57 protein-coding genes (2 of these 57 only partly in view) are annotated in these 55,190 nt (G+C 63.3%); 13 read left to right on the top strand and 44 right to left on the bottom strand.

All coding sequences use genetic code 11. The features are described from left to right. Positions 1-749, top strand: the 3' portion of a protein-coding gene (locus tag AC1DEK_RS20885) for a carbon-nitrogen hydrolase family protein (RefSeq protein WP_478127193.1). It extends 298 nt beyond the left edge of the window; only the last 749 of its 1,047 coding nucleotides appear in the window; its start codon lies beyond the left edge, outside the window; the stop codon is at positions 747-749. A gap of 12 nt (positions 750-761) precedes the next feature. On the opposite strand, the gene AC1DEK_RS20890 is transcribed toward AC1DEK_RS20885, so the two are convergent. From AC1DEK_RS20890 to AC1DEK_RS20995, 22 genes are all read right to left on the bottom strand, one after another. Next, positions 762-1,202 (bottom strand): acyl-CoA thioesterase, encoded by a 441-nt coding sequence (locus AC1DEK_RS20890; RefSeq protein ID WP_478127194.1) that lies wholly within the window; start codon positions 1,200-1,202, stop codon positions 762-764. Continuing rightward, positions 1,199-1,738 carry a MarR family winged helix-turn-helix transcriptional regulator gene (locus AC1DEK_RS20895; RefSeq protein ID WP_478127195.1) on the bottom strand — a complete coding sequence of 180 codons (540 nt, stop codon included), beginning with the start codon at positions 1,736-1,738 and terminating at the stop codon, positions 1,199-1,201. Before AC1DEK_RS20895 ends, AC1DEK_RS20890 begins: the two co-directional genes overlap by 4 nt. Further along, positions 1,735-2,508, bottom strand: coding sequence for an SDR family NAD(P)-dependent oxidoreductase (locus AC1DEK_RS20900; protein WP_478127196.1), 774 nt, complete (start codon positions 2,506-2,508; stop codon positions 1,735-1,737). Before AC1DEK_RS20900 ends, AC1DEK_RS20895 begins: the two co-directional genes overlap by 4 nt. 46 nt (positions 2,509-2,554) lie before the next feature. Next, on the bottom strand, positions 2,555-4,162 hold the full coding sequence (locus tag AC1DEK_RS20905; protein WP_478127197.1) for an ATP-dependent acyl-CoA ligase: 1,608 nt from the start codon (positions 4,160-4,162) through the stop codon (positions 2,555-2,557). After that, the gene (locus AC1DEK_RS20910) at positions 4,152-4,883 is read right to left on the bottom strand and encodes an ABC transporter ATP-binding protein (protein WP_478127198.1); all 732 of its coding nucleotides are present in this window, start codon (positions 4,881-4,883) and stop codon (positions 4,152-4,154) included. Before AC1DEK_RS20910 ends, AC1DEK_RS20905 begins: the two co-directional genes overlap by 11 nt. Next, the gene (locus AC1DEK_RS20915; RefSeq protein WP_478127365.1) at positions 4,880-6,595 is read right to left on the bottom strand and encodes a branched-chain amino acid ABC transporter ATP-binding protein/permease; all 1,716 of its coding nucleotides are present in this window, start codon (positions 6,593-6,595) and stop codon (positions 4,880-4,882) included. The genes AC1DEK_RS20910 and AC1DEK_RS20915 overlap by 4 nt, the downstream gene beginning before the upstream one ends. A 137-nt stretch (positions 6,596-6,732) precedes the next feature. Continuing rightward, positions 6,733-7,788 (bottom strand): branched-chain amino acid ABC transporter permease, encoded by a 1,056-nt coding sequence (locus tag AC1DEK_RS20920; RefSeq protein ID WP_478127199.1) that lies wholly within the window; start codon positions 7,786-7,788, stop codon positions 6,733-6,735. A 19-nt stretch (positions 7,789-7,807) separates the two neighbouring features. Continuing rightward, complete coding sequence (locus AC1DEK_RS20925; RefSeq protein WP_478127200.1) at positions 7,808-8,965, bottom strand: ABC transporter substrate-binding protein; 1,158 nt, start codon at positions 8,963-8,965, stop codon at positions 7,808-7,810. A gap of 39 nt (positions 8,966-9,004) precedes the next feature. Continuing rightward, positions 9,005-9,487 carry an aromatic-ring-hydroxylating dioxygenase subunit beta gene (locus tag AC1DEK_RS20930; RefSeq protein WP_478127201.1) on the bottom strand — a complete coding sequence of 161 codons (483 nt, stop codon included), beginning with the start codon at positions 9,485-9,487 and terminating at the stop codon, positions 9,005-9,007. Then, the gene (locus AC1DEK_RS20935; protein WP_478127202.1) at positions 9,484-10,809 is read right to left on the bottom strand and encodes an aromatic ring-hydroxylating dioxygenase subunit alpha; all 1,326 of its coding nucleotides are present in this window, start codon (positions 10,807-10,809) and stop codon (positions 9,484-9,486) included. Before AC1DEK_RS20935 ends, AC1DEK_RS20930 begins: the two co-directional genes overlap by 4 nt. Positions 10,810-10,837: 28 nt before the next feature. Continuing rightward, complete coding sequence (locus AC1DEK_RS20940) at positions 10,838-11,980, bottom strand: ABC transporter substrate-binding protein (protein ID WP_478127203.1); 1,143 nt, start codon at positions 11,978-11,980, stop codon at positions 10,838-10,840. A 115-nt stretch (positions 11,981-12,095) separates the two neighbouring features. After that, positions 12,096-13,253, bottom strand: a complete 1,158-nt coding sequence (locus AC1DEK_RS20945) for an ABC transporter substrate-binding protein (RefSeq protein WP_478127204.1) — start codon at positions 13,251-13,253, stop codon at positions 12,096-12,098. 176 nt (positions 13,254-13,429) lie between these two features. After that, positions 13,430-14,161: an SDR family NAD(P)-dependent oxidoreductase gene (locus AC1DEK_RS20950; RefSeq protein WP_478127205.1), complete on the bottom strand. Its 732-nt coding sequence runs from the start codon at positions 14,159-14,161 to the stop codon at positions 13,430-13,432. After that, positions 14,158-14,970: a cyclase family protein gene (locus AC1DEK_RS20955; protein ID WP_478127206.1), complete on the bottom strand. Its 813-nt coding sequence runs from the start codon at positions 14,968-14,970 to the stop codon at positions 14,158-14,160. The genes AC1DEK_RS20950 and AC1DEK_RS20955 overlap by 4 nt, the downstream gene beginning before the upstream one ends. Before the next feature lie 59 nt (positions 14,971-15,029). Then, on the bottom strand, positions 15,030-16,283 hold the full coding sequence (locus AC1DEK_RS20960) for an SDR family NAD(P)-dependent oxidoreductase (protein WP_478127207.1): 1,254 nt from the start codon (positions 16,281-16,283) through the stop codon (positions 15,030-15,032). Next, positions 16,280-17,449 (bottom strand): thiolase family protein, encoded by a 1,170-nt coding sequence (locus AC1DEK_RS20965; protein ID WP_478127208.1) that lies wholly within the window; start codon positions 17,447-17,449, stop codon positions 16,280-16,282. The genes AC1DEK_RS20960 and AC1DEK_RS20965 overlap by 4 nt, the downstream gene beginning before the upstream one ends. Beyond that, on the bottom strand, positions 17,446-19,068 hold the full coding sequence (locus AC1DEK_RS20970) for an AMP-binding protein (RefSeq protein WP_478127209.1): 1,623 nt from the start codon (positions 19,066-19,068) through the stop codon (positions 17,446-17,448). The genes AC1DEK_RS20965 and AC1DEK_RS20970 overlap by 4 nt, the downstream gene beginning before the upstream one ends. A gap of 7 nt (positions 19,069-19,075) precedes the next feature. Beyond that, on the bottom strand, positions 19,076-19,558 hold the full coding sequence (locus tag AC1DEK_RS20975; RefSeq protein ID WP_478127210.1) for an aromatic-ring-hydroxylating dioxygenase subunit beta: 483 nt from the start codon (positions 19,556-19,558) through the stop codon (positions 19,076-19,078). A 130-nt stretch (positions 19,559-19,688) separates the two neighbouring features. Next, complete coding sequence (locus AC1DEK_RS20980; RefSeq protein ID WP_478127211.1) at positions 19,689-21,002, bottom strand: aromatic ring-hydroxylating dioxygenase subunit alpha; 1,314 nt, start codon at positions 21,000-21,002, stop codon at positions 19,689-19,691. A gap of 12 nt (positions 21,003-21,014) precedes the next feature. Next, positions 21,015-22,007, bottom strand: coding sequence for a PDR/VanB family oxidoreductase (locus AC1DEK_RS20985; RefSeq protein ID WP_478127212.1), 993 nt, complete (start codon positions 22,005-22,007; stop codon positions 21,015-21,017). A gap of 14 nt (positions 22,008-22,021) precedes the next feature. Then, positions 22,022-23,521, bottom strand: a complete 1,500-nt coding sequence (locus AC1DEK_RS20990; RefSeq protein WP_478127213.1) for an indolepyruvate oxidoreductase subunit beta family protein — start codon at positions 23,519-23,521, stop codon at positions 22,022-22,024. A 17-nt stretch (positions 23,522-23,538) separates the two neighbouring features. Then, positions 23,539-25,722 (bottom strand): thiamine pyrophosphate-dependent enzyme, encoded by a 2,184-nt coding sequence (locus AC1DEK_RS20995; RefSeq protein WP_478127214.1) that lies wholly within the window; start codon positions 25,720-25,722, stop codon positions 23,539-23,541. 83 nt (positions 25,723-25,805) lie between these two features. On the opposite strand from AC1DEK_RS20995, the gene AC1DEK_RS21000 reads away from it, so the two are divergent. Further along, complete coding sequence (locus AC1DEK_RS21000) at positions 25,806-26,372, top strand: MarR family winged helix-turn-helix transcriptional regulator (RefSeq protein ID WP_478127215.1); 567 nt, start codon at positions 25,806-25,808, stop codon at positions 26,370-26,372. Positions 26,373-26,378: 6 nt separating this feature from the next. Here the strand turns inward: AC1DEK_RS21000 and AC1DEK_RS21005 are convergent, their stop codons facing one another. The 6 genes from AC1DEK_RS21005 to orn form a co-directional block, all read right to left on the bottom strand. Further along, positions 26,379-27,329: a quinone oxidoreductase family protein gene (locus AC1DEK_RS21005; protein ID WP_478127216.1), complete on the bottom strand. Its 951-nt coding sequence runs from the start codon at positions 27,327-27,329 to the stop codon at positions 26,379-26,381. Then, complete coding sequence (locus AC1DEK_RS21010) at positions 27,326-28,126, bottom strand: alpha/beta fold hydrolase (RefSeq protein WP_478127217.1); 801 nt, start codon at positions 28,124-28,126, stop codon at positions 27,326-27,328. The genes AC1DEK_RS21005 and AC1DEK_RS21010 overlap by 4 nt, the downstream gene beginning before the upstream one ends. Next, a complete protein-coding gene (locus tag AC1DEK_RS21015) occupies positions 28,123-29,121 on the bottom strand; it encodes a 3-hydroxybutyryl-CoA dehydrogenase (protein WP_478127218.1) in 999 nt (332 codons plus the stop codon). Before AC1DEK_RS21015 ends, AC1DEK_RS21010 begins: the two co-directional genes overlap by 4 nt. Next, complete coding sequence (locus AC1DEK_RS21020; RefSeq protein ID WP_478127219.1) at positions 29,111-30,184, bottom strand: NAD/NADP octopine/nopaline dehydrogenase family protein; 1,074 nt, start codon at positions 30,182-30,184, stop codon at positions 29,111-29,113. The genes AC1DEK_RS21015 and AC1DEK_RS21020 overlap by 11 nt, the downstream gene beginning before the upstream one ends. Before the next feature lie 248 nt (positions 30,185-30,432). Further along, positions 30,433-32,250: a DEAD/DEAH box helicase gene (locus AC1DEK_RS21025; RefSeq protein WP_478127220.1), complete on the bottom strand. Its 1,818-nt coding sequence runs from the start codon at positions 32,248-32,250 to the stop codon at positions 30,433-30,435. 218 nt (positions 32,251-32,468) lie between these two features. Continuing rightward, a complete protein-coding gene (gene orn / locus AC1DEK_RS21030) occupies positions 32,469-33,077 on the bottom strand; it encodes an oligoribonuclease (RefSeq protein ID WP_478127221.1) in 609 nt (202 codons plus the stop codon). Positions 33,078-33,172: 95 nt separating this feature from the next. On the opposite strand from orn, the gene AC1DEK_RS21035 reads away from it, so the two are divergent. From AC1DEK_RS21035 to rsgA, 3 genes are read left to right on the top strand one after another with little or no spacing between them, the layout of a single operon-like run. Continuing rightward, the gene (locus AC1DEK_RS21035; RefSeq protein WP_478127366.1) at positions 33,173-34,447 is read left to right on the top strand and encodes a M48 family metallopeptidase; all 1,275 of its coding nucleotides are present in this window, start codon (positions 33,173-33,175) and stop codon (positions 34,445-34,447) included. Positions 34,448-34,462: 15 nt separating this feature from the next. Next, entirely contained in the window at positions 34,463-34,801 is a 339-nt protein-coding gene (locus tag AC1DEK_RS21040; protein WP_478127222.1) for a 4a-hydroxytetrahydrobiopterin dehydratase, read from the top strand. Positions 34,802-34,834: 33 nt separating this feature from the next. Then, a complete protein-coding gene (rsgA, locus tag AC1DEK_RS21045) occupies positions 34,835-35,773 on the top strand; it encodes a ribosome small subunit-dependent GTPase A (RefSeq protein ID WP_478127223.1) in 939 nt (312 codons plus the stop codon). On the opposite strand, the gene hisC is transcribed toward rsgA, so the two are convergent. The 7 genes from hisC to rpsP all read right to left on the bottom strand — a co-directional run bounded on the left by hisC (position 35,767) and on the right by rpsP (position 40,839). Then, positions 35,767-36,852, bottom strand: a complete 1,086-nt coding sequence (gene hisC / locus AC1DEK_RS21050) for a histidinol-phosphate transaminase (protein WP_478127224.1) — start codon at positions 36,850-36,852, stop codon at positions 35,767-35,769. The genes rsgA and hisC overlap by 7 nt on opposite strands. A 15-nt stretch (positions 36,853-36,867) precedes the next feature. After that, entirely contained in the window at positions 36,868-37,869 is a 1,002-nt protein-coding gene (locus tag AC1DEK_RS21055; RefSeq protein ID WP_478127225.1) for a CobD/CbiB family protein, read from the bottom strand. Positions 37,870-37,911: 42 nt separating this feature from the next. Next, a complete protein-coding gene (locus AC1DEK_RS21060; protein WP_478127226.1) occupies positions 37,912-38,628 on the bottom strand; it encodes a CoA pyrophosphatase in 717 nt (238 codons plus the stop codon). Positions 38,629-38,772: 144 nt separating this feature from the next. Then, on the bottom strand, positions 38,773-39,153 hold the full coding sequence (rplS, locus tag AC1DEK_RS21065; RefSeq protein ID WP_478127227.1) for a 50S ribosomal protein L19: 381 nt from the start codon (positions 39,151-39,153) through the stop codon (positions 38,773-38,775). A gap of 86 nt (positions 39,154-39,239) precedes the next feature. Beyond that, on the bottom strand, positions 39,240-39,986 hold the full coding sequence (trmD, locus tag AC1DEK_RS21070; protein ID WP_478127228.1) for a tRNA (guanosine(37)-N1)-methyltransferase TrmD: 747 nt from the start codon (positions 39,984-39,986) through the stop codon (positions 39,240-39,242). Between the two features lie 21 nt (positions 39,987-40,007). After that, entirely contained in the window at positions 40,008-40,562 is a 555-nt protein-coding gene (gene rimM, locus AC1DEK_RS21075) for a ribosome maturation factor RimM (RefSeq protein WP_478127229.1), read from the bottom strand. Positions 40,563-40,575: 13 nt separating this feature from the next. Then, a complete protein-coding gene (gene rpsP, locus AC1DEK_RS21080; RefSeq protein ID WP_478127230.1) occupies positions 40,576-40,839 on the bottom strand; it encodes a 30S ribosomal protein S16 in 264 nt (87 codons plus the stop codon). A 162-nt stretch (positions 40,840-41,001) separates the two neighbouring features. Between rpsP and AC1DEK_RS21085 the strand changes: the two genes are divergently transcribed. Both AC1DEK_RS21085 and AC1DEK_RS21090 read left to right on the top strand, forming a co-directional pair. Beyond that, positions 41,002-41,526 carry an N-acetyltransferase family protein gene (locus tag AC1DEK_RS21085; protein ID WP_478127231.1) on the top strand — a complete coding sequence of 175 codons (525 nt, stop codon included), beginning with the start codon at positions 41,002-41,004 and terminating at the stop codon, positions 41,524-41,526. Further along, entirely contained in the window at positions 41,523-41,975 is a 453-nt protein-coding gene (locus tag AC1DEK_RS21090) for a TM2 domain-containing protein (protein WP_478127232.1), read from the top strand. The genes AC1DEK_RS21085 and AC1DEK_RS21090 overlap by 4 nt, the downstream gene beginning before the upstream one ends. Before the next feature lie 29 nt (positions 41,976-42,004). Here the strand turns inward: AC1DEK_RS21090 and AC1DEK_RS21095 are convergent, their stop codons facing one another. The 5 genes from AC1DEK_RS21095 to hda form a co-directional block, all read right to left on the bottom strand. After that, positions 42,005-43,015 carry an inorganic phosphate transporter gene (locus tag AC1DEK_RS21095; protein WP_478127233.1) on the bottom strand — a complete coding sequence of 337 codons (1,011 nt, stop codon included), beginning with the start codon at positions 43,013-43,015 and terminating at the stop codon, positions 42,005-42,007. Positions 43,016-43,030: 15 nt separating this feature from the next. After that, on the bottom strand, positions 43,031-43,675 hold the full coding sequence (locus tag AC1DEK_RS21100; RefSeq protein ID WP_478127234.1) for a DUF47 domain-containing protein: 645 nt from the start codon (positions 43,673-43,675) through the stop codon (positions 43,031-43,033). A 94-nt stretch (positions 43,676-43,769) separates the two neighbouring features. Further along, positions 43,770-44,228, bottom strand: coding sequence for a 2-amino-4-hydroxy-6-hydroxymethyldihydropteridine diphosphokinase (gene folK / locus AC1DEK_RS21105; protein WP_478127235.1), 459 nt, complete (start codon positions 44,226-44,228; stop codon positions 43,770-43,772). Continuing rightward, the gene (pcnB, locus tag AC1DEK_RS21110) at positions 44,225-45,805 is read right to left on the bottom strand and encodes a polynucleotide adenylyltransferase PcnB (protein WP_478127236.1); all 1,581 of its coding nucleotides are present in this window, start codon (positions 45,803-45,805) and stop codon (positions 44,225-44,227) included. Before pcnB ends, folK begins: the two co-directional genes overlap by 4 nt. A gap of 30 nt (positions 45,806-45,835) precedes the next feature. Beyond that, positions 45,836-46,522, bottom strand: a complete 687-nt coding sequence (gene hda / locus AC1DEK_RS21115) for a DnaA regulatory inactivator Hda (protein WP_478127237.1) — start codon at positions 46,520-46,522, stop codon at positions 45,836-45,838. 273 nt (positions 46,523-46,795) lie between these two features. Here hda and purM point away from each other — a divergent pair, with 273 nt between their 5' ends. Both purM and AC1DEK_RS21125 read left to right on the top strand, forming a co-directional pair. After that, complete coding sequence (gene purM, locus AC1DEK_RS21120; RefSeq protein WP_478127238.1) at positions 46,796-47,836, top strand: phosphoribosylformylglycinamidine cyclo-ligase; 1,041 nt, start codon at positions 46,796-46,798, stop codon at positions 47,834-47,836. 14 nt (positions 47,837-47,850) lie between these two features. Next, positions 47,851-48,909 carry an AI-2E family transporter gene (locus tag AC1DEK_RS21125; RefSeq protein WP_478127239.1) on the top strand — a complete coding sequence of 353 codons (1,059 nt, stop codon included), beginning with the start codon at positions 47,851-47,853 and terminating at the stop codon, positions 48,907-48,909. A 37-nt stretch (positions 48,910-48,946) separates the two neighbouring features. On the opposite strand, the gene AC1DEK_RS21130 is transcribed toward AC1DEK_RS21125, so the two are convergent. Genes AC1DEK_RS21130 through murJ form a run of 3 tightly spaced genes read right to left on the bottom strand, consistent with a single transcriptional unit; the run spans position 48,947 to position 51,827 of the window. Then, positions 48,947-49,366: a bleomycin resistance protein gene (locus tag AC1DEK_RS21130; RefSeq protein WP_478127240.1), complete on the bottom strand. Its 420-nt coding sequence runs from the start codon at positions 49,364-49,366 to the stop codon at positions 48,947-48,949. Then, entirely contained in the window at positions 49,366-50,217 is an 852-nt protein-coding gene (locus AC1DEK_RS21135; RefSeq protein ID WP_478127241.1) for a SirB1 family protein, read from the bottom strand. Before AC1DEK_RS21135 ends, AC1DEK_RS21130 begins: the two co-directional genes overlap by 1 nt. Before the next feature lie 44 nt (positions 50,218-50,261). Next, positions 50,262-51,827: a murein biosynthesis integral membrane protein MurJ gene (gene murJ / locus AC1DEK_RS21140; protein ID WP_478127242.1), complete on the bottom strand. Its 1,566-nt coding sequence runs from the start codon at positions 51,825-51,827 to the stop codon at positions 50,262-50,264. Between the two features lie 117 nt (positions 51,828-51,944). On the opposite strand from murJ, the gene rpsT reads away from it, so the two are divergent. After that, entirely contained in the window at positions 51,945-52,259 is a 315-nt protein-coding gene (gene rpsT / locus AC1DEK_RS21145) for a 30S ribosomal protein S20 (protein WP_478100514.1), read from the top strand. A 120-nt stretch (positions 52,260-52,379) separates the two neighbouring features. Here the strand turns inward: rpsT and AC1DEK_RS21150 are convergent, their stop codons facing one another. Continuing rightward, the gene (locus AC1DEK_RS21150) at positions 52,380-52,730 is read right to left on the bottom strand and encodes a DUF3579 domain-containing protein (protein WP_478127243.1); all 351 of its coding nucleotides are present in this window, start codon (positions 52,728-52,730) and stop codon (positions 52,380-52,382) included. 163 nt (positions 52,731-52,893) lie between these two features. Between AC1DEK_RS21150 and AC1DEK_RS21155 the strand changes: the two genes are divergently transcribed. The 3 genes from AC1DEK_RS21155 to kynB all read left to right on the top strand — a co-directional run. Beyond that, the gene (locus AC1DEK_RS21155; protein ID WP_478127244.1) at positions 52,894-54,099 is read left to right on the top strand and encodes an acetylornithine/succinylornithine family transaminase; all 1,206 of its coding nucleotides are present in this window, start codon (positions 52,894-52,896) and stop codon (positions 54,097-54,099) included. Next, positions 54,096-55,022, top strand: coding sequence for an ornithine carbamoyltransferase (argF, locus tag AC1DEK_RS21160; protein ID WP_478127245.1), 927 nt, complete (start codon positions 54,096-54,098; stop codon positions 55,020-55,022). The genes AC1DEK_RS21155 and argF overlap by 4 nt, the downstream gene beginning before the upstream one ends. 68 nt (positions 55,023-55,090) lie before the next feature. Beyond that, a protein-coding gene (gene kynB, locus AC1DEK_RS21165) for an arylformamidase (RefSeq protein ID WP_478127246.1) crosses the window boundary here: on the top strand, positions 55,091-55,190 show its 5' portion. Its footprint extends 542 nt past the window's final position; 100 of the gene's 642 nt are visible here — the first part of the coding sequence; it begins with the start codon at positions 55,091-55,093; the stop codon falls past the right edge of the window.

Raw genomic sequence — 55,190 nt, forward strand, 5'->3', positions numbered from 1 at the left:
TTTCGCTCGGCTACAGCGAGAAAGCAGCCGGCAGTCTGTACATCGCGCAGGCGCTGATCGACGACCAGGGCAATACGCTGCAGACGCGCCGCAAGCTCAAGCCCACGCACGTCGAACGCACCGTTTTCGGCGAGGGCGACGGCTCGGACCTCAGCGTGATCGAGACGCCGGTCGGCAACATCGGCTCGCTCTCCTGCTGGGAGCATCTCCAGCCGCTCAGCAAGTACGCGATGTATTCGCAGAACGAGCAGATCCATTGCGGCGCGTGGCCCAGTTTCTCGCTCTATCGGGGCGCCGCCTATGCGCTGGGCGCGCAAGTCAACAACGCCGCAAGCCAGGTGTATGCGGCGGAAGGTCAATGCTTCGTGGTCGCGCCCTGCGCCACGGTGTCCAAGGGCATGCACGAGATGCTGTGCACCGATCCGGGGAAGCAACAGATGCTGCTTGCGGGCGGAGGCTTCGCGCGCATCTACGGGCCGGACGGCTCGCCGCTGGGAACCAACTTGCCGGAAGACCAGGAAGGACTGGTGGTGGCCGATATCGATCTTGGAATGATCTCGCTGGCCAAGGCGGCCGGGGATCCCGCGGGCCACTATTCGCGGCCGGATGTCACGCGGCTGCTGTTCAACAAGACGCGGCGTGAGCCGGTGGTGATGCAGCGGCCGGGAGAACTCGAGGCGGGAGGCTTCGAGGCGGTTGCGCCGCAGGGCGAAGCGGCCGCCGGGCCCCGACAGGCACTTGCGGCCTGAACCGGGGGAGCGTCAGGATTCGGCCTGTGCTCCACGCGAGATGGCCTCGCGCATCGCCGCCGGAATCTCGATCGCGCGATGACTTTCAAGCGAGGTGGTCACCAGCACCTGCCGCATGCGCATGCGCGTCTCACCTTGGTGATCGAAGCAGTGCAGTCCCAGCGTGATCGAGCGCGTGCCCAGGCGCTCCACGGTCAGCCCGAGGATCACGCGGTCGCCCATCCGGCTCACCGCGCGAAAGTCCGCCTCCAGGCGCACCGTGGGCAAGCCGACCCGCTGGTCGACGATGAGCTTGCGATAGCCGATGCCGAGTCCTTCGTCGACCCAGTCTTCCACCAAGCCGTTGAACATCACGAAGTACTGCGGATAGAAGACGATGCCCGCGGGGTCGCAATCGGAAAACCGGATGAGCCGCTCGCGGCGGAATTCCGCTGCCGCGGCGGGCTCGCTCATGGGTTGTCCTCCGGAGTGGGTTCGTTGCGCATCATTTGCACGCGCAGTTGCCCGAGTTGGCTGTGCAGTTGGCGCACGGTCTTCATGTCGAGCCCGGAGAACATCTCGAGGATCCACTGCTCGTGCTCCTTGGCCATGGTCTCGAAAGTGCGGCGCCCCTTTGCGGTGAGGCTGACGATCCATGCGCGGCGGTCATCGGGGCTCGGCGTGCGCGAGACGACGCCTTCGCGCTCCAGCTCGTCCGTGAGGCCGGTCACGTTGCCGCCGGTCACCATCAGATAGCGCGAAAGCACGCGCATCTTGAGCCCTTCGCGGTAGCGGTAGAGCTGCGCCATGTAGTCGAAGCGCGCGAGCGTGATGCCGAAGCGCTCGCGCAGCCGCTTACGGATTTCGGATTCGATCTGGGTAGTACTCGCAAGCATGCGCAGCCACAGCCTGAGCACCGCATGGTCCTCATGGCCGGCCCGTGCTTCGTGCCCCAGTTCTTCCGCATCGCTGAGCACGGCATGCGAAGGGTCGTTGGTGCTGTCGATCAAGTCACTTCTCCTCCGGACACGGAAATGGACTGCCCGGTGACCGAGGCGGCGCTCTCTCCGCAAAGCCAGCGCACGGCATCGGCCACTTCGCCAGGCTGCACGATGCGGCGTTGCGGGTTCACTCCGGCGAACTCGGCCAGCGCATCGGCTTCGCTGCGGCCGGTCTTGCCGACCACATTCGCGACGCTGGCGCGCAGGATGTCGGTGTCGGTGTAGCCGGGACAGACGGCATTGACGGTGATGCCCTTGCGCGCCACTTCGAGCGCGAGCGATCGCGTGAGTCCGACCACGCCGTGCTTGGCGGCCGTGTAGGCGGCAACGTAGGCATAGCCCTTCTGCCCCGCCGTGCTCGCGATGTTGACGATGCGGCCCCAGCCTGCGTCGAGCATGTCCGGCAATGCGGCTTGCGCACAAAGAAAGCTGCCGGTGAGATTGACGGCCAGCATCCGCTGCCACAGGTCGACGGAGGTCTTCAGGAAAGGTGCGCTCTCCGCCTGACCGGCGTTGTTGACGAGGATCGACACAGCGCCTGAAGCGGCACGCAACGCATCGAAAGCGGCGCGCACCGACTCTGGATCGCTCACATCGACGGTGGCGACACCGTGGCCCGCGCCAGGGAGTGCGCCGCATGCGCGTTCCAAGGCCGCCCGATCACGGCCCAGCAGGCTGATCCGAGCGCCTTCGGAGGCAAGGGTTCTTGCGATCTCGGCACCGATTCCGCGTGCGGCGCCGGTCACCACGGCGTGGCGACCCTTCAAGGCATTGTTCATGGCGGACTCAATTGATTGACAACTAAATAATTTTATCCGCGCGCATTCAGCGGACGCGCGAGACTCGCGCCGCCCGGTCCCACGTGCCCGCAGTCACGCCGCGCTCTCGCAGCTTGTATTTCTGTACCTTGCCGTTCTCGGTGCGCGGCAGATCATCGAGCAGGTCGACGTAGCGCGGCACTGCGAAGTAAGGCAGGCGCGCTTCGCAGAACGCGATGAGTTCCTGTACATCGATCGGCCGCTCAGGGCGCCCGACCAGCGCGACCATCACTTCATCTTCGGCAAGCTCGGAGCGCACCGGGTAGACCGCGCAAGACGCCACGCATGGATGACTCAGCAACACCTGCTCGACTTCGAAAGACGAGATGTTCTCTCCGCGACGGCGGATCGCGTCCTTGATGCGGTCGACAAAACGAAACGCTCCATCGGCATCGCGTATCACTCGGTCGCCGGTATGGAACCACAAATTGCGCCACGCCTCGACCGTCTTCGCGGGCATGTTGAAGTAGCCGTTCGCGAATGCATAGGGCTCATCGGCACGCAGCAGAAGCTCACCAGCCTCGCCCGGCGGGAGTTCGACATCGTCATCGTCGGCAACGCGAGCCTGGAAGCCGGGACGCAGCCAGCCCATGACGCCGCCCCGTGGCGAATCCGGTGCGGTCGCGATCGCGAAGTTGGTCTCGGTCGATCCGTAGCCCTCGAGCAGTCGCACGCCAGTGCGCTCGAAAAAAGCCTTGCCCGCCGCCGCAGGCACGCCAGGGCCCAGGCCGGTGCGTACGCGGTGGTCGCGCTCGCCGCGGCCCTCCGGCTGCGCGAGGAGGATCGGCACCATCGCACCGAGCAGATACACGACTGTGGCACCGCTGGCGCGCATGGCAGGCCAAAAGCCGGAGGCCGAGAAGCGCTGCTCGAACACCACTTCACAGCCAACGACCGCAGCCTGCGCAAAGGTGTTGAGCGCATTGATGTGAAAGAGTGGCAGCGTCGTGCACAGCACGTCATCGGCGCCGACACTCAGCACCTCCGCGCTGTTGACGCCCCACCAGAAGTACTGCGCGTGCGGACAGACCACGCCTTTGGCAGGTCCGGTCGTGCCGGAGGTGTAGAGGATCGCGAGCGGATCGCCAGGCTGCATGGCGGCCGGCGCGATGGCCTCTGCAGAGGCCGGGAAGCTTGTGACGCGCACGGTCGCGGGAGCTTGCCACGCTTGGGCGCCATCACCTGGCATGTCGTGGACGACCCAGACCTCGCGCAGCTTCGTGCTGGCCAGGTCGGCAGTGACCAGGCGCTCCACGAACTGGGCTTCGATGACCAGCAGATTCGCTTCGCTGTTGGCAAGGAAGTATTCGATCTGCGGCCCCATAGAGGCAGTGTTGATCGGCACCGTCACCGCACCCAGCCATCCCGCGCCAAGAAAGACTTCGAGGAACTCGATCCGATTGGCGCACATCAGCGCGACCCTGTCGCCGCGATAGACGCCGGCCTGCACCATCGCCGACGCGCGCGATGCAGCCGCAGCGGCGGCATCCTCATGCGTCCACGTACGCCCCGCGATTCGAAGCAGCGGCCGACTGCCGAAAAGCGCGGCTTGCCGCTGCAGCAGCGCCGGCAGCGTGCGCTGCGCAGGCGGAATGGCTCGCGCCTCAGTCGTCATCGTGCGTGCCTCCGCCGAGGTAGGTCGCCTGCACGCGCGGGTCGCTGGCGAGATCGGCCGAGACGCCGGACAGCGCAATCTCCCCGGTTTCGAGCACGTAGCCGTGGTCGGAGCTTTCAAGTGCGGCGCGCGCGTTCTGCTCCACCAGCAGGATCGACACGCCGTCTTCGCGCAGCTTGCGCACGATGGTGAGGATGTCCCGCACGATGAGCGGCGCGAGGCCGAGGCTGGGCTCGTCGAGCATCAGCAGCCGCGGTGCGGACATCAGGGCGCGTCCTACGGCCAGCATCTGGCGTTCGCCACCCGAGAGCGTGTCCGCGCGTTGCGCACGCCGCTCCGCCAGGCGCGGAAAGCGGTCGTACACGGATTGCAACCGGCTCTTGAGCGCATCGCTGCGAAGGCGCTTCGAGAACGCGCCGAGCTGCAGGTTGTCGAGCACGCTCAGCTCGCCGAAGAGTTCGCGCTTCTCGGGCACGAGGCACAGGCCTCGTTCGACACGCGCCTCGACATCCAGCCCGTGCAGGTCCTCGCCTTCGAAACGGAGGGTGCCCTTGCTCGGAAGCAAGCCCATGGCGGCAGCAAGCAAGGTGGTCTTGCCTGCGCCGTTCGGGCCGATGACGGAAATGATCTCGCCAGGCTCGAGATTCAGCGAAACGCCGCGTACCGCATCGACCTGCCCATACGAAACATGCAGATCGCCGATCTCCAGCATCGCCGTCATACGACGCTCCCGAGGTAGGCGGCCTGCACTCGCTCGTCGGCGCGCACTGCAGAAGGCACACCTTCCACCAGCTTGGAGCCGAAATTCATCACCACCAGCCGGTCCACCAGTTTCATCACGAAGTCCATGTCATGTTCGACGATGAGGATGGTCACGCCCTCCTCCCGCAGCTTGCGCAGCAGATCGCCAAGGGCTATCTTTTCCTTGCGACGCAAGCCGGCAGCGGGCTCGTCAAGCACGAGCAACACGGGGTCGGCGGCGAGTGCGCGCGCGATCTCGAGGATGCGCTGCGTGCCGAGCGGCAGGCTGCCGGCCATTTCATGCGCGCGGTCGCCGAGACCGATGCGATCGAGCTGGCGCTGTGCTTCCTGGAGGATCTGCCGCTCCTCCGTTCGGTCGAGCCGCAATCCGGCCTTGAGCAGCCCGGTCGTCGTCCGTGAATGCGCGCCAAGCGCCACGTTGTCCAGCAGGCTCATGTGCGGCCGAAGCTTCACGTGCTGGAACGTGCGCGCAAGCCCCAGCCGAGCGACCTTGCGCTGCGGCATGCCTGCAATGTCCTTGCCGAGGAAGCGCACCTGGCCCGAACTCATCGGCAGCGTACAAGTCAGCAGATTGAACATGGTCGACTTGCCGGCGCCGTTCGGGCCGATAAGGCCGATGATTTCGCCGGCGTTCACTTCAAAGCTGACGTCGTTCACGGCCACCAGTCCGCCGAAGCGCTTGACCGCGCCTGTGACTGACAGGATCGGCGACCCCCTTTGCGGCAAAGTGCGATTCGGCAGCGGCGCTACCGGTGCCGTCGCCTCACGCGATGGCGGGGCGAAGCGGCCACGGGTCCAGCGGCGCACGAAACCCATCAAGCCGCCGCGCGCGAAATGCAGCAGCAGGATGAAGAGCGTCGCAAAGGCCACCGCCTCCAGTTGCCCGGCACTCTGCGTCAGCATCGGAAGCACATCCTGCAGGGCGTTCTTCATCAGCAGTACCAGCGCGGAGCCGACAAGCGCACCCGCAAGCTGACCCAGGCCGCCAGCCACCGCCATCAGCAGGTATTCGATGCTCGCGCGCACATCGAAGGGTGATGGGCTCACGAAGCGGTTCATGTGCGCGTAGAGCCAGCCGGCAAGCCCGGCGAACAACGCGGCTGTGACGAAGAGCGAGAGCCGCACGCGGTAGGCATCCTCACCCACGCTGGCGAGCAGCGTCGCACCGCCGCGCAAACTGCGAATGGCACGGCCCGGCCGCGATTGCAGCAAGTTGACGCTGAACAGGAACGCCAGTCCGACCAGCGCCCAGATGAGGTAGTAGATGGCCCGCGGATCGGCCAGTGACCAGCCTGCAATGCTCAACGCCGGAATGTTCGACAAGCCCGTGTGACGGCCCAGCCCGTCGACATTGCCGAACAGCATCGCGATCGACAAACCCCAGGCGATGGTGCTCAGCGGCAGAAAGTGGCCGCCCAACCGAAGCGTGAGCATGCCGATCGCCAATGCCGAAAGGCCGGTCAGCAACAGCGCGAAGAGCAGTCCGATCCATGGCGACATTCCCTGCGCCGTGGTGAGCCATGCCGTCGCATAAGCCGCGATTCCGACGAACGCCGCCTGCCCGAATGATGTCGCTCCGCCGATGCCGGTGAGCAGCACAAGACCCAATGCCACGAGAGCGCCGATGCCGATGTCGTTCAGCAGGGAGACCGTGAAGTTGCTCGCCAGCATGGGCGCAATCGCCAGCACGGCGACCAGGAGGGCGATCCACAGGCGTCGCTGACTGAACCAGCCGCCGTGCGCCGCCGCCTTGGGGCTCTCTGCGGCGAGCGCCAGGGAAGCGTCGCCCGGGGTTCCAATCGATTGGCTCATTGGTCCACCTCGTCTTCTTCCTCTTCGGAGTGAACGGTCATGTACGACCTCAGCATCAGCACCGGGATCAAGAGACTGAACACGATGAGGTCCTTGAGCGCGCCGCTCCAGAACGATGCGAAGCTTTCGACCACGCCGACAGCCAGCGCGCCGATGGCCGTCATCGGATAGCTCACGAGGCCGCCGATGATGGCGGCGACGAAGGCCTTCAGGCCGATGATGAAGCCGGAGTCGTAGTACATGGTCGTCACGGGTGCGATCAGCACGCCGATCAGTCCCGCCAGCAACGACGCGCTGCCATACGCCAGAAGTGCCGTGCGTGCCGGGCGGATGCCGACGAGCCGCGCGCCGACGCGGTTGACCGCCGTCGCGCGCAGCGCCTTGCCGGCAACCGTGCGTTCGAACACGAGGAAGAACAAGCCGCTCAAGACAATGGCCGAGATCACCATCAACAGCACCTGGCCGCTCACGGTGAAGCTGTCACCGATGGAGAGCACGCCGCTGGCAAGCGGATTGGTGCGCGAACCTTCCGGACCGAAGAACAGCAGGCCAAGCCCCGACAGCAGGAAGTGCAACGCCAGGGAAACGATCAGCAGCACCAGCACCGATGCATCGGCGATCGGCTGGAAGACCACCCGCGCCAGCAGCGGCGCAATGGGGACCACAAGAAGCACAGTCACTGCGATCTGCACAGCGGCTGGAGCGCCTGCGCGCGACGCGGCCCATGCCAAGGCGCAAGGCACGAGCGGCAGCACGCCCCAGGCCAGGATGGCTTTGGGAATCCTCGATGCCTCGCCCTTTCGGATCAGGCTCCCCATCTCGGTGAGCACCGCGAGCGCGGCCAGCACCATGACCAGCCCGATGGTCGGCGGCAGCCGGCCGGTCTCGAAAGCCGCCAGGGTCAGCGCAGCAAAGGCTGCGATGTCGCCGAAGGGCACGAACACCACCCGGGTCACGGAAAAAATCAGCACCAGACCCAGCCCGGCGAGCAGATAGACCGCGCCGTTGGCGAGCCCGTCAGTGCCCAGGATGAGCGCCACGTCCCATGTCATTGCAAAGTCCTTCGGGTGATCAGGGCGCCAGCTTCCACTGGCCGTTGTCCAGCTTCACGATGACGCGGGCGCGCTCGTCGACGCCGTAGAGGTTTCCCGGCTTGAAGTTGTAGACGCCGTGCGTTCCCACCACTTCCTTGGTGCTGGCGATGGCGTCGCGCAGCGACAGCCGGAATTCCGGCGTGCCCGGCTCGCCCTTCGCGCGCGCGGCCGCGTCCGTGAAAACCAGCCAACCGTCGAAGGAATAGGCCGAGTAGGCGTCGCTCGTCGGCGCGTTGTTGGTCTTCTGGAAGACCTTGCGGAAGTCGAGTGCGATCTTCTTGGTCGGGTATTCGTCGGGCAGTTGCTCGGCGACGATCACGGGGCCCGTCGGCATCAGCGCCCCTTGCCCTGCCGCGCCGACGACGCGCACGAAGTCGGGGTTGATCAGGCCGTGCTGTCCGTACACATGCCCCTTGAATCCCCGTTCGTTCAGTGCCAGGAAAGGCAGAGCGCCCGGCGTGCCAGCGCCACCGGTCATGACTGCATCGGGCTTCATCGCCAACAGCTTGAGGACCTGGCCGGTCACGGAAGCGTCGGAGCGCGCATAGCGCTCATTGCCCAACACCTTGATGCCTGCCGCCGGCGCGGACTTCATCAGCGCCTCATAGACCAAATCGCCCCAGGCGTCGGAGAAGCCGATGTAGCCCACCGTCTTGACGCCGTCCTTCTTCATGCGCTGCACCACGGCGTCGATCATCAGTTGCGTCGGTTGCGCGACAGTGAACACCCAGGCGTTCTCCGCCGGATCGAGCTGGATCGGCGTGAGGCCGATCATCGGCACCTTCGCATCCCGCCCGACCTGCGCCATCGCAATGGCAGCAGGCACGCCCGAAGTGCCCATCAGGATGTCGACCTTGTCCTCTTCGACCAGCTTGCGCGCGTTGCGCCCCGCCGTCGTGGGATCGGAGCCGTCATCGAGCACGATGAGCTGGATCTTGTGGCCGTTGACCTCCGGCTTGTAGGCGAGCGCGGCCTGCATGCCCTTTGCATACGGCACGCCCAGCGACGAGTTGGGCCCGGAAAGCGAAACGCTCAGGCCGACCTTGATATCGGCTGCGAGCGCGGTCATCGCCAGACTGGCGCCCAGCGCGGCAGCGAGCGCTGTGCGCGTGAAGGTCTGCATCAAGCTCTTCATGTCGTGACTCCTGGTGGGGTGAAATGGATGAGCACTCGCTCAGATGAACAACTGGATCGCCGGCAAAGCACGCCAGGCGTTGAGAAGATCGACCCGCTTCAGCCGGATCGACCAGCCGGCGGCATCGCGAACGAGAAGATGGCGGCAGGTGCCAGCCAGCGTCACCTGGTCCTCGCCGCGCGCTTCGACGTAAATGAAGGGAGTCCGGAGTGCGACTTCGCCGGTCGCCGCGTCTTCGCGCTCGACGATGGAGCGTTGCAGCACATGCTGGCAGTGGCTGGCGGGATGCTGCGAATGAGCGCGCGGATTCTTGAGCCTGTCGATGCGCAACTGCAGCAGCAGCCGGTCTTCATAGGCAATCGAGTTGTGCGATTGAGGATCGGCCTGCGCTGCGCCGAGAAGCGGCACCCAGTAGCGTCCTTCTTGCGCGAAGAGCGCCAGCCAGTCGTCGAAACGGCGTGCGTCGAGCAGCGCGGCTTCTTCGGCGATGAAATCGCGGGGGTCGGTCATCGTGGCTGTCATGGCCTCGCCTCCATGCCCGCCGTCATGAACTTCGCCCAGGCGCGAAACTGATTGCGCATCAGCAACTCGTTGGTGCCGTTGGTGGTGATCGAAGCTTGCGAGAGCTCGGCGGCGTCGAAATTGCGGTGCAGGCTCACCCACTCGTTGCCTTCCGCGCGAAGGCCCTGCTGCATGCTCTCGAAGAGATGCACGTCGTCGTGCGCCACGACAGACATGGGCGAGAAGACGAGCCGGTTGTAGCTCATGGCTCGCTCGAAGAGCAGGTCGGGCGCTCCCGCGGCGCGGAAGCTCCAGGCCTCGATCAGCGTGCGGTTTGCGGCCAGCGGGCGAATCACGCGAATCGCCTGCGGCGAGCCCTTGACGGACAAGCTGGGAAAGAACACCGAATTCTGCGGGGAACGCTGCAGGATCTCGGCCGCACGTTCCACGCCGTGAGCGGCCTGCATGGCTGCTTCGTATTCGGGCAACTGCGCATAGTTGGAATGGATGCTGAAGTTGACGCCGAGCACGCTGTGCCCGTTGGCGTAGACGCGGCCGCCCATCTTGTCGAAGAAGTCGTAGCCGGAGCCGAACGGGAGGATCTGCTCCATGGCCATCGGCTTGGGTTCATCGGCCGCGCGCCCCTGCCAGAGCGCATCGGCGGCCTGCGTTGCCGACTCATGCGTCGACATCGGATGCACCGTGTCGTTGATGTTCTCCACGTACATCTTCCAGTTGCAGTGGATGATGTTGCGCATCGCGCCGCCGCCGACCGTCAGCCTATCTTCGGGCGATCGATCGACCATGTTGTCGATGGCATGCAGCACGTCGCCGAAGTAGTCGCCGAACTCAGGGCCTTCATCCGACAACCGCGCGAAAACAAAGTCGCGATAGACGGCGACGTTCTTGAGCGCCGTCAGCCCCCGGCCCGACTCGCATTCCTTCAGGCGTGTGCCTTCGTAGCCACTCTTGAGCGGAATGGCGAGCGGCGCACCGTCGAGCTTGTAGGTCCACGCATGGTAGGGACAGCGAAAGAACTTGCCCGTGTTGCCGCACTCGTCCGACACCAGCCGGGTCCCCTTGTGCGCGCATCGGTTGTAGAACACGCGCACGGTGCCATCGGCCTGGCGAACCATCATCACCGGCCGGCCCGCGAGATCGAGTGACCAGAAGTCGCCGGTGTTCGGCACCTGGCTGGCGTGCCCGACATAGAGCCAAGTGTTGGCAAAGAACTGCTCCTGCTCCAGGGCGAAGAGTTCTTCGCTCAGGTAGACGTCCCGATGCACACGATCGTCCTGCACGAGCGCGCGAATGGCTTCTGGCTGGTTGCGGTAGGTGTTCATCGCCAATCTGCCTGCGCTTGGATGCGGATCAGGGAACCAGCTTCCACTGGCCTTTTTCGCTGCGGACGATCACCACTGCGCGCTTGTCCGAGCCGTAGCGGTCATCCGCCTTGAAGTTGTAGATGCCGTGGGTGCCCGTCAGCTCCTTGGTGCTCACGATGGCGTCGCGCAATGCGGAGCGGTACTGCGGCGTACCGGGCTCGCCCTTGGCGCGAGACACTGCGTCGGCAAGCAGCAGGTAGGCGTCGTAGGTGTAGGAAGAGAAAGCATCGTTCGGCGCCGAGCCGTTGGCCTTCTTGTAGGCCTCCCGGAAAGCCATCGACACCTTCTTGATCGGATTGCTGTCCGGCAACTGGTCGGCGACCAGCACGGGTCCGCTCGGCACTTGCAGCCCTTCGATGGATGTGCCACCCACCCGAACGAAGTCGGCGTTGATCAAGCCATGCGTTCCGTAGATCTGCCCTTTGTAGCCACGTTCCGCGAGCGCGAGGTACGGCAGCGCACCCGGTGTGCCGGAATTGCCGGCGAACACTGCATCGGGTCGGGTCGCAATGATCTTCAGCACCTGGCCGGCGACAGATGAATCGCTGCGCGCATAGCGCTCGTTGGCCACGACCTTGATGCCGGCCGCATCGGCACTCTTGACGAGAGAGTCATAGGCAAGATCGCCCAATGCGTCCGAGAAGCCGATGTAGGCCACAGTCTTGACGCCCGATCTCTTCATGCGGTCGACGACCGCCGACACCATCAGTGGAAAGGGCTGCGACACGGTGACTGTCCATGCGCCTTCAGGCCCTGGAATGGTCACCGGCGTCGGCGAAATCAACGGCGTGTTGAGTTCGCGCGCAACCGCGGCGATGGCCATTGCGCCCGGCACACCCGAAGTGCCGATGAGGACGTCGACCTTGTCTTCGACCACGAGCTTGCGCGCATTGCGCCCGGCAGTCGTGGGGTCGGAAGCATCGTCGAGCACGATCAATTGGACCTTGTGACCCGACAGAACCGGATGCTCGGCAATTGCGGCGCGAATGCCCTTCTCATAAGGAATGCCGAGTGCCGACACCGGCCCCGAGAGCGAGCTGATGAAGCCGACCTTCAGATCGGCCGCGACGGCCTGAGTGGCCGCGAGCGCGATGGCCGATACGCAGAAGAAAGCGAAGAGTCTTTTCATGGTTCAGATGTTCTACATGGGTTTGTCAGGGATACCGCGGAACCGGCTCCGCCGGGCCGCCGGTATCGCCCCGTGAGAGGGGTGGCGAGCGACACGAAGTGCGCGAGCCTGGGGGTCAAGGAACAAGCTTCCATTGGCCCTTTTCGAGCTTGACGATGACCCGCGAGCGTTCGTCGGAGCCGTAGCGATCGGTGGGCTTGAAGTTGTAGACGCCGTGCGTTCCGACCAGCTCCTTGGTGCTGACGATCGAATCGCGCAATGCAGCCCGATAGGCAGGCGTCCCGGGTTCGCCCTTGGTGCGTGCCGCAGCGTCGAGGAACAGCAGCCATGCATCGAACGAATAGGCGGAGAAGGCATCCGTGGGCGCCGCTCCGTTGGCCTTCTGGTAGGCACCGCGGAACTCCATCGACACCTTCCGGATCGGGTTGGAATCCGGCAATTGCTCAGCAACGATGACCGGCCCGGTCGGCGCCAGCAGGCCCTCGACTGCGGAGCCGCCCACGCGGACGAAGTCGGGATTGATCAAGGCATGCATGCCGTAGATCTGGCCCTTGTAGCCACGCTCGGCCAGCGCCAGATACGGCAACGCGCCGGGCGTGCCGGAAGTGCCTGTGATCACGGCATCAGGGCGCAGCGCGACGATCTTCAGGACCTGGCCCGTCACCGACGCATCAGCGCGCGCATAGCGCTCGTTCGAAACCACCTTGATGCCCGCGGGCTCGGCGCTCTTCTGCAGCGCGTCGTACACGAGATCGCCCCAGGCGTCGGAGAAGCCGATGTAGCCGACCGTCTTCACGCCCGACTTCTTCATGCGCTCCACCACGGCGCTCACCATCAAAGGGGCAGGCTGCGGCAGTGTGACCATCCACGCACCCTCTTCGCCCGGCAGGTTCGCGTTGGCAATGGATATCAGCGGCGTCTTCGTTTCGCGTGCGACGGCCGCGATCGCCAATGCGCCGGGAGAGCCCGCCGTGCCGATGATGACGTCGACCTTGTCCTCATCGATCAGCTTGCGCGCATTGCGCGCAGCAGTGGATGGATCCGACGCATCGTCGAGTTGCACCAACTGGATCTTGTGGCCGTTGAGTTCGGACTTGTACGCGACCGCAGCCTTGATGCCCTTTTCGTAGGGAATGCCGAGCGAGGAAACAGGCCCCGACAACGAAGTGATGAACCCGACCTTGAGGTCGGCGGCCCATGCGTTCGCCGCGGTGAGCGCACCGACGGCGGCGGCGATGCCGGCCATGGTGCGGATGCTTGTCAGGACTTTCATGCAAGGCTCCTTGGGATGCAGGTAGACAAAGAACGCAAAGATCGACTCACCACGACGTACTCCGAACAAACCACATGATTTGTGAATTATTTAGAGCTAAACGATATTAGCGAGCGTGTGGCGTGACGACAAGTGAGAGAAAACGCTAGGTGGACGAATTCGCAGGCAATGCACTGCTAGAGGGCCAGACTGCCCACGCTGGTGCCGCCGCAAACATAGAGGACCTGTCCGGTGACAAAGCTGTTCGCCGGGTCGGCAAAGAAACGCACGGCGCGTGCCACATCGGTTGACTCGCCGAGTCGACGCACTGGCACTGACGCAGCAAGTGCGCGCTCTTTGTTGCTGCCTGCTTCGACGACGTCGTAGAACATGTCGGTACGAATTGGGCCGGGCGCGACCACGTTGACGGTGATCCCTTCAGGCGCGAGTTCGAGTGCCCAAGTGCGGGCCATGCCGAGCATGCCGGCTTTGGTGGCTGAATAGTTCGTGCGCGTCGCCAGGCCGAGCGCCGCGCGGGACGACAACAACACCACGCGACCAAAACGCTGTGATCGCATTGCAGGCAGAGCAGCCTGCACGATCTGAATTGCGCAGCCCAGGTGCAGATCCACCAATGCGTCGAGATCATCGAGCTTCACGTCGGCGAGCAACGCAGGGCGGATGACACCGGCGTTGTGCACCACGGTCGTCACCTCGAAGCGACGGACCAGTTCCGCCACCGCCTGTGCCGTGGCAGCACGGTCAGCGAGGTCGACCTCGATGCTGTGCAGTTTCGAGTGATCGATGTCCGCTCGCCGTCTCGCCAACGACACCACTTCGTAGCCCTGCTCGAGCAAGTCTTCGCAGATGGCTTTGCCGATGCCGGCGCTCCCGCCCGTGACGACTGCCACTTTGTCGGCGGCGCTCATGCATTGGCTCCGACGAGCGCGAGCACGCGCAAGGGGCTTCCGCTGCCCTTCTCGATCTTGAGCGGCGGGCAGATCAACACTGCGCCAGCCGCTGGCAACAAATCAAGGTTGCTCAGGCACTGCAAGCCATAGCGACCCGCGCCGTGCATGTAGTAGTGGCACGGATAGGGTGGCCGCAGGTGGTAGCCCTGGCCCGCATCGGTGCCGATGCTTTCGGAACCGAAGCCAAGCACATCGCGTTGCTCGACCAGGAAGCGCACGGCCTCGGTGCTCGGGCCCGGCGTGTGCTGACCGGTCTCATCGAAATTTTGGTAGGCCTCGGGGTCATGGCGCTTCGACCAGTCAGTGCGCATCAGGACCCACGCGCCCTTCGGAATGCGGCCGTGGCTTGTCTCGTATTGCTCGATGTCTTCGATGGTCAGCAGGTAGTCCGGATCGTCCTTCACCTGTGGCGAGCAGTCGATGACGCACGCAGGTGCAACGAAGTGCTGCACCGGGATCGTGTCGACCGAGTTGTTCGGCAGATCGCGCCCGGAGATCCAGTGGATCGGCGCATCGAAGTGCGTGCCGGTGTGTTCGCCGCAGGAAAAGTTGTTCCAGTACCAGGCGGGGCCACGCTCGTCGTACTTCGACACTTCCTCGATGCGGAAGGGCCAGCACTGGCCCATCTCGGGAGGCAGCGCGATCTGCGGAAACTCGGGCGTCAAGGTCTGTGTGAGATCGACCACCCGGATGCGGCCCGTCGACATGGCGCCCACCAATCCACCGAGGATTTCGGCCGTGGACATCAGTTCAGTAGTTGTCGTCATTGCATTGCTCCAAGTCTTTCAAGGGCGGCCACACCAAGTGGGCAGGCCTGGGGTGTTGATCAGCCCCCGCCGGCAGCGAGTTCGCGTTCGAGGATCTTCGGGTTGTCGCGCCAGCGTTCGAGCCACTCCTGGGCCACATCGCCGGGATACACGTCTTCGACACCATCGCGCAGCGCCTTCACGATGGCACTGGCAATTCCGCTCGGCGCCAGCTTGGGCGGCGGGGTGTGCTGATTCCATTCGTCGTCGATCGGGCCGGGAAAGAGGTTGATCACCCGGATGCCCGCTGGTCGCATTTCAGCGCGAAGGCACTGCGCGAGGGAATGCGCTGCGGCCTTCGAAGCGCTGAAGGTGCCGTGCGGCGGGAAGTTGCTGAGTGCGTAGATCGACAGCAGATTGACCCACGCCGTTGCGCCGATCGTGCCATCGGCAGAGCGCCCCTTGAGCGCCGGCCCGAACTCCTGCGCGAGTCTCAGCAGGCCGAAGTAGTTGATGTCCATCTCGGCCTTGGCGACGTCCGTGCCGCGCCGCGATCCGATGCCGTAGGTGCGATGCACCTCGGCGTTGTTGATGACGATGTCGACCCTGCCGCCGATCTCTCCGGCCAGTTCGCTCACCGAGCGCCCGTTGGTGAGATCGAGCGGCACCAGCGTCACCTGCGGCAAGCTCGTGATGTCCTCAAGGCCGCCCATCTTCTTCCAGGGCTCCGCATGGCCGACCCAGACGATGTCGGCGCCGGCCTTGACCAGCGCCCGCACGATGGCTTGCCCGACCTCGGTCTTGCCATCGGTCACGAGCACCTTGCGGAACTTGGGGTCGCTGGTCATTTCTCTCAGCATCTTGTCGTCGGCCATGTGGGCGCTCCCTTCTTTCGGAAATCCAATGAGTACGGCCTGTCCCGCACGATCGAGCCGCGCGCCGACATGCACGCGAGATGGCGCATCGCCGACTTCGCCGTGCAGGTGGACCATGAGCGTCGGGCCGGCATCGAGATGCACCAGCCCCAAGCGCCAGGGCAGCCGTTCGCGAAAGAACAGGTCATTGCTGTGATGCAGCGTGGTGCTGCTGATCAGTTCGCCATCTCCGCTCTGCTCGCGCCAGTGCAGCCGCGGCGAGAGGCACTTGTGGCAGGCCTCGCGAGGCGGGTATTGCACCGTGCCGCAGATTTCGCAGGTCTGCAGTTCGAAGCGGCCTTCAGCGGCTGCGGCGGTGATGCCCAGCGCCACACGGCCGCGCGCCGACGGCGGCAGATTGATCTGCCGTGTGCGCAGCACCGGGTTCTTGCGCTTGGGGCGCATCAGGGGCATCGTCATGACGGCCTTCCAAAAATGACCGCGCCGGTGCACAGGCAGCGGTCGTAAGTGACCATGCCAAAGCCGGCAACCAAGCCCAGTTCGGCGTTGGGCACGGTCCGCGGCCCTGCCGCATCGGTCAGCTGGCGGATGGCTTCCGTCATCCCGAGAAAGCCGCCGGCCGCACCCGCCTGCCCGGCCGATAACTGGCCGCCGCTGGTGTTGTTGGGAAAGCTGCCGTCATTCGTCATGCTGTGGGAGCGCACGAAGGCCGAACCCTCGCCCTTCTCGCAGAAGCCGAGGTCCTCGAACTGCATCATCACGATGACCGGGTAGTCGTCGTAGGTCTGCACGAAGTCGATCTCCGAAGGCTTTGCACCGGCCTGGGCGTAGAGATCGTCGCGGTCCATGCGCCATCCGCCCTGGACCATCACCGGGTCTTCCGAGTACGCGTTGTGCCGTTCGATCGAACCGCGAATCACCACATGGGCCAGCCCAAGATCGCGCGCCCGCTCTTCGCTCATCACGAGAAAGGCTTCCGCGCCGGCGCATGGCATCACGCAGTCGAACAAATGGATCGGGTCGGAGATCGGCCGCGCGGCGATGTACTCATCGAGCGTCAGCGGCTTCTTGAACATCGCGTTGGGGTTCTTGAGTGCGTTGCTGCGCTGATCGACGCAGATGCGGCCGAAGTCTTCGCGCGTTGCACCGAACGTGCGCATGTAGTTCGCGGTGATCATCGCGAAGATCGAGTTCGGGCCGCCTGAGCCGTAGGGATACGTCGCATCGCGTGCAAAGTTGCTGAAGCTGCCCAAGGTCTGCCTGAACGAATCGACGTGATTGGTATCCGCAGCCACGCAAGCCACCACGTCGGCATCACCGGACTGAACCGCTCGCGCTGCGCGACGAAGGCACATCACGCCCGATGCGCCGCCAGTCGGCACATGATCGAGCCATCGCGGCGACAGGCCCAGATGCTGCGTCACTCCCACGGCGGTGTCCGGCGCGAGCGAAAAGCTGCTCACGCACAAACCGTCGATCTCATCCTTCTCGAGGCCGCTGGCTTTCACCAGCGACTCGATCGCCTGCCCGAGGAACCAATGCGCGGTCCGCGTCGAATAGCGGACGTAGGGCACCGTCACAGGCACTGCCACAGCCACACCGTCGTAGGAAAGCCGGCGCTTCATGATTGCCTCTTCTTCATGGATCGCGTGTCGAAGCAGTGCGGCTGCCCCGGCAGCGCATGCGCCAGCTCGCGCAATTGGCCGCGCTGTATCTTCTGCGAAGCGGTGAGCGGCAGCGCATCGACAAAGGCAACATAGCCCGGCGCCTTGTAATAGGCCAGGTGCGCCAGCGCGTGCTCGACGATGCTGGCGGCCATCTGCTCGCGGGAAGTTGCTTCGACCTCATCGCGCACGACGATGCACGCAAGCACCTCATCGCCGCGCACCACATCGGGGGTGGCCGCGACTGCGGAGGTCTTCACGGCCGGGTGTTGGTTCAGCACGCTTTCGACTTCGACCGCCGAGATGTTCTCACCGCTGCGACGGATGACGTTCTTCTTGCGATCGACGAAGTAGTAGTTGCCTTCCGCATCGCGCCGCACCATGTCGCCGGTGTGAAACCAGCCGCCGGCCCAGGCTTCGCGCGTCGCTTCCTCGTCCTTGAGGTAGCCGGAGAAGAAATAGCGCTTCGGGTCGGCGCCGGAAGATCGCACCAGGAGTTCGCCCGGAGTGCCATCCGTGACATCCTGGCCTTCATCGTCGACGAGGCGAATCTCCACGAAATCTTCGCGGCGGCCGAAACAGCTCGTGCCGACCTGGCGCGGCTCGTGGTTCGCCATCACGCAAGCAGCGGCACCGGTTTCGGTCATGGCCCAAGCCTCGACCAAGGGAAACCCGAAGCGCGCTTCGAAAGGCGCATGGTTCTTGCGGTCCACGCCAGCGCCGAACCCCCAGCGAATGTCGTGCTCGCGGTCCAAGGCCGATGCGGGCGCCGACAGAAGCATCGCCGGCATCACGCCCAGGTAGTGCGCGATGGTGGCCCGGCTTTCGCGGGCGCTCTGGAGCCAGGACTTCGGGTGGAAGCGGTCGAGCTGCACCAGACAGCCGCCCGCGACCAACACCACCATGGTCGAGAACGCCATCGCGTTGACATGGTTGAGCGGCAGCGGCGTGATGATGCGTTCGGCGTCCGGCCGCACAGGACAAAGATCGCCCAATTCCGCGTACCACTCACCTGCGCGGAGGAAATACTCGTTCGACAGCATGCAGCCCTTGGGCCTGCCGGTCGTGCCCGAGGTGTAGAGCAACGCGCACTCCGTCGCGAGTCCGATCGGCTCGGCAGCACGCGGCGACACCGTCTTCGACGACGGGACGGCATCGTCCGGCCCCATGGTTTCAAAGGGCCGGCCGGCGATCTCGGCGGCAGCGCGAAGATCGGCTGCGCGGTGCGGCAAGGTCACGGCAAGCGCGATCTCGCTGTGGCCGATCAGATAGCTCAATTCCGCCGATCGCATTTCAGCGTTGATCGGCACCACGCTCACTCCCAGTGCATTCAGAGCGAACCAGTGGAATAGAAACGCCGGCCGGTTTTCAAGCAGGAGGCCGACGCGATGCCCGTGGCCGTAACCTGCCTTCGCGTACGCGGTCTGGAGTCGCTCGACCTCGGCAGCAGCGGCTCCCCAGAGGATCGGGCCGGCCGGGATGCCATAGGCATCCGCCGTGACCGACTCGGTGAACAGAAACTCGCCCTGTGGCGTGCGCCGCGCGCTCGCTGCGAAAGCCCCGTGAACAGTTGCTTCCATGTCGGGCCTAGATGAAGAGCTGCACAGCCGGAAGAGCCGCGTCGCAGTTGAGCAGGTTGACTCGCTTGAGCGTCATGCGCAGCGCGCCGTCTTGCACCGTCAGATGGTGAAAGAAGGTGCCGACGTAGAACTGGAGCTCGTCGCCTTGCGATTCGGTGTAGTGGAACTCCGACCGCACGACAAAGCGGTTCGCCGCCATGTCGAATTCTTCGACAGTCGGTGTTTGCAGCAAATGGTGGCAACGGCTCGGCGGCTGCTGCGAAAACGCGCGCGGGCTCTTGAGACGCTCGATACGCAGATCGCGCAGCAGCTTGTCTTCATAAAGATGCGACGTGTGATTGATGCCGTCTTCCTGATCAGGCACCAGCGGAACCCAGTAGAAACCGTCATCCGTGAAGAGTGCATTCCACTCCTCATACCGTTTGGCATCCAGCAGCCGCGACTCGTTGACCACGAAATCAATGAGATCCTGGCGAGTAACTTCTTTCATTTCTTCTCCTCCGTCGCGTCCACATTCGAGAAACACCGCGGAACCGGCTTTGCCGGGCCGCCGGTGTTGCCCCCTCGAAGGGGGTTGGCGAAGCGACACGAAGTGCGCGAAGACTGGGGGTAGTTCAAATTCACATCGTTCTCGTCATGTAGCGGGCCCAACTGCGGTACTGGTTGCGCATCGGCAGCTCGCTGGTGCCGACGGTCGTGATCTCGCCACCCGCTGTTTCAGCCGGATCGTAGTTGCGGTGCAAGCTGACCCATTCGTTGCCGCTCGCATGTAAGCCTGCCTGGATGCCCCGATAGGCCTGGAGGTCGTCGTGTCCAACCACAGAGAACGGCGAGTTGATGAGCCGGTTGTACATCGTGGTGCGCTGCAGCAGTTCGGGCGGCGCGCCCTTGAGGCGGAAGGTCCAGCTCTCGATCAAGGTCTTGTCGACCGAGATCGGCCGCACGACGCGAATCGCCTGGATCGCACCCTTGATGGTGAGGTTGGGGTAGTACACGGTGTTGTGGCGAGCCATGCCGAGGATCTGCGCAGTGCGCTCCTCTCCGTAGCGGGCCTTCATCGCGTTGTCATACTCGGGGATGGCCTTGTACTTGCTGTGGATGCTGAAGTTCACGCCCGTGAAGCTGTGGCCGTTGTCGTAGGTGCGAACGCCCATGTCCTCGAAGAACTTGTAGTCGGACATGAAGGGCACGAACTGCTCGATCGCCATCGGCTTGGGTTCGTCGGCGGGCCTGTCGGCCCACATGGACTTGGCGGTGCCCGCGGAGGACTCATGCGCCACCATCGGGTGCATGGTGTCGTTGAGGTTCTCGACAAACATCTTCCAGTTGCACTGGTGCACGAAGCGCAGACAACCGCCGGCGATTTCGAGTTCGCCTTCGGGGGAGCGGTCGGCCATGTTGTCGATAGAGCTCAGCGAATCGCCGAAATACGTTTCAAAGTCCGGTCCGACATCATTGATCTTGATGAAGATGAAGCCTCGATAGCTGCGCACGTTCTTCAACGTGGTGAGGCCCTTGGCGGACTCGCACTCGTGCAGTTGCGTGCCTTCGTAACCATTCTTCAGAGGGATCGACAGGAGCGATCCATCCGTCTTGAAGGTCCATGCGTGATACGGACAGCGAAAGAACTTGCCGGTGTTGCCACACGGCGCCGACACAAGACGCGAGCCCTTGTGTGCACACCGGTTCATCATGGCGCGCACCGAACCATCGGTGTGGCGAACGATGATCAGTGGCCGGCCTGCGATTTCGGTATTGAGGTAATCGCCGGGCTTCGGTATCTGGCTTTCGTGGCCCGCGTAGTTCCAGGTGTTCGCGAAGAAGTGCTCCTGCTCCAGCTCGAAAAGTTCGGCGCTGGTGTAGAGATCTCGATGCACGCGATCGGCCTGCACCAGCGCGCGCACGGCTTCGGGGTTGCCTCGGTACGAAGTCAAGGTCGTTCTCCTTCAGATGTCCAGCACCAGCCGCTGTCCCTTGATGCGCGAAATGCAGATCTGCATGACGTTGCCTTCCGCCTTCTCGCGCGCGGTGAGCACGTAGTCGCGGTGGTCGATGTCGCCCTCTATCACGGGCGTCGCGCAGACACCGCATTCGCCGCGCTTGCAGTCGAACATCGGGTCGCAACCGTGCTCGATCAGGCAATCGAGGATGCTCTGGTCCGCCGGCACCGTGAAGCGCTGGCCGGACTGAAGCAACTCGACCTCGAAGGCGTGGTCGCCCTCTTCGACGGCCGGCGTGGTGAAGAGCTCGAAATGCACGCGGTCGTGCGTCCATCCGCGCGCCTGGGTTTGAGCGAGCACGGCGTCGAGCATGACCTTGGGGCCGCACACGTAGAGCCGATCACCGGCGGGGAATGTATCGAGCAATGCGCCGACGTCGAACGGAGAGCCGCGCTCTTCATCCGAATGCACGACCAGGTCATCACCTAGCACCGATTGCAGTTCAGGCAGGAACGCCATGAGTTCACGACTGCGACCGGCGTAGTGCATGCGCACGGGCAAACCCTCGGCGCGGCGTCGCGCGGCCATGCTCGCGAGCGGCGTCACGCCGATGCCGCCGGCCAACAGCACGGTACCGCCAGGGCCGGTGTGCAAGGGGAAATCGTTCTTCGGCAGCTCGATGGTGACGGTGTCGCCCTCGCGCAGTCGTTCGTGCATGAAGCGCGAGCCGCCTCGGCCATCGGCTTCCTTGCGAACGGCAATCACGTAGTCCGTTGGTGCCCCAGTGGCGTCAGGCTGCACCGCGAAGTTGATCAGAGAGTAATGGCGCCAATCCTGAGTGCCATCGGGGAGGTCGACGCGCACGCGGATGTGCGCACCAGCGGCGTAGCCGGGCAGCACACCACCATCCGGCGCGCGCAGGCGGAAGGTCTTGATCAGCGGATTCAGTTCGCGCGCTTCAACGACGCGAAGCTGCAATGTGGCGGGGTGGGCGGACATGGGCAGTTCTCAGGTCAGGCGAGCGCGTGTTGAACGAGCGCGGCGCGCAGCTTGTGGCCGTGCTCGTCGGCCAGCGCGGCATCGCGCAACTCGCGCACAGTGGCAGGCGCGATGGTGGTGCCGGCGCGCTGCAGGGCGCTCATCACCGCGTCATAGTTGCGCAGGCCGCGCTCGTGGGTGTCGCTGTAGCCTTTGACGAGGCGCTGGCACTGGGCAATCTCGACGGCGAGTTCGGGGTTACGCGCGGCGATCTCGGCGATGCGTTGCAGCCACTCTTCGATGCGGCGGTTCTCCTCCGCATAGCGGAGCGTCGAACGGCGCCAGCGCTTCATCCACGCGACGGTGCTGAGCATGAGATAGCCGCGCAGGGAGCTGGTCTGGATCACGCGACCGCGCTGCGTGAGACGCTCCACTAAATGGCGCGGCAGAGTTGAGTTCATCAACCAGCGGCCGACGCCACCCGGCAGCGTCTCGCAGATCTCCTGCAGGCGCGGATGCATGTACTCGTTGATCGCGAGCACCTGGCCGTCCTGCACGCTGGCTTCGCCGCGCACGCGCTCGAATCGCGAAGACCGCGTCTTCAGAGCAGCAACTCGTGCCGTGTCTTCATACGACATCCACAGCGCCAGATGACGTGCCGTTTCGCGCAGGAGTTTGCCGTCATCGTTGACAGGCACGGCGGCGATAGCGGCCGTGCGATCGAGGTAGAGGCCGGCATAGTCGATGTCCTGGTAGTCGATCAGTCGGCGCACGCCTTCGAGCAGGAACTGATGTGTCGCCGCCGGAAAGTCGCGCTGTACGCGCTCCACCAGCGCGCGCACAGCCGGATGGCTCGGCTGCGGCACGGGCGTCTGTACCGCTTCCGCTGCTGCTTCCGGCTCAGCCTCACCCTGTGCGCGCGCGAACGCACCGCCGAAGGCCTTGAGGCTGGGCTTGACGCCGACGCCACCGCGTTCGATGGTCGCTTCGAACTGCGCGCGACTGAAAGGAAGCACGCCGGATCCCGCCAGCGCACCAAAGAGCACCGCACTGATCACGCTGCCCGACTCCTCCGCGGCCTTCGCCATGTCGAAGCGAATGAAACGCTTCGCCGCACGTTGGGCATGCGACAGAAGTTCGGCGCTATCGACGCGGCCATCTCCCAGCGCACTCTTCTCGGCGATCGAATAGACGCGGTGAGTCGATGCGATGAGCGTCGTGCGGTCGGCTGTGACCAGGCCGCGCTGCACCGCACGGCCAGCTTCCATGAGCTCCGATGCGAGGACAACGTCGACATCGCCCGGCAGAGGCATCAGCGCCAGTACGGGCCGGCCGCGATCGGCCTCGGCCTGCGCTTGCGGGTAGAGCTCGACGTAGTAAATGGTCGCGCCGGTGCGCTGGGCCACGCCGGGCACGGATGTGGTCTGCGCGATGTAGCCGTTGGCTTCGCCCATGTCGACGATCCAGTCGGCAAGCACGCCGCCGCCCTCGCCGCCCATGGCGAGGATGGCAATTTTGATAGGTTGGTGTCGCATCGGATGTCTTCAGATCTTCAGAACGTGTAGGCGGCGCGGCGCTTGGCCTCGCTCTTCTGCAGCCAGCCGATCACGCGCTGCCGCAGCCCGTCGCGAAAGCGGTCCCAACCCGTCGGATTGCTCACGATCTGCGCCTTGTAGAACGAGGGGCACAGCACTGCGGCATGCGAGACTTCGCCGCACACGCCGCAGCCAACGCAGGTGTCGAGCACCGTCGCAACAGGGTCGGTGCGCAGCGGATCGGGGTTGGGCTTGATCGACAGCGATGGGCAGCCCGACAGACGGATGCACGAGTGGTCGCCGGTGCACGTGTCGGAATCGACGCCGAACTTCTCGCGCACCATGCGCTTGCCGTCGGCGATGGCTTTGCGCACTGCGGGCTTTTCGCGGCGCTGCTTGTTCAGCATGCATTCGGACTGCGCGATCAGGACCTTCGGCCCCTTCTCCTTGGTGGTCAGCGCTTCCTTGAGCGTGTCGCGCATGCCTGCGACGTCGTAGGTGCGGCGCAGGGTCCGGACCCACTTGACACCCACGCCGCGCACCGCGCGCTCGATCTCATGGCCGGTGCTGCGCGTCGCGTTCACCGCCTTCGACGAAAGGATGTCCTGGCCGCCAGTCGCGGACGTGTAGTTGTTGTCGACGACGATCGTGAGGTTGTCGCTCTGGTTGAAGACCGCATTGGCGACGCCGCTCGTCAGGCCGTTGTGCCAGAAGCCCCCGTCGCCCATCATCGAAATCGCGCGCTTGCCTGCGGGCGCGTTGAGCGCCGCGGCACCTGCGCCACCCAGTCCGTAGCCCATCGTCGTGTTGCCGATGTTGAACGGCGGCAGGATGGAGAACAGATGGCAGCCGATGTCCGCGCTCACATGGTGCGGACCGAGTTCGCGCTCGACCAGCTTCATTGCGCTGAAGATCGGACGCTCCGGGCAGCCGGTGCAAAAGCCCGGCGGGCGAGCGTGCACGCTGTCGCCGAGCGGCTTGGCGGGTTCGTGCGCGGCGTCGACGCCGATCTCCGCCACTTCAGTGAGCGGGATCACCTTGCGCACCGCGGCACGAGCGGGCAGCGGCTGCAGGCGGCCGTAGCGCTCGCAGAAGGTGCGCGCGCCTTTGAGCAGTTCGGCCGCCGTGTATTCGCCGGCGACCGGAAGCATGTCCTTGCCGTGCAGCGCGGTCGTGGAGCCGGCTTGGCGCAGGATGGTCGCGAGGTTCTGCTCGATGAAGTTGGGCTGGCCTTCTTCCACCATCAGCACGGCGCGCTTGCCTTCGCAGAAGCGAAGCACTTCGCTCTCGATCACCGGGTAGGCGACGTTCATCACGTAGAGCGGCACCTTGGTGTTGCCATAGACGTCGGCCAAATCCAGCCGTTCGAGCGCCCGGATGAAGGTGTTGTAGCTTCCGCCCTGCACGATGATGCCGATGTCGTCGGCATCTTCCGAGAAGAACTCGTTCAATTGGCGCTCTTCGATGAAGCGCACCGCGGCGGGCCAGCGGTCCTTCACCTTTTCCTGCTCGTGCAGGAAGCTGGCGGGCGGCAGCACGATGCGGCTGACATCGCGCTGGGGACTCTCCATCGCTTCCTTGATGGTGAACTTTGGGCGGCGGTTGTCGCCCGCGATGAATTGCCCATGCACATGGCAGGCGCGGATGCGCAACTGCAGCATCACCGGCGTGTTGCTGGCTTCGGAGAGATCGAAGCCCTGCTTCACGGCATCGACGATGCTCGGCAAGTTCGGGCGCGGATCGAGCAGCCACATCTGCGACTTCATCGCGAATGCGTGGCTGCGCTCCTGCATGATCGACGAGCCTTCACCGTAGTCCTCGCCGACGATGATCAGTGCGCCACCGGTCACGCCGCCCGAGGCCAGATTGGCCAGCGCATCGGAGGCGACGTTAGTGCCCACCGTCGCCTTGAAGGTCACGGCGCCCCGAAGCGGATAGTTGACGGATGCCGCCAGGGTGGCGGCGGCAGTCGCCTCGCTGGCGCTGTTCTCGAAGCGAATCCCGTGCTCCGCGAGGATGTCCTGGGCGTCGGCCAAAACGTCCATCAAGTGCGAGATCGGTGCGCCCTGATAGCCAGCAACGTACGAAACGCCGGATTCGAGCAAGGCTTTGGTGACTGCCAGAATCCCTTCACCGCGAAATACGTCGCCGCCCGAGAGCCGCAACTTCTTGACCTCTTCCACGAATGATCGCTCTGCCATGGCGCACTTCCTGATTAGGGTTTGCTGGGTTCCCGGTGGAACCACGGTCTCTATAATGTTGACAACTGAATGTATTCACAATCATGAATAACCCTAGACATGCAAGCAGCGTGCCCGCCGCAGATCCGGGGCCATTCGGGGTCGACACGTCGGGCGAGAAGCTCCGCTTTGTCGATGACTATCTGCCCGCGTTGCTGGCGCAGGCGAGTCAGCTGATCTCTTCCGAATTCCACCAAGTCGCCCGCAAGCATGGCTTTTCGGTCTCCGAATGGCGTGTCATGGCATCGCTGGCGGGCGGTGAGCCGATCAGCATCGGGCAACTCGCGCAGGTCACAGTGACCAAACAGCCCACGGTTACGCGGCTGCTCGACCGGATGGAAGCGCGCGAGCAGGTAGAGCGGCTGCCCCACGACAGTGACCGGCGAATCACTCTGGTGCGGATCACGCGCAAGGGCACGAAGGCGGTCGAGCATTTGATGGAACTGGCGCGCGAACATGAGCGGCGCGTTCTCGAGCCGTTCGGCCTTCAGCGGGCGGAAGAACTCAAGGACACGCTGCGCCACATCATCGAGTTGCATGCGCGTTCACCAGGTGAGGCGGTTCAAGCGGGCGATTCCGGCGATACGGGCGACGTAGCCGAAGAGGACTGAAGCCGGTCAGCCGCCGGGTACCAGGACTGCGCGCCCGCGATGACCGCGTTGACCGATCCAGTCCATGGCTTTGGCGGCTTCTTCGAGCGCAAAGGCTTGCACATCCAGCCGCAACCGACCGTCTGCCAGCCTTGCCAGCAGCTCAGGTGCGGCCGCGCGCCCGGCGGCTTCGCGGCGGAACATGTTGAGCGGCAACAGCGACACGTCTCGCTGCAGAAAGTGCGCGATATCCAGCGACAGCGTGTTGCCGGCGGTATATCCGACGAGCACTGCGCGGCCGCCGGGCCGAACACGGGGCAATGCTGCGCTCAACACCTGCCCGCCGACGGTGTCGACCAGCAGATCGAAATCGGGCGACACGTCCTGCAAGGCTTGCGCCAAGTCATCCCCCAGGACCACCACCTTCGCGCCGGACGGCATCGACTGCGCCTGTGCCTCCCTGCCGACGACAGCCGTCACTTGCGCTCCGGCGTTGAGCGCCAGCTGCACCGACATCGAGCCGACCGCGCCCGTCGCTCCGGTCACGAGCACGCTCTCGCCGGCCGCAAGATGTGCGATGTCGTTCAGCGCGACCCATGCCGATGTGCTGGGCGAGAAGAAGGCAGAGCCGATGACCGCTGGCACGCCATGCGGCAGAAACCCGAGTGCTTCATCGGGTGCATCGATCAGCTCGCACCAGGTGCCGTCGAAAAGCGTGCCCAGCCCACTCCCGCGCAGCCATACCCGCTGGCCCTTTGCGTATCGCGCGCTTTCGACCACCACGCCGGCGGCCTCGACACCCGGCGTATAGGGGAATGGCGGATGCTTGAGGAAGCTGCCGCGCCAAACGGTGCGGTCAATGTGGCCCACGGTGGCAGCTTCCATGCGTACGATCGTTCGGCCCGCACGCGCGACTGGCTCCGGAATGTCTTCCAGCACGGGAGACGCATCGAATGCATGTACGCGAACGGCTTTCATTGCTGCGTCTCCAAGAAGGAAAGCACCGCTTGCGCAAACGCTTCGGGCAACTGGTCCGGCAAGGGGACCATGCCGCCGTCGATATCGACGATGCGCGAGTTCGCAAGATGCTGATGCAGTTCGGCGGCGTGGGGAGCCGCGAAGGGATCGTCGGTCGCGCGGATGATCAGCGTCGGTTGCCTCACGCGATCGATGCGATCCTCCATCCGATAGGCAGCCACGGCACGATGGCCGTCCTCGGGGCTGCCGCTCGCCTTCAATGCATCAAGCACGAAGGCCTTGAGCAATGCCGGCCGGCCCGCAGGATAGAAACCTTGCCGTCGTTGCCACAGCGCAGTGAGGTGCGTCCCGTCGTCGCTCGGTTCAACCTCGTCGATCGGCGGACGCTCGGCGCGCGCGCGACGGAATGCATCGCCGGTGAAAGGCGTCGACGACAAAACGAGTGCGCGCACGCGCTCCGGAAAAGCCGCCGCAAGCTCGATCGCAATCACGCCGCCCGTGTGATGGCCGACCACGGCGGCGCTTTGGATCTTTAGCTCATCGAGCAGCTCGCACGCGACTCGTGCCCATTGCTCGATGCTCGCCGGTGCATTGCCTGGGGCGGAATCGCCAAAGCCGACGGTGTCCATGGCGATAGCGCGATGGCGCCTGCCGATCAACGGAAGCACGGCCTGGTATTCGGTCCAGCTGCGCGGTGACTGATGCAGCAGCAACATGGCGGGCGCCTCGCGATCGCCGCATTCGGCGTAGTGAATCTGCCCTGGTGACAGATCCGCGAAAGCGCGCCGTATTTTCATGAGAGCGTCTTCGAGGCAGGCGGTTGCCAGAGGCCCGCGTGCTTGAGCATGCCGAGAGTTCGCGACAGCACGTCCCGGCGGTAGGCCGCAACGTCGCGGCCTTCGTAGTCATAGAAACCGCTTCCGCTCTTGAGGCCGAGCCGCCCTTCCTCGACCATTCGATCGACGATGGCCGGTGCGGTGTACCGGCCGCGATCGATCGACGAGGACATCTCCCGGCTTGCGTGGTGCAGGATGTCGCAGCCGCCGAAGTCGATGAATTCGACCACGCCGAGCGCGGCAAAACGCAGGCCGAGGCCATAGCGGGTGGCCTTGTCGATTTCTTCGGCAGTGGCGGCGCCCTCCTCGATCATGCGGGCGGCTTCGTTCATGACGAGCGCCTGCAGCCGCGGCACGATGTAGCCCGGCGCGGCGCCGCACACGACGGGCAGCTTGCCGATGCCCTCCATCAGCGCCTTGGTGCGGGCGACGACCGCAGGGTCGGTATCCGCATGGCAGCTGAGTTCGACGACGGGGATCACATAGGCCGGATTCAGCCAATGCATGTTGAGAAAGCGCTCCGGCCGGCGCACCAACGCCGCGAGCTGCGTCACGAGGATGCTGCTGGTCGTCGAAGTGAGGATCGCATTGTCGTCGCAATGCCGGTTGATGTGTTCGAAGGCCTCGCGCTTGGCGTCCAGCGTCTCGGGCACTCCCTCGAACACGAGCTCGGCCGCTGCCAGGGCGGCAGGTGCCTCGGCTGCATTCACGAAGTCGACGCGGGCGGCGATCGTCCGGACCTGCGCGGCATCGATCATGCCCAGTTGCGCGAGTCCTGACAGGCTCGATTCAATCTCGGCTTGCGCTTCGCTGCGGAGCTTGTGCCAGGCTTCGTCGCCACGCGGACGCAGGTCGATGAGAGAAATGCGATGGCCAGCATATGCGAACGCTATCGCGATGCCACGCCCCATCCGCCCCGCACCGACGGCGGCAAATCGCGGCGACTCATTCGCCATCGTGCAATCTCTGCTTGAGTTGCGCTGGGGTCATTCCGGACAGGCCGAGGGCTTCGAGAGTACGCGGGCCCTTGCGCAGATCGCGACCCAGAAATCCCCCGACGATCGCCAGCAAACCATGCGCGATCGGCGCGTCAACATCCGCGTAGCGCGCCGCGGAGGCCAGGAAGGCCAGTCCGAGTTCGGTGTCTTCGGTGATGTAGCGGTGTGCATAGAGGTCGATGTTTTCGCGCCAATCGCCCGACTTCACCAACTGCTTGTGCGCGTCGCCATACATCCACTGATCGTTGTTGTAGTGGTCCGCCAATGGATAGTGCGGCGCGCCATGGCCGAAAGCGTCGCGGACCGCGATGCGCTCCTGGTCGAGGCGATCGGTGACGTCGCGCACGGCGCGTTGCGTGCCTTCGTTGTGGATGTCCCAGCGCTCGAAGTGCTGGAGCGGCGCGGCGTTCATCACCATCAGGGGCGGATGGATGATCGGGCCTGCGTTCATCAATGCGCCGGAGAGCGCGTCGCCGCAGCCATGCACGCTCGGATAGGCCCTGCGGATCACCTCGATCGCTTCCTGCGACTTGCGCGCCGGATACACACCGGTCGGCAGGCGAATGGCGCGGATCGTCACATTCACTTCGCGCTCTCCGTGCTTGCGAGCGAGATAGGGCAGCGTGCCGGTTTCAGCCCAAGCCACATCGGCACGACTGCCGGCTTCGGCCGCGACACGCGCCATGACATAGCTGCCGAAGGTGCCGGGCGGAAGGAAAACGACTTGGCCATCGACCAGGTGCGGCGCCATCGCACGGGCGATGTCTTCCTGCGCTATGGCCGGCGTCGGAATGACGATCAACTCGGCGCCGCGCATGGCTGCCGCGATGTCGGCCGTGGCGAGTGCCACCTGTACGTCCCGCGTGCCGGCGGCGTCCTTGAGCGTGATCGAACCGGCTCTGCGAAGCGGTTCCAGCGCGGCGGCGTCACGGCGCCAGAGATGCACTTCATGGTCGGCTTCAGACAGGTCTGCGGCAGCCGCGTAGGCGCCGTGGCCGCCGCCGAGAATCGCGATTTTCATAGAGCAACAGGAGAAGAACGAGGTGGCAGAACCGGCTGCAGGAGTGCTTCCGGGGGATTTGGAACCTCAATACATTACTTTTCAACTGTTCATGAGTCAACTAAATTGAGGGCATCTACGCGTTTCCGATAGGTCGGCTCAACGGCTCGACTTTTCGATCGCCCGAAAGGCAAAAAGCCCGCACTCGTGAAAGTGCGGGCTTTTTGAAGGTTGGCAGCGGCCTTATGGTCCGCTGCTATTGACCGATATCAGCGAGTAGGCTTGAACCCACGTTTCTGCGCATCGCGCGGTACGAAGACCTTGCCGCCGCCGGCATGGCCACGGGGCGCGAATCCATCACTGCGAGTTCCGCCGGTACCGCCGCGCGGTGCGCTGTCGCCCCAACCCGGCTTGCGGCCGTATCCGCCTTCATTGCGATCACCGCCAAAACCGGCATTGCCCTGGTTCTGGAAGCCACGGGGCGCCGGAGCGCCGGGGCCGCGCGAATTGCGATCGTTGAAGCCGCTGGCGCCGGCATAGCCTGCGCCAGCGCCGCCGCGATGCCCGTTGCCACCACCGCCGAATTTGCGATCGCGCGAATGATGGTCACGGCTGTCACGGCCGCGGCCGCCGAAATCGCCTTGCGGACGCGACTGCGGTGCGCGTTGCTGGGGCTCGAGGCCCGGAACGACTTCCGACTTGAATTGCTGGCGGGTGTATGCCTCGATGTCGAAGATCCGGCGGCGATCACGCAACTCGGCGAAGGTAATGGCGAGGCCATCGCGCCCTGCCCGACCGGTGCGGCCGATGCGGTGCGTGTAATCCTCCGCCTTCATCGGCAGGCCGAAGTTGAAGACGTGCGTGATGGTCGGCACGTCGATGCCGCGCGCGGCAACGTCGGTCGCGACGAGGATCTGCACCTGTCCCTGGCGGAGTGCCATCAGGCGACGGTTGCGCAGTCCCTGGCTCAATGCGCCGTGCAGCGCAACGGCGCTGAAGCCGTCCTGCTGGAGGTCGTTGGCAAGGCCATCGCACTCGACCTGGGTGCTCGCAAACACGATGGCCTGGTTGATGCTGGTGTCGCGGAGCCAATGGTCGAGCAACTTGCGCTTGTGCTGGGTGTTGTCAGCCCAGAAAAGCATCTGCTTGATGTTGGCGTGTTTTTCCTGAGGACTGTCGATGGTCAGACGCTGCGGTTCGCGCATCACGCGCTGCGCGAGTTGCTGGATGCGCGGCGCAAACGTCGCGCTGAACATCATGGTCTGCTGGCGTTCGATCGTCAGTTGGTTCACTTCGGCGAGATCGTCCGAGAAGCCGAGGTCGAGCATGCGGTCAGCCTCATCGACGACGAGGAACTTGACTTGGTCGAGCTTGATCTGCATCGAACGCTGCAGATCGAGCAGGCGGCCCGGCGTAGCGACGACGAGGTCGGCGTTCTGCAACTTGGCGATCTGCAACTGGTAAGGCATGCCGCCAACCACGCTGGCGATACGCAGGCCACGGCAATGGTTGACCAGATCGATCGCGTCATGCGCGACCTGCTGCGCCAGTTCGCGCGTGGGGCAGAGCACCAGCGCACCGGGCGTGGCGGCCTTGAAGTTGCGCGTGTTGGTGGGATCCTTGCGCTTCGGCCTCTTGGGCGGCGCTTCGCCGCGGGCGGCGGCCTCTGCAGCGAGACGCTGGAACTCAGCCTTCGCGGCGGCTTCCGCTTCGGCTTGGCGCTGCAGCAGGGTGTGAAGCACAGGCAGCAGGAACGCCGCCGTCTTGCCGCTGCCGGTCTGGCTGGAAACCATCAGGTCGACGAAGCGAGCGGGGCCGCCGACGTCGCCGGTGGCTGTCATGGCACGAGGGATCACCTGTTCCTGCACGACGGTCGGCTGGGCAAAGCCCAGGTCTTCGACGGCGGCGATCAGTTCAGGCGCGAGGCCCAGCTTCACGAAGCCATTCGGCGCCTTGGGCTGCTCGGCGGCTTGGATGCCTTCGACTGCAGGGGTGGTGATGGAGATGAATTCGGCTTCACCAGCGATGGCGAAGTTGTCGGATTGCACAGGCGCGAAATCGCCCTGCGCTTCAAAAGCGTCGGTCATTAAAAAAGTCTCATACGCGAGCGCAGCCGTAAACGGCGCTCCGTCGGGTGGTGAAAAACATCAACCATCCAACGACGTTCAGCTGCGACTTTCGCCGAAGCTGCGGCCCTCTTATTCGGGCGCGATGTGCAAGATAGGGAGATGCAGGAAAACGCTATCAGACATGTCTAGTTGCCAATAGCGAAGCCAGCGATTATTGCACGAACCCGGGTTTTCACCTAATCCTGGATGCGCAGAAAGGTCTCGCGGTAATGCGCCAGTTCGTCGATGGACTCGTGGACGTCGGCGAGTGCCGTATGAGCTTGTTGCTTCTTGAAAGCGTTATAGGCGGCCGGCTTCCAGCGTTTGGCAAGCTCCTTGAGCGTGCTGACATCCAGGTTGCGGTAATGGAAATACGCCTCCAGCTTGGGCATGTACTTGACCAGGAAGCGGCGATCCTGGCCGATGGTGTTGCCGCACATCGGCGAGCCGCTTTTGGGGATGTACCGCGAGATGAACTGAATCAGCTGTTGCTCTGCCGCGGCTTCATCCAAGGTGGACGCCTTGACCTTGTCGATCAACCCGCTGCGCCCATGCGTTCCCTTGTTCCAGGAATCCATGCCGTCCAGCAGTTCGTCGCTCTGGTGGATGACAAGGACCGGGCCTTCGATGCGCGGCGAGAGATCAGGACCCGTGACGACCACTGCGATTTCCAGCAGCCGTTCCTTTTCGGGGTCCAGACCACTCATTTCGCAGTCGAGCCAGACGAGGTTCTGATCGGTCTTCTTGAGCGTGGCCGCAGGTGCGACCGTTTCGGTGGATTCGGGCATTCGGCGATTGTCGTCCATACCCCCTTTCGAAGATCGGCCTCGCCCACATGGAGAGCGTACGCAACGCGTCCGCCGCCGACGGGCGGCAGGTCGGCGGGCTAAACTCGGCCGCCATGTCCACCACGTCGTCAGCGCCCCTCGCCTTCACCTTGGCTTTCGCCCTTGCGCTGGTCGCGGGGCTGGTCGTGAAGTTCTGGCTCGCGACGCGGCAAGTGCGCCACGTGGCACGTCATCGCAACATCGTCCCGCAGGCCTTCGCGCAGGCGATCACGCTCGAGGCGCACCAAAAGGCGGCCGACTACACGATGGCGAAAACGCGGCTTGGCGTGCTCGAGATGGCGTGGAGCGGCGCCGTGCTGTTGGGTTGGACCCTGCTCGGCGGCCTCGACCTGCTCAACAAGACACTGCTGGGCTGGATGGACGGCGGACTATTGCAGCAATTGGCTCTTCTCGGCGCCTTCGCGGTGATTGGCGCGGTTCTGGAGTTGCCCTTCACGCTCTGGCAGACCTTTCGGCTGGAGGAGCGTTTCGGGTTCAACAAGATGACGTGGCGCCTATGGATTGCGGATGCAGTCAAGGGCATGCTGGTGGGTGCCATGATCGGCTTGCCGCTCGCGGCGCTCATTCTGTGGCTCATGAGCGCAGCCGGGGTCTTTTGGTGGCTCTGGGCCTGGGGTGCGTGGACAGCGTTCAATCTGCTCTTGATGCTGGTCTATCCCACCTTCATTGCCCCACTCTTCAACAAGTTCCAGCCGCTGGACGACGCTGCTCTCAAGGACCGTGTGAACGCATTGATGCAGCGCTGCGGTTTTTCGGCAAAGGGCCTCTTCGTGATGGACGGCAGCACGCGCAGCGCCCATGCCAACGCATATTTCACCGGGTTCGGTGCCAGCAAGCGCGTCGTCTTCTACGACACGCTGCTGCGACAACTGAATGCCGGCGAGGTCGAAGCCGTGCTCGCCCACGAGTTGGGCCATTTCAAGCATCGGCACGTCATGAAACGAATGGCTGCGATGTTCGCGCTCAGCCTGGCTGGTTTCGCTCTGCTGGGCTGGCTGTCGGTACACACGTGGTTCTACGCCGGGCTGGGTGTGCAACCGAACATGTCAGCGCCCAACGACGCGCTTGCCATCCTCCTCTTTATGCTGGTGGTGCCTGTCTTCGGCTTCTTCGTGGCGCCGCTGTCAGTGTTGATATCAAGACGGCATGAATTCGAGGCCGATGCCTATGCAGTCGCCCAGACGAGTGGCTCCAGTCTTTCCGCGGCGCTCCTCAAGCTCTATAAAGACAACGCCTCAACACTGACGCCGGACCCGATATTCGTCAAGTTCTACTATTCGCACCCACCGGCGTCCGAACGCCTTGCGCGAATGGCAGCCGTCACCTGAACCGGAATGCCGACGATGAACAGCATGATGAAATTCAAGGACTGGAAGTCCCAGCCCCGCCGGGCCCTGAGCGCCACGGAGATCGTGGCAAGCCTCGCGCATCTGGATGGCTGGAAATTGGCAGGCGACGGGGCGAACGTCGCGATTGAAAAGACGTTCACCTTCGCGAACTACTTCGAGACGATCGCCTTCGTGAACGCGCTTGCGATGGTGGCTCACAAACACGATCACCATCCGGATCTCACGGTCCACTACAGCCGTTGCGTGGTGCGATTCAATACCCACGACCTGGGTGGCATCTCGGCGACCGATTTCGACTGCGCGGCGCAGGCCGACGCGCTGCTCGACACTTGAACCAACGCTTGGGCCGACGCATGGAACGCACTCTTGGCTAAGCAGCGCGCCGGCACCGACGGCACGGCGCTGCGCGACGGGTTGGTTGTCGCTGGGCACGGCCGCCACTGCATTGTCGAAACACTCGAAGGCGAGCGCGTGATTTGTCATCCGCGCGGCAAGAAGAGCCAGGCCGTCGTCGGCGACCGGGTGCAGTGGCAGGTGAGCCAGGACGAGGGCACCATCGAAGAGGTGCTTCCGCGCAAGAACCTGTTCTATCGACAGGATGAAATCCGGACCAAATCTTTCGCCGCCAATCTCGACCAGGTGTTGATCCTCATCGCCGCGGAGCCCGAGTTTTCAGAGACCCAGCTGACACGCGCCTTGATCGCGGCCGCGGCTGAACACATCACCGCACTCGTCGCGCTCAACAAGCGTGACTTGAAGATTCCATTCGATCGTGCCTGGAACAGGTTGGCCCCTTACAGGCACATGGGCTATGAGGTGCTGCCATTGGCACTCACGGCCTCTGGCGAAGCTGATCGCGCGGCGCTGACGGCGCTGCTCACCGGCAGGACCACGCTGGTGCTGGGTCCTTCGGGCGCGGGCAAGAGCACGATGATCAACTTGCTGGTGCCCGGCGCCACCGTCCTGACAGGCGAAATTTCGCAGGCGCTCAATTCGGGCAAGCACACTACGACGAGCACGACCTGGTATTGGATGGACAAGGCGACCAACACCGCCCTCATTGATTCGCCGGGGTTCCAGGAATTCGGGCTGCATCACATCGAAGCCATGCAGCTTGCGCAGCTCATGCCCGATATCGCCGAGCACGCGACGGGCTGCAGGTTCTACAACTGCACGCACCTGCACGAACCAGGCTGCAGCGTGATTGCGCAGGTGGAGTCGTCTTCGCATCCAGGCGCCATCAGTGCATCCCGCTACCGCATCTATGGCGAGTTGTTCGCCGAACTGAGCCAATCGCGTTACTGAGCGCCGAGGATTTCCGCCAGTGCATCGACGAATGCAGAACACTGATCTCGCGTGCCGACGCTGATCCGCAAGTACTCCGCGATGCGCGGCTGCTGAAAATGGCGCACGAGCACTGCCTTTTCACGGAGTGACGCAGCAAGTCGGCGGGCGTCATGCGCGGGGTGCCGTGCAAATAGAAAATTGGCCTGGGACGGCAGGACTTCGAAGCCCAAGTCTTCCAGTTGCAGCAAAAGCCCTTCACGCGTGTCGATCACGTCCTTGCGTGTTCTTTCGAACCAGTCTTCGTCTTCGATGGCAGCCAGGGCACCTGCCAGCGCGAGCCGATCCACTGGATACGAATTGAAGCTGTTCTTGACACGCTGCAGCCCATCGACGAGATGCGCCTGGCCGAAAGCAAAGCCGACCCGCAAACCTGCGAGCGAGCGCGACTTGGACAAGGTCTGCACAACCAGCAGATTCGGATAGTGGCCGATCAGTGGCAGCGCGCTTTCCCCGCCAAAGTCGACGTATGCCTCGTCCACCAGCACCACGCGATTCGGACACGCGAGCAGCAACAGCTCGATCTGGGCAAGCGGCAATCCGATGCCAGTCGGCGCGTTTGGATTAGAGACGACGATGCCGCCACAACCGCTCGCAGCTCGCGCGGCCAGCGCCTCAGCATCGATGCGGAGACCTTCGTCCACTGCTTCGAGTTCGCATGCGATTCCGTAGAGCTGTGCGTAGACGCGGTAGAAGCTGTATGTGACGTCTGGAATCAGCAGGGGTTGAGACTGCTGAAAGAACGCGAAGAAGGCGTGGGCCAGAACCTCGTCTGAACCGTTGCCGACAAACACTTGAGAAGCGTCCAGACCGTGCTGCTCAGCGAGTGCTTCACGCAACACTGCCGATTCAGGATCGGGATAGCGCTCGAGTCCGCTTTCAGCCGCCCTTTTGATCGCGCCGACCACGCGCGGTGAGGGCGGATAGGGATTTTCGTTGGTGTTGAGCTTGATGAGGTTCGGGATTCGCGGTTGCTCACCGGGCACATAGGGTTCGAGCGCGGCAATGCGTGGGCTCCAGAAGGTCGAGGCATTGGACACGCTCGGTTCCCAGCCTCAGCCCAGCAGGCGGGCCAGTGTGAGCAACGCCAACAAAACCATCCACATCACCACGGAGCGCCAGACAAGTCCCACAACGCTGCGCAGATGCGCGGGCTCCGGCTCGCGTCCTGGTGTGCTTCCGCTGTCCGGCACACTTCCGTCGGCGAACGAATCTCCCGCTTGTGCACGTGGCAATGGGTCTGTCACCGGAAAGGGGCTCAGCGTACCGCCGCCGAGGCGCACGTTGACTGCACCCGAAGTCGCCGCGAGGATTACGCCATCGTTCTGATTGGGAAATCGGCGAGCATCATTGCGCCAGCAATCGATCGCCTCCTCGAAGCTGCCCACAACTGCAAAGCCGAGGGCGGTAATCCTGGCTGGCAGCCAGTCGATCAATGCCCAAGCGCGCTCGGCGGCCCGCTGAACCCAAATGCTGGATGGTTGAGTGGATGCGCCACTCTTGTGCGTCCAATAGCGCGCGACGAATTCGCTCATCCGATAGAACACAGCGCCAGCAGGGCCGAGGCCAATCGCCGCAAGGATCGAAAACCAGGCCAGCACCCCAAAGACGTGCCGATGCGCAGCGATCACCGAATGCTCGATCACGTGCCGAACAATTTCGCTGCGCGGCAGGTTGACGGCATCCACTCGTTGCCAATGCGCAAGTAGCGACCGTGCCAAGGGCTCGTCGCCTTCGTCCAATGCGTCTCGAATGCCGGTGAAATGATGACTGAACTGTCGAAATCCCAATGTGACGTACAGAACCGCAACGCTCCACAGAACCGCAAACGGAAGTCCCAGACTCAGAACCAGAAGCCAGTGCACGGCGAGCGAAAGCACGGTCGGTACGAACACGGCAAGGCACCAGGCTACCCAACCATGATTGGGCTTGCCCGCATCGAAGTTGCGGCTGGTCCAGCGCGTCCACGCAAGCACGCCGCCATAGACGGGATTGTGGTAGGCCAAGGGCCGCACCTGCTCGATCAGCAACGCGCACAGGATCGCAAAGAAGCTCATGCGGTGATGATACGAGAGGCTTCAGGGCAGCTAGATGGCCGCTCAGGCGGAGAGAAAGCGGTAGAGATTGCGCAACATACCCGCCGTGGCGCCCCAGACGAAACGCTCCTGAGAGCCGTCTTGATATGGCATCGAAATCCACTCGCGAGACTTGAGGTCGTCGCCGACCATGGTGTGGTGACGGTGATTTGCAGGGTCCATCAGAAAGGCGAAGGGCACTTCGAAGGCCTCGGCGACTTCATAGGGATTGATCGTCAATTGAAAATCGGGGCGAACGAGTGCAACGACCGGTGTGACGACGAATGAGGTGATCGTCGTGTACGTCGGCAGACTTCCCAAGACTTCAATGTATTCGGCCGAAAGCCCAACCTCTTCCCAAGCTTCTCGAAGCGCAGCCGCGGCGATGTTGGCATCCTCCGGATCGACCCGGCCGCCGGGGAAAGCCACCTGGCCGGAATGATTGGTCAGTTGGGCGGAGCGTTCAGTCAGCAAGACCGTGGGCTTGTCCCGCATGATCACCGGCACCAGCACCGCGGCTTGAGCGGGTGCTCGGTCCGTCATCTGGGGCTCGCGACGAAGTTCGGGGACCCATTCGGGCGGCGCCGCAAAGCGATCGCGCAAGCCATGGGCGCTGAGTCGCTCGGGCGAAACCGCCGGCATATTGGAATCAACAAAGGTGACGGGCACTTCGCGAGGATCGAACGACCGCAGGGCCACGGGAAGAACGGCATTGATCGTTTCGACAGGGGAAGCGCGCATGGCCGATGGAAGATGGGTCAAGTAGATGGACTTGATGAGTTAAACGCGAAAACAATGGCAGCGAGGGCACGGCACCACAAAAATCGGAGATGCCAATGCAAAAAGCCGCCTTGAACGGCGGCTTTTCGCGTGCCATGCAGCTTTTTACTGAGCTGCCGTTGCTGCCGACTTGCCCGGCAATTTTTCCTTGATGCGAGCCGAGCGGCCGCTGCGTTCGCGAAGATAGTACAGCTTGGCACGACGGACATCGCCACGACGCTTGACCTCGATATTGGCGATCAAAGGACTGTAGGTCTGGAACGTACGCTCGACGCCTTCGCCGCTGGAGATCTTGCGAACCGTAAAGCCGCTGTTGAGGCCGCGATTACGTTTGGCGATCACGACGCCTTCGTAAGCCTGAACGCGCTTGCGACTTCCTTCGACGACGTTCACGCTGACGATGACCGTGTCACCGGGCATGAAGTCGGGGATTTTCTTGCCGAGGAGGGCGATTTCTTCCTGCTCGAGGGTCTGGATGAGATTCATGATTTCCTGATATCGATCATGTCCGCGCTACACAAATGGCGCCTTCGGGTGAAGGCGCGGCCGGGCAGAGGATCGGGAACCGAACATTATAGCTTTTTCTGGAGAGCTTTTTCGTCTGCCGCGCTAAGGCGACCCGCGCGCCGGGCAGCATCGATCAGGTCGGGGCGCTTCTCGGAGGTAATTGCCAACCTTTGATCGCGGCGCCAGCGATCGATCTGGAGGTGATGGCCCGACATCAAGACAGCAGGGACGCCCTCGCTATTCCAGATTTCAGGTCGCGTGTAGTGCGGGCAATCAAGCAAGCCGTCGAGGGCAGGATTGAAGCTGTCCTGAACGTGGCTGTCCTGATCCCCCAAGACACCGGGCTGCAGCCGCGCCACGGCATCCAAGAGCGCCATGGCGGCAATTTCGCCACCGGACAACACAAAGTCACCGAGGCTGATTTGGTGCGAGACCCTTGCATCGATAAAACGCTGATCGATGCCCTCGTACCGCCCGCAGATCAGAATCGCCCCATCACCAGCCGACCAACGCTCGACGTCGTCGTGGCGCAATGTTTCGCCCACCGGTGAAAACAAGACAACTGGGGCTGCAGCCTGGCGCGATGCCAGCGCGGCGTCAAGGCAGTCCGACAGGGGCTGCGCCAGCATCACCATCCCAGGGCCGCCGCCGAACGGCCGATCATCGACGCGCCGATAGTTTCCTTCGGCAAAATCGCGCGGATTCCAAAACACAACCTCGACCTGCTTGGACTCGTAGGCGCGACGCGTCACGCCATTCGAAAGAAGTGGCGAAAACAGTTCGGGGAACAGGGTGATGATGTCGAAGCGCATGACGGCCTCATCTCAGACCGCTCAGTAGTCGGGCTGCCAGTCGACTTTGATCAGCCGACTCGAAAGGTCGACGCTTTCGACAAAAGCCGACACAAAAGGAACCATTCGTTCGACTGGCTTGCCGTCTTCTTCTGAAGCGAGGACGAGTGTGGTCTGCGGACCGGTGGCAAGCAGTTCACGCACGTGGCCCAACGTGATGCCTTCGCGATTCACGACAGCGAGCCCGATGAGATCAACCCAGTAGTACTCGTCATCGCCAGCTGTGGGAAAGCTTGAACGCGGGACCAACACACGCGCGCCTCGAAGTGCTTCGGCCGCATTGCGGTCGGGCACTCCTGTGGACGAAGCGACGACGTAGTCGGAATGTTCCTTGGCCTCGCGGATCGCGAGTCGGAAAGTTTGGCCGGCCGCTGCGCCGGGGAGCTGCAGGAACCAGCGCTTGGATGAAAAAAGTGCCTCAGGTTGGGCGCTGTGGGGTTGGACCTTGAACCAACCCTTGATGCCCCAAGCATCGACGATGCGCCCCACTTCGATCGCATCCACCGGAAGGTCGGCGGTCTCGAGGGTGGGTAGCATCGCTTACGGCGGGTTAGGCGGCTGCCTTGGGAGCGGCTGCGGCCGCTTGCTTGATCAGACGGGTGACCGTCGGGGAAGCCTGTGCGCCAACGCTCTGCCAATAGGTCAGGCGATCCTGGGCGATGCGGATGCTTTCTTCGTTTTCCTTGGCGATCGGGTTGTAAAAACCCAGGCGCTCGATGAAACGTCCATCGCGGCGAACACGCTTGTCCGACACGACGATGTTGAAAAACGGACGACCTTTGGAGCCGCCGCGGGAGAGTCGAATGACGACCATGATTTATCCTTGGGTGGTGCGGCGAACCCGAAAGGCCCGCCCACAGTGTTCTTTCAGCGTCGAGACACGCGACATGGCCACCCGGCCAGCGACACGCTGAAAAGCCGACGATTATAGCCCGGGAGCTATTTTTTCTAGACCCGTCCTACCGGGAATTGCTGCATGACCATCATCCGCCCCAGCCGCGACCAAGACATCGTCGCAATCACAGCCATTTATGCCCATCACGTCCTGCACGGGACGGGCACCTTCGAAACCGAGCCTCCTACCGATGCCGACATGGCCGCACGACGAGCGGACGTCCTGTCGAAAAATCTTCCCTACCTTGTCGCCGAAAAGGATGGCGAAATCCTCGGCTTCGCATATTGCAATTGGTTCAAGCCCCGACCCGCCTATCGTTTTTCCGCCGAAGACTCCATTTACCTCGCCGAGAACGCACGCGGCCAGGGCCTCGGTACAAAACTGCTGGCGGCGCTTTGCGAAGCCACCGAATTGGTCGGCGTTCGCAAGCTGATCGCGGTGATCGGCGATTCGGCAAACGCCGGTTCCATCGGCGTGCACCGAAGGCACGGGTTCAGCCATGTTGGAGTGTTGAAGGACTGCGGCTGGAAATTTGGCCAATGGCGGGACGTCGTGCTCATGGAAAAAGTATTGGGCGAAGGTAGTTCGACGAGTCCTGAGCAATGAAAAACAAAACCTTGGCGGCGTGGCTGGCGTTTCTCGGCGGCCCGTTTGGTTTGCATTGCTTCTATCTTCGGGGCGCATCGAGCACTCTGGGTTGGCTCCTGCCCATTCCCACGGTGCTGGGCCTGTACGGTATCGAACGCGTGCAAACCTACGGCCTTGACGACGCCTGGAGCTGGGTCTTGATCCCGTTACTGGGATTCACGATTTCGGGTTGCGCCCTGACCGCCATCGTGTATGGGCTGATGACGCCCGAAAAGTGGAATGCCCGCTACAACCCGAAGTTTTCTGCAACCAATGTCCCAGCGGCAGGAAGTACGAACTGGCTCACGATCGGGGCAGTCGTGATGGCACTGCTCTTCGGCAGCACCATACTCATGGCAAGCTTGGCATTCAGTTTTCAGCGCTACTTCGAGCACGAGGTCGAAGCAGGTCGAAGAATTTCCCAATAGTCCGGGTAGGTCAAGTCGAGCGCTGGGCCTCAAAAAATCTGGATGCCGATCCAATAAGCAATTGCCGCGACGAATGCCGACGCGGGGATCGTGAAGATCCAAGCCCAGACGATATTGCCTGCCACGCCCCAGCGCACAGCGCTGGCGCGCTGCGCTGATCCCACACCGACGATCGCACCGGTGATGGTGTGCGTTGTCGACACCGGAATCCCGAGCGCCGTTGCCAGGAACAGCGTCAGCGCTCCCCCGGTCTCGGCGCAAAATCCGCCTACCGGCTTGAGTTTGGTGATCTTCTGGCCCATGGTCTTGACGATGCGCCAGCCGCCGAACATCGTGCCTAGCGAAATAGCTGCATAGCAGGACACGATCGTCCATGTCGGCGGCAACTCGGCGTCCGCGGCTGCATAGCCGGTCGCAATCAGTAGCATCCAGATGATGCCAATCGTCTTTTGTGCATCGTTACCACCGTGGCCGAGGCTGTAGGCACCTGCCGAGACGAGTTGCAGCCTTCGGAACCAGCGGTCGACCCGAGACGGCGTCGATCGCCTGAAGGCCCACGCCACGACGATCATCATCAATGACCCGAGCAGAAACCCAAGCAGTGGCGAAACGAAGATGAACGCCACTGTCTTCCAGATGCCAGCGGCGATCAGCGCGCCCGAGCCTGCCTTGGCGATGACTGCGCCCACGATGCCACCAATGAGTGCATGCGAAGAGCTACTCGGAATACCGTAGTACCAGGTGACGAGATTCCAGCTGATCGCGCCGACCAGTGCGCCGAAGACCACGTGCACATCCACAACACCCGGCTGCACGATCCCCTTGCCAATGGTTGCCGCCACGCTGAGGTGGAACACAAAAATAGCGACGAGGTTGAAAAACGCCGCAAACACGACCGCCTGACCCGGCTTGAGCACGCCGGTCGACACGACGGTGGCAATGGAATTCGCCGCGTCGTGGAACCCGTTCATGAAATCGAAAGCGATGGCCAGAACGACCAGCACAACTACCACCCAAAGGGCGACCTGAACCGTTGCCATTCGAATCCCGCGATCTCAGGAATTCTCGAGGACGATGCCCTCGATCACGTTGGCGACGTCTTCGCACTTGTCTGTGATCGTCTCGAGCAATTCGTAGATGGCCTTCAGCTTGATGACCTCGCGCACATCCGGTTCTTCGCGGAAGAGTTTGCTCATTGCGCTGCGCATCACCCGATCCGCATCCGATTCCAGCCGATCGATTTCCTCGCAGGTCTTGAGTGTGGCTTCGGCTGTGGCTGGGTCGGTGATCTTGCCCAGGAACTTGACTGCGTCCTTCACCCTTTCGCAGCATTTGACGCTCAATGCGGTGAGACGGGTAATCTCTTCCGTCATGTGGCGCACGTCGTAGAGCGCCATGGTCTCAGCGGAATCCTGTATCAGGTCCGCCACATCGTCCATCGTGTTGATCAGCTTATGGATCTGCTCGCGGTCGATCGGCGTGATGAAGGTCTTGTGAATCAGCCGGTTGACGTCGTGGGTCACGCGGTCGGCGGCGCGCTCAGCGTTGTCGACGTCACGGTTGTACTGCTCGCGCAGGTGCAGATCGTTGTAGTTTGCTACCAGCTGCTCGAAGGCACGCGCCGCTTCGACGATGCGATCGGCGTGTTGGTTGAACATCTCGAAGAAATTCCCCTCGCGGGGCAGCAGCTTGCCGAACATGGCGGTCTCCTGGGTTCGCGCCGTCACAGCATATGCGCGTGACGCCATCGTGAAAAATCCGCGCAAGTGTAATGGGCAGGGCTGACGCCGACGGTCAGAGGCGTTCTATCCGCTGATCAGCCACCCGCTGGATCTGGGCTCTTGTGACTTGGTCCGGCGCGATTTCCGCCAGGGGCAGGAGGACGAATGCACGCTCTGCCATGCGCGGATGAGGAAGGGTGAGCGTTGCGGTGTTCATGACGGTCTCACCGTGACGCAAGAGATCGAGGTCGAGGGTCCGCGGCGCGTTCTGGTAGGGGCGTTCGCGTCCGGCACGGGTTTCGAGCCGATGGAGTTCGTCCAACAGGGCGTGCGGTTCCAGGCCTGTATCCAGTTCAACGACTGCATTGATGAAGTCTGGGCCGCCTGCGTCGACGGGTTCGCTCCGGTAGAGCGACGAGCGCGCAGTCACCCGCGTTTCGGGCAATTCGTCCAGGTCTGACGCTGCGCGCAACACGGCGGCCCGCGCATCGCCGAGATTGGCGCCGATCGCGACGTAGGCGCGGACGGTCATTCGGCGGCTGCGCTCGCTGCTTCGCCGCCGCTGCGCGGCTTGCGCCGACGCCGGCGCTTTCGCGGCTCCGTAGCAATTTCGCCATCGGGCGGGAGCGCGGAGTCGGCTTCGGCAGCCGGCAATGCCGCCTGATGCCCGGAGGAGCCACTGGCGGGAGTGCGCGCCGGGATGCGCTGTCGGGCCTTCTTCTGCTGTTCGTCTCGGACCTGATCCATCAAGTCCTGCCGCCGCACGTCGTCGGCGGTGCTGAATTCCTGCCACCATTCGGCGATCGCCTCCCCCACTTCGCCGACGTCCGCGCGCAGTCGCATGAAATCGAAGGCTGCTCGGAATCGCGCTTGTTCCACCAAGCTGTATGGCGTGGCGCCGATGCGCTTGTCGAACCGAGGCTGCATCATCCAGATCTCGCGCATGTCGGCCGCGAGTTTGCCGCGGCCGGAGACGTCGCCGATGCGTGCATTGAAGACGTCGTCGATCGCGTCCTGCAAGGCAGGAAACGGCGCTTGCGGCCGCTGACCGTGTTGGCCCTGCTGGCGCTGCGCCCATCCGTCACGCACATCGGCCCACAGCACGCACGCGAGCAGGAAACTCGGCGCCACGGGTTTGCCTTCGCCCACGCGGCGATCCGTGTCCTGCAAGGCGGCTTTGACGAACGGCTGGTCGGCGCGTTCGACGACGATGTCGAGCAAAGGGTAGATGCCTGTCGAGAGGCCGAGCGCACGCAGTTGCGCGATGGTCGCGACCGCATGGCCCGTCTGCAGCAGCTTGAGCATTTCGTCGAACAGCCGGCTTTGCGGCACGTCCGCGAGAAGGCGGCTCGACTCGATCAGGGGCGCGGCGGTCTTGGGTTCGAGCTTGAAACCGAGAGCAGCCAGCTTGGCCGAGAACCGGATTGCACGAATGATGCGCACCGGGTCTTCGCGGTAGCGCGTGATCGGATCGCCGATCATGCGCAGCGTGAGCTTCTTGGCGTCGCGGATGCCGTTGTGATAGTCGACGACGATCTGGCTGGCCGGGTCGTAATACATCGCGTTGACGGTGAAGTCGCGTCGCGCAGCGTCTTCTTCCTGCGGGCCCCACACGTTGTCGCGCAAGACGCGGCCGCTGGCGTCGACAGCGTGCTTCATTCCGGCGAGTTCGCCCTTGCTGGTGCGCTCGTTGCCGGCGACCTGCTCGGCGCCCGTGCTGTCCATGTATGCGCGGAATGTGGAGACTTCGATCACCTCGTGCTCGCGTCCGCGTCCGTACACCACGTGGACGATGCGAAACCGCCGCCCGATGATGAAGGCGCGACGGAACAGGCTCTTGACCTGCTCCGGCGTTGCGTTGGTTGCAACGTCGAAGTCCTTCGGCCGCAAACCAAGCAGCAGGTCGCGAACCGCCCCGCCCACCACGTAAGCCTCGAAGCCTGCGCCCTGGAGTGTGGTGACGACGTTCTTGGCCCGCTCATCGACCAAGGCCGGATCGATGCCGTGCACCGAGGCGGCAACCTCCTGGCGCTTGCCGAAACGAGCCTTGCCGTTGGATGAGCCGCCGCCGGACTTGCCGAGGAGTTTGTCGATGAATTTCTTGATCATTGGAAGGAAGGTTTCGGCGCGCGATGCGCCTCATTCATTTTCGAGCATCGACCGAATCAGCGGGATCGTGATCGCGCGCTGCGTTTGCAGGGCGTAGCCGTCGAGCTGTGTGAGCAGTTCCATCAGGCTCCCGAGGTCACGACTGAAGCGATGCAGCATGTAGTCGAGGACTTCGTCGGAAAGCATCACGCCACGGCTGTCAGCGGCCTGCCGCAGCACCGCGCGACGCTCGGTCTCGCTCAGGACCTGCAAGTGGAACACATGGCCCCAGCCGAGTCGCGTACGCAGATCCTCGCGCAACGGGAGGTCGGCCGGCGGCACCGCACCTGCGGCCACCACCCCGCGCTGCAGGCTCTGAGCATTGACGAACCAGTTGAAGGCCACATGCTGTTGCACAGCGGTATAGAGATGCACGTCGTCCAACACCACCGCACCCCAGCGCTCGTCGAACTCAGGAGGATCGGTCACGCCGGGATGCAGCCAACCGGCGCTTGCACCCTGGTTCTTGAGGGCTGCCCGGACGGCTTCGAGCAAGTGCGTCTTGCCGCTTCCACTGTCGCCCCAGAGATAGGTCGGCACAGGCGAATGGACCGTCGGCACTTGCGCGTCACCCACCCACAGCTTCAAGTGCCGCAACGCCGGTTCGTTCGGTCCAGCGAAGAAACCGTCCAGTGTCGGGCCGGTTGCAATGCCGATGTCGAGCGCGAGTTGCTTCATGCCGCGACTGCAGCGAGCGGTTGAGGTGACGCGAAGGACACGAAAAAAAGATTCATAAGTCAGGGCAGCGCGCCGCGCGACTGCCGGGAGACGTTTTGCCCTTTTCCGATAGGGACGGCGCAAATACACGGAGAGACGGAATGACCAGCCCGGAAGATGGCCAATGAGCACCCTTAAAATCGTCGCGAATTCTATCGGCCCGCCCGCATCGCTTGCCGGCGTCATTGTCCTCCTCTTCCTTCCGCCTTCCCTTCCTCAGCCCGGCCTCCGCCCATGAATCCCAACTCCTCCACCCCGCTCAGCTACAAGGATGCAGGCGTCGACATCGACGCTGGCGACGCGTTGGTCGACCGCATCAAGCCGCTCGCCAGGAAGACGATGCGCGAGGGCGTGCTGGCAGGAATCGGGGGTTTTGGCGCCCTCTTCGAAGTGCCCAAGCGCTACAAGGAACCCGTGCTCGTGAGCGGCACCGACGGTGTGGGCACCAAGCTCAAGCTCGCCTTCGAATGGAACATGCATGACACGGTCGGCATCGACCTCGTGGCCATGAGCGTCAATGACGTGCTGGTGCAAGGTGCCGAGCCCCTTTTCTTTCTCGATTATTTCGCCTGCGGCAAGCTGGACGTCGACACGGCGGCGGCAGTTGTCGGAGGGATTGCACGCGGCTGTGAACTCAGCGGCTGCGCCCTCATCGGGGGAGAGACGGCTGAAATGCCCGGCATGTACCCGGCTGGCGAGTACGATCTGGCCGGATTTGCCGTCGGCGCGGTCGAGAAGTCGCTGATCCTCACCGGCCAAAACGTGAAGCTTGGTGACGTGGTACTGGGGCTCGCCTCGGCAGGCGTGCATTCCAATGGCTTCAGCCTGGTGCGCAAGGTCATCGAACGCGCTGGCGACGCTCTGCCCGCCACGCTCGATGGAAGGCCGTTCCGCGAGGCTGTGATGGCGCCTACCCACCTCTACGTGAAGCCTGTGCTGGCGGCACTCGCGAAACACCCAATTAAGGCGCTGGCGCACATCACGGGTGGAGGCCTGCTGGAGAACATTCCGCGCGTGCTGCCCGATGGCACAGCCGCTCACCTCCGCAAGGGGAGCTGGCCGCAGACCGAACTCTTTGCCTGGTTGCAGAAGATCGCAGGCATCGACGACGTTGAAATGAACCGCACCTTCAACAACGGGATCGGCATGGTGGTCGTGATCGACGCTGCCAACGCTGCCGCCTGCGCGGCGACGCTGCGCGCGGAAGGCGAGACCGTGCACGAAATCGGCGTGATCGCCGAGCGCGGTTCCGGCGCGGCCGTCGTCGTCGGCTGAGCAGCCTGCGACGCGTGATCGAGCCCACTGCCGCCCCGTCGCGTGCGCTGATCGCGGCCAGCTACCTGCTGATCGCCGGGGCTTTGCTGCTCGTCATGTGGCAGGGACTCCTGCCTGGTCTGCTGTGCGTCTGCATCGGGTTCCTTGCCACGCGATGGATCGCGCGTGTGCTGTACGCGAGCCTTCGGAGATCGCGAAAATTGAGCGCGAACGATCCCGCCTGGGCCGTGACGCCGCCGTTTCCGAGGATTGCCGCAGCGACAGCGGTGATGCTTGCGCCGATCGGCCTGCTCACGCTCGGGTTCGCCGAAGCTCGCGAGTTCGTGCTGAATGCGCCACAGCAGTATCAAGAGTTGCTCGACTTCGTTGCCCGCACCGTGCTGGAACTCCGGCTCAAGCTTCCCCCCGAAATGGCCGTCTATCTGCCCGAAGGCGCCGTGGAGGTGCAGCGCATCATTGCCGGCTATCTGCGTACCCAGGCCGGATCGCTCGCGCTGACCGGCCGTGCCTGGCTGGGCGGTTTGCTGTTCGCGTATGTTGGCCTGATCGTTGGCGCATTGGCCGCCATCGCCAATCAGACTCCGTCGAAGCGGCCGCTGGCGCGCCAGCTCAGACTCCGCATCATTCTGTTCGGCGAGGCCTTTGGGCAAATCGTGGCCGCGCAGTTCTGGATCGCGGCCTTCAACACCTTCCTGACGGCCATTTTTTTGCTGTTCCTGCTGCCGCTTTGGGAAATGCAGCTGCCCTACACGCCCGCACTCGTCACCTTGACCTTTGTTGCAGGCCTGGTGCCTATCGTCGGCAATCTCATCTGCAATACCGTCATCACGCTGGTGGGGCTTTCGGTTTCACCCATCGTGGCGCTGGCATGCCTCGCATTTCTGATCCTCATCCACAAGGCTGAATACCTGATCAATGCGAAGGTGGTTGGAAGCCGCACGCAGATGGCAGTCTGGGAATTGCTCGCCGTCATGTTCGTGGCGGAAGCGGTATTTGGCCCCGCCGGTCTGGTGGCTGCGCCGCTCTTCTATGCCTATCTGAAGAAAGAGCTGAAGGTGGCGGGGCTGGTATAGCCTGACGCGAACCTTTGCCCCCTTGCATTTCAGCGGATCAGAGATAGCCGCAGAACCGCAAGACATGGCCGTCAGGCTCGCGGATCGCAAATTCGCGCAAACCCCAGGGCTGGGATGTCGGCGGCTCCAGCACGACCACACCGCGCCGCACATACGCGGCGTGCAGTCCATCGATGTCGCGCCCCACGTGAATCACGATTTCGCCACGCCATGGCATGACATCGCGTCCGCTGCATTGCCAAAGGCGGATGTACACCGGATCGCCGTAAGTTCGATCACCCTTCTTCACTCGGGCGTAGCTTGGCGGCTCGCCGGCAATGAAATCAAGTTCGAAGCCAAGCACGTCTCGAAAATAGCGCGCCGCCCGCGCGGCGTCCGCCACCGGAAGCACCGGTTGAACGCCATGGAATTCATGCAGCGTGCCGAGGTCGGCGGCCACGGGCGGTGTCGATTCCATCAGTTCTCCGCGCGACGCAGTGCAGCGACACGTTCGGCGATGGCATCGATATCGAGCGCATCTTCGGCGTGCGCGAGATACGTCTCCAGATCGCGCACTGCCAGCGCGTGATTGCCTTGTTCGGCATGCGCGAGGCCGCGGTCGCGATGCTCGGCCCACGCCTCCGGAAGCAGCGCGATCAGCCGATCCTGCACGGCAATCGCGCGCTGCCAGTCTTCCTGGGCATGATGGATCTCCTTAAGGTTCCGCAGCATGCGTCCGATGATTTCTCGCGGCGTTGCCGGCTGGAGATAAAGGCCCAGCGGCACGTCGAAGTCGCCGACGAGGCCGTTGCTCCGCTTGTAAGGCTCGAGGCGCTCGCTCAGTTCTTCGCGGGAAAGTGATTTTCCCGTGAAGGGATCGATGACGACCTGACCTTTGGGCAAGGTGACCTTCAGCATGAAATGGCCGGGAAAGCCGACTCCCCGCGCCTGGAGGCCAAGGCCGTGCGCCAATTCCATCCAGAGGACCGCCAGCGATATCGGAATACCGCGCCGAGTCCGCAAGACAGCATTGAGATAGCTGTTGTCAGGGTCGTAGTAGTCGTTGACGTTGCCGCCGAAATTCAGGTCGTGAAAAAAGAACTGGTTGAGCGCCCGCAATCGGTGCAGCGGCGCCGCATCGGCTGGCAGGCGCCGCTTGAGACGCGCCAGGAGTTGATCGACGTCGCCGAGGACTTGCTGAACGTCGAGTTCTGGGTATTCGTCCTGCGCAAGGCTCGCCGCTGCCTCGAGCAGTGGAAATTCCTCATCGCTCCGGACGAGCGAATCGAAATATTCGAGCGCCGTGGGCGCCGAGAAGCTGAACGTCATGTGTCTTTGTAGAGGAGCGCGGGGGGACCGTCAAGGCGTGCCGTTCAATGGCGGATAAAACTCCGCAGCTTGAGACCGACCGCTGCTAAAACTGCGAAATAAAGAGCGGCAGCGCCCGCGATCAACGCCGCGAGAAGCCCGATTCGCTGCAGACGCTCCGCCCGCATGGCGATCCAGTCGAAGTGCTGCGCACCCCAGATCAGGAGGACCGAGAGCACAGCGGTGCCGATGACCACCTGCAGCAGGAACTTGCCCCAGCCGGGCTCAGGCTTGTAGCTGCCCCGCCGGATTAATCCGATCAGCAGCCACATCGCGTTGACGAGTGCGCCGATGCCGATCGTGAGTGTGAGCGCCGCGTGCTGCAGGAGCGGCACCAGTACGAAGTTCAGCGCCTGAGTCAGCACCAGCACACCGACTGCGATCAACATGGGCGTGCGCATGTCGTGCTTGGCGTAATAGCCGGGCGCGAGAACCTTGATCGCCACCAAGCCGATCAGCCCGACGCCATAGCCCATGAGCGCGGCCGTGGTGCGCTGCACGTCGGTTTCGCTGAAAGCGCCGTTGTGAAAGAGGACGGCAACCAGCGGCTGCGAAAAAACCAGCAGCGCCAGCGCACAGGGGGCCGAAAGCAAAACCACGAGGCGAAGGCCCCAGTCCAGCATGGACGAATAGCGCGCGTCGTCCTTGGCAGCGCGAGCGCCGGCGAGTTGCGGCATGAGCACGACGCCCAAAGCGACGCCCAGCATGGCAGTGGGAAACTCCATCAGCCGATCGGCGTTGGTGACCCAAGTGACGCTACCGGTCGCGAGGTGGGAGGCGATCTGGGTATTGATGAGCAATGAGATCTGCGCGACGCTCACGCCGATCAGCGCGGGCAGCATCAGCTTAGTGATTTTGCGTGTGGTCGGGTCATTCCATGCAGCACGGACCGCACTGGCGCTAGCGCCGATTCGCGGCATCATGCCGAGCCCGCGCAAGGCGGGCACCTGGAGTGCCAGTTGCAGCGCGCCTCCGACCATCACGCCGATGCATTGCGCGTAGATCGGCTCTATGCCGATCCGCCTGAACCACGGCGCGCCGACCACGATCGACAGTATCAGCGCCACGTTCAACAGGACGGGCGAGGCCGCTGGCACGGCGAACTTCCGCCAAGTGTTGAGTACGCCACCGGCCAATGCGACCAGCGACATGAAGCCGATGTACGGGAACATCCACCGCGTCATGACGACTGCGGCATCGAAGCCGTTTGCAGTTTGTTTGAGCCCGCTGGCCATCGCCCACACCATCACGGGTGCCGCGACCACGCCGAGCAGGCACACAATGACAAGGGTCCAGGCCAGCAGCGTCGCCACGTGGTCGATCAGATTTTTGGCGCCCTCGTCGCCGTGCTCGGTCTTGCACGCCGCAAGAACCGGCACGAAGGCTTGGCTGAAGGCCCCCTCCCCAAATACCCTGCGAAACAGATTGGGGATGCGGAAAGCGACGTAGAAGGCGTCGGTCATGGCGCTGACGCCGAATACCGAGGTCATCAGGACGTCTCGGATGAGGCCTGTCACTCGGGAAGCGAGGGTCAGCAGCGAGACGGTGGAGGCGGATTTGAAAAGGGACACGAGGCGGAAGTGTATGTGCCCACGCGCGTTCTCTGAATGGAATAGGACGAGTCTCAGCCGCTCGCCTATAATGGAAGGCTTTGCTGCATCATCCCCAGACACTCAAGGAATATCACCGTGGCATCTACCAAGCCCAAGAAAAAGAACCCGCGCCTTGCGTCGGGCCGTAAACGCGTCCGCCAGGACGTCAAGCTCAACGCTGCGAACACTTCGCTGCGTTCCAAATACCGCACCGCTGTGAAGAATGTCGAAAAGGCCGTCCTGGCCGGCGACAAGACCAAGGCAGCGGAACTCTTCGCGAAGGCCCAGAGCGTTGTCGACACCGTCGCCGACAAGGGCATCTTCCACAAGAACAAGGCCGCTCGCGACAAGAGCCGCCTCGCGGCCAAGGTCAAGAACCTGGCTCTCGCCCCTGAAAAGGCCGCCGCCTGACGTTTTCAGGCAAACAGCCCGGACTGGTTCGCTGGTCCGCCGTTTGATCGGGGTGCGCTGCAGCAAAGTAAAAAAACCGCCTTCGGGCGGTTTTTTCATGGGCGGTTCATTCTCGAACGTCTACTTCTTCTCGGCTGGCGCTGGCCTTGCAATGGCCTCAGGCAAAGCATCCGGCACGAGGCACGCTTCGGCAACCTGAAGGTTGTTGTCCCGTGCGAAATTCAGGCAGAAGTCCCAAGCCATGGGTTCAGCGTCACGCAGTGCGCGATTGACCACGACGCACTTCACACCATTGATGACGGTCGGCACGCACCACGGCGAATAGGTGAGATGGCTTCCAGGTTGCGGACCGCCCGGCCGAAACGAGCACATCACGCCCGCCAGGCGTTCCGCCCAGTCACTCGGGCGAAACGTCCGGCCATCTTGAGTGATGCCCTGGATGAAAACTTCTTTGGCGTTGGGAGAAACCATCGGGTTGGCGGGAGTGAATGCACAGGCTCTGCTGCGCCGCACAACGATTCTATCCGGGGGTCCCCCGAGTGACACGCGCAAGGGAATTGCTGTGATGCGCAATCCTCACTGAAGCCATCAAACCGCACGCCTAGAATTCGCGTTCCCTTTTCCGGAGATACGCATGAGCGCCACCGCCGCCCCCTCCTCGCCCCATGTCATGAACACCTATGGCCGCCTGCCGATCGCTTTGTCGCACGGCCAAGGATGCCGAGTGTGGGACACCGAAGGGCGTGCGTATCTCGACGGCCTTGGGGGCATTGCGGTCAACACGCTGGGTCACAACCATCCTGAGCTGGTGCCAGCACTTCAGGACCAGATCTCGAAGCTGATCCACAGTTCCAACTATTACTACGTCCCCGGCCAGGAACAACTTGCGGCCAAGCTGACGGAGCTCTCGGGGCTCACCAACGCGTTTTTTTGCTCGACCGGCCTCGAGGCCAACGAGGCCGCGCTCAAGCTGGCGCGCAAGTTCGGGCACGACAAAGGCATCGAACGTCCTGAAATCGTCGTTTACGAGGCCGCCTTCCATGGCCGCAGCATCGCGACGCTGTCCGCCACCGGCAATCCGAAGGTGCAAAAAGGCTTCGGGCCACTGGTCGAGGGCTTCATTCGTGTTCCGCTCAATGACATCGATGCGCTCAAGAAGGCCACGGAGGGCAATCCGAACGTCGTGGCGGTGTTTTTCGAAACCATCCAGGGCGAAGGCGGTATTCATCCCATGCGTTGGGAATACCTGCGCCAGGTTCGCCAGCTTTGCGATGAGCGCGACTGGCTAATGATGATCGACGAAGTGCAGTGCGGAATGGGGCGCACGGGCAAGTGGTTCGCCCACCAATGGGCTGGCATCAAGCCTGACGTGATGCCGCTAGCCAAAGGGCTGGGCTCAGGGGTGCCGATCGGCGCCGTCGTCGCGGGCCCGCGCGCCGCTCACATCTTCGGTCCTGGCAACCACGGCACGACGTTCGGTGGCAACCCGCTTGCGATGCGTGCCGGGGTCGAGACGATCCGCATCATGGAAGAGCACAAACTTCTGGAAAACGCTGCCAAAGTCGGCGCGCACCTGAAGGCGGCGCTTGAACGGGAATTGGGCGCTGTACCTGGCGTGACGGAGATCCGCGGTCAAGGGCTGATGCTGGGCATCGAGCTCGACAGGCCCTGTGGCGTCATTCTCAACCGCGCGTGCGAAGCCGGTCTGCTTTTGAGCGTCACGGCTGACAACGTGATTCGTCTCGTGCCGCCGCTGATTCTCAGCGTGGCCGAAGCGGACGAGATCGTTGCGATTCTGGCGCCGCTGGTCAAAACCTTTCTCGGGGAGCCTCACCCATGAGCTACCAGGCCATCATCAAGCATTACCTGCAGTTTTCGGATTTCACTGCGCAAGACTACGAGTACGTGCTTGCGCGTGCCGCGCTGATCAAGAAGAAGTTCAAGGCCTACGAAAAGCATCAGCCGCTCGTCGATCGGACGATGGCCATGATCTTCGAGAAGGCGTCGACCCGCACGCGGGTCAGCTTCGAAGCGGGCATGTACCAGTTGGGCGGCAGCGTGGTGCACCTCACCACGGGCGACAGCCAGTTGGGCCGCGCCGAACCCATCGAGGACAGCGCCAAGGTCATCAGCCGCATGGTCGACCTGGTGATGATCCGAACCTTCGAGCAAACCAAGCTCGAAGCTTTCGCCGCGCACTCGCGCGTGCCGGTGATCAATGGCCTGACCAACGAGTTCCATCCGTGCCAGATCCTGGCCGACATTTTCACTTTCATCGAGCATCGCGGCTCCATTGCGGGCAAAACGGTGGCGTGGGTGGGCGACGGCAACAACATGGCCAATACGTGGCTGCAGGCCAGTGAAATCCTGGGCTTCACGGTCCACGTGAGCACGCCGAGCGGCTATGAAGTCGACCAATCGATCGCGGGCATTCGGTCCTCCGACAGCTACAAGGTTTTCACGGATCCGATGGAAGCCTGCCGCGGCGCGGACTTGGTGACCACCGACGTGTGGACCAGCATGGGCTACGAGGCCGAAAACGAGGCACGTCGCGCCGCCTTTGCCGACTGGTGCGTGGACTCGGAAATGATGCGCGTGGCACAAGCGGACGCCCTGTTCATGCACTGCCTGCCGGCACACCGCGGCGAAGAAGTCGAAGCCGATGTGATCGACGGTCCGCAATCCGTCGTCTGGGAAGAGGCTGAGAACCGCATGCACGTGCAGAAGGCCTTGATGGAATACCTCCTGCTCGGCCGGGTGTAGCTTCCCAGGTTGCCTGGTGTTGCAAATAACCGACACCACGACTTCGCCCACGGCGCTAACTTCGCGCCATGAACCAAAGACTCTGGGATATCTCGCCGCCGGTGCACGACGCGGCGCCGGTGTTTCCCGGCGACACGCCCTATCGTCAACGCTGGGCGGCGACCATTT

The organism is Variovorax sp. 10N420 (assembly GCF_056394705.1).

Bases quoted from the DNA above. Each gene is read 5' to 3' on its own strand.
- AC1DEK_RS20960 (WP_478127207.1), bottom strand. From the start codon at position 16,283: ATGACGATGCCCCTGATGCGCCCCAAGCGCAAGAACCCGGTGCTGCGC.
- AC1DEK_RS21020 (WP_478127219.1), bottom strand. From the start codon at position 30,184: ATGAAAATCGCGATTCTCGGCGGCGGCCACGGCGCCTACGCGGCTGCC.
- AC1DEK_RS20890 (WP_478127194.1), bottom strand. From the start codon at position 1,202: ATGAGCGAGCCCGCCGCGGCAGCGGAATTCCGCCGCGAGCGGCTCATC.
- AC1DEK_RS20970 (WP_478127209.1), bottom strand. From the start codon at position 19,068: ATGGAAGCAACTGTTCACGGGGCTTTCGCAGCGAGCGCGCGGCGCACG.
- AC1DEK_RS21005 (WP_478127216.1), bottom strand. From the start codon at position 27,329: ATGAAAGCCGTTCGCGTACATGCATTCGATGCGTCTCCCGTGCTGGAA.
- AC1DEK_RS21095 (WP_478127233.1), bottom strand. From the start codon at position 43,015: ATGGCAACGGTTCAGGTCGCCCTTTGGGTGGTAGTTGTGCTGGTCGTT.
- rpsP (WP_478127230.1), bottom strand. From the start codon at position 40,839: ATGGTCGTCATTCGACTCTCCCGCGGCGGCTCCAAAGGTCGTCCGTTT.
- AC1DEK_RS20965 (WP_478127208.1), bottom strand. From the start codon at position 17,449: ATGAAGCGCCGGCTTTCCTACGACGGTGTGGCTGTGGCAGTGCCTGTG.
- orn (WP_478127221.1), bottom strand. From the start codon at position 33,077: ATGGACGACAATCGCCGAATGCCCGAATCCACCGAAACGGTCGCACCT.
- AC1DEK_RS20900 (WP_478127196.1), bottom strand. From the start codon at position 2,508: ATGAACAATGCCTTGAAGGGTCGCCACGCCGTGGTGACCGGCGCCGCA.
- AC1DEK_RS21025 (WP_478127220.1), bottom strand. From the start codon at position 32,250: ATGACCGACGCTTTTGAAGCGCAGGGCGATTTCGCGCCTGTGCAATCC.
- purM (WP_478127238.1), top strand. From the start codon at position 46,796: ATGAATCCCAACTCCTCCACCCCGCTCAGCTACAAGGATGCAGGCGTC.
- AC1DEK_RS21130 (WP_478127240.1), bottom strand. From the start codon at position 49,366: ATGGAATCGACACCGCCCGTGGCCGCCGACCTCGGCACGCTGCATGAA.
- argF (WP_478127245.1), top strand. From the start codon at position 54,096: ATGAGCTACCAGGCCATCATCAAGCATTACCTGCAGTTTTCGGATTTC.
- AC1DEK_RS20995 (WP_478127214.1), bottom strand. From the start codon at position 25,722: ATGGCAGAGCGATCATTCGTGGAAGAGGTCAAGAAGTTGCGGCTCTCG.
- AC1DEK_RS20940 (WP_478127203.1), bottom strand. From the start codon at position 11,980: ATGAAAAGACTCTTCGCTTTCTTCTGCGTATCGGCCATCGCGCTCGCG.
- AC1DEK_RS20910 (WP_478127198.1), bottom strand. From the start codon at position 4,883: ATGACGGCGATGCTGGAGATCGGCGATCTGCATGTTTCGTATGGGCAG.
- AC1DEK_RS21040 (WP_478127222.1), top strand. From the start codon at position 34,463: ATGAACAGCATGATGAAATTCAAGGACTGGAAGTCCCAGCCCCGCCGG.
- AC1DEK_RS21010 (WP_478127217.1), bottom strand. From the start codon at position 28,126: ATGAAAATACGGCGCGCTTTCGCGGATCTGTCACCAGGGCAGATTCAC.
- AC1DEK_RS21100 (WP_478127234.1), bottom strand. From the start codon at position 43,675: ATGTTCGGCAAGCTGCTGCCCCGCGAGGGGAATTTCTTCGAGATGTTC.
- AC1DEK_RS21060 (WP_478127226.1), bottom strand. From the start codon at position 38,628: ATGCGCGCTTCCCCTGTCGAAACGATCAATGCCGTTCTTCCCGTGGCC.
- AC1DEK_RS20950 (WP_478127205.1), bottom strand. From the start codon at position 14,161: ATGAGCGCCGCCGACAAAGTGGCAGTCGTCACGGGCGGGAGCGCCGGC.
- AC1DEK_RS20925 (WP_478127200.1), bottom strand. From the start codon at position 8,965: ATGAAGAGCTTGATGCAGACCTTCACGCGCACAGCGCTCGCTGCCGCG.
- AC1DEK_RS21055 (WP_478127225.1), bottom strand. From the start codon at position 37,869: ATGAGCTTCTTTGCGATCCTGTGCGCGTTGCTGATCGAGCAGGTGCGG.
- folK (WP_478127235.1), bottom strand. From the start codon at position 44,228: ATGACCGTCCGCGCCTACGTCGCGATCGGCGCCAATCTCGGCGATGCG.
- AC1DEK_RS20930 (WP_478127201.1), bottom strand. From the start codon at position 9,487: ATGACAGCCACGATGACCGACCCCCGCGATTTCATCGCCGAAGAAGCC.
- AC1DEK_RS21000 (WP_478127215.1), top strand. From the start codon at position 25,806: ATGAATAACCCTAGACATGCAAGCAGCGTGCCCGCCGCAGATCCGGGG.
- pcnB (WP_478127236.1), bottom strand. From the start codon at position 45,805: ATGATCAAGAAATTCATCGACAAACTCCTCGGCAAGTCCGGCGGCGGC.
- AC1DEK_RS20985 (WP_478127212.1), bottom strand. From the start codon at position 22,007: ATGTCCGCCCACCCCGCCACATTGCAGCTTCGCGTCGTTGAAGCGCGC.
- AC1DEK_RS21135 (WP_478127241.1), bottom strand. From the start codon at position 50,217: ATGACGTTCAGCTTCTCGGCGCCCACGGCGCTCGAATATTTCGATTCG.
- trmD (WP_478127228.1), bottom strand. From the start codon at position 39,986: ATGCGCTTCGACATCATCACCCTGTTCCCCGAACTGTTTTCGCCACTT.
- AC1DEK_RS20945 (WP_478127204.1), bottom strand. From the start codon at position 13,253: ATGAAAGTCCTGACAAGCATCCGCACCATGGCCGGCATCGCCGCCGCC.
- AC1DEK_RS20905 (WP_478127197.1), bottom strand. From the start codon at position 4,162: ATGACGACTGAGGCGCGAGCCATTCCGCCTGCGCAGCGCACGCTGCCG.
- AC1DEK_RS21015 (WP_478127218.1), bottom strand. From the start codon at position 29,121: ATGGCGAATGAGTCGCCGCGATTTGCCGCCGTCGGTGCGGGGCGGATG.
- AC1DEK_RS20920 (WP_478127199.1), bottom strand. From the start codon at position 7,788: ATGACATGGGACGTGGCGCTCATCCTGGGCACTGACGGGCTCGCCAAC.
- AC1DEK_RS20975 (WP_478127210.1), bottom strand. From the start codon at position 19,558: ATGAAAGAAGTTACTCGCCAGGATCTCATTGATTTCGTGGTCAACGAG.
- AC1DEK_RS21035 (WP_478127366.1), top strand. From the start codon at position 33,173: ATGTCCACCACGTCGTCAGCGCCCCTCGCCTTCACCTTGGCTTTCGCC.
- AC1DEK_RS20935 (WP_478127202.1), bottom strand. From the start codon at position 10,809: ATGAACACCTACCGCAACCAGCCAGAAGCCATTCGCGCGCTCGTGCAG.
- rplS (WP_478127227.1), bottom strand. From the start codon at position 39,153: ATGAATCTCATCCAGACCCTCGAGCAGGAAGAAATCGCCCTCCTCGGC.
- AC1DEK_RS21155 (WP_478127244.1), top strand. From the start codon at position 52,894: ATGAGCGCCACCGCCGCCCCCTCCTCGCCCCATGTCATGAACACCTAT.
- rimM (WP_478127229.1), bottom strand. From the start codon at position 40,562: ATGCTACCCACCCTCGAGACCGCCGACCTTCCGGTGGATGCGATCGAA.
- AC1DEK_RS20915 (WP_478127365.1), bottom strand. From the start codon at position 6,595: ATGCTGGCGAGCAACTTCACGGTCTCCCTGCTGAACGACATCGGCATC.
- AC1DEK_RS20955 (WP_478127206.1), bottom strand. From the start codon at position 14,970: ATGACGACAACTACTGAACTGATGTCCACGGCCGAAATCCTCGGTGGA.
- AC1DEK_RS20990 (WP_478127213.1), bottom strand. From the start codon at position 23,521: ATGCGACACCAACCTATCAAAATTGCCATCCTCGCCATGGGCGGCGAG.
- AC1DEK_RS21085 (WP_478127231.1), top strand. From the start codon at position 41,002: ATGACCATCATCCGCCCCAGCCGCGACCAAGACATCGTCGCAATCACA.
- AC1DEK_RS21090 (WP_478127232.1), top strand. From the start codon at position 41,523: ATGAAAAACAAAACCTTGGCGGCGTGGCTGGCGTTTCTCGGCGGCCCG.
- hda (WP_478127237.1), bottom strand. From the start codon at position 46,522: ATGAAGCAACTCGCGCTCGACATCGGCATTGCAACCGGCCCGACACTG.
- AC1DEK_RS21150 (WP_478127243.1), bottom strand. From the start codon at position 52,730: ATGGTTTCTCCCAACGCCAAAGAAGTTTTCATCCAGGGCATCACTCAA.